The following is a 57,671-nucleotide window of genomic DNA, read 5'->3' as shown; positions in this document are numbered from 1 at the left end:
CGTCGGCATCGCTGTAGACGGCGACGCTACGAATTCCCATGCGGCGCAGTGTTCGTGCCACCCGTACGGCGATTTCGCCGCGGTTGGCGATCAGAATGGTGTCTATCGTGGTCATCTGTCGTCACATCCTGAAAACGCCGTAGGAGACCGGCTCGAGCGGCGCGTTTGCGCACGCCGAGAGGGCCAGTCCGAGAACCTGTCTGGTGTCGGCCGGATCGATGATGCCGTCGTCCCACAGGCGGGCCGTCGAATAGTAGGGGTTGCCCTGGCTTTCGTACTGATCACGAATCGGAGCCTTGAACGATTCCTGGTCGTCCTCGCTCCACGGCTTTCCCGCCGCGTCGAGTTGTTCGCTGCGCACCGTGGCGAGCACGGACGCCGCTTGCTCTCCGCCCATCACCGAGATACGCGCGTTGGGCCACATGAACAGGAAGCGCGGAGAGTATGCGCGGCCGCACATCGAGTAGTTGCCCGCACCGTACGAGCCGCCGATGACGACGGTGATCTTGGGGACCCGGGCACAGGCGACCGCGGTGACCATCTTCGCTCCGTGTTTGGCGATGCCGCCTGCCTCGTAGTCGCGGCCGACCATGAAGCCGGTGATGTTCTGCAGGAAGACGAGCGGGATGCTGCGCTTGTCGCACAGTTCGATGAAATGTGCGCCCTTCATGGCCGATTCGGCGAACAGGACGCCGTTGTTGGCGATGATTCCGACGGGATGACCGTGGAGGTGGGCGAATCCGGTGACGAGCGTCTTGCCGTATTCGGCCTTGAACTCGTCGAATTCGCCTGCATCGACGACGCGGGTGATCACCTCACGCACGTCGTACGGGGTGCGGGGATCGGTGGGGACGACGTCGTAGATTTCGCTCTGATCGGCGATGGGCGCACGGGTGGTGACGACGTCCCACGGCCGCGTGGTGCGGGGCCCGAGGGTGGAGACGATGCGGCGCACCCGTCGCAATGCGTCTCGATCATCGTCGGCGAGATGGTCGGTGACACCGGAGATCTTCGAGTGCAGATCACCACCGCCGAGTTCTTCGGCCGTGACGACCTCGCCGGTCGCGGCCTTCACCAGTGGCGGGCCGCCGAGGAAGATGGTGCCCTGGTTCTTGACGATGATCGCCTCGTCGCTCATCGCAGGTACGTAGGCACCGCCCGCGGTGCAGGAGCCCATGACGGCCGCGATCTGCGCAATTCCCTTGGCGCTCATGGTGGCCTGGTTGAAGAAGATGCGGCCGAAGTGGTCGCGGTCGGGAAAGACCTCGTCCTGACGCGGGAGGAACGCGCCGCCCGAGTCGACGAGGTAGATGCACGGCAGCGTGTTCTGCAGTGCGATCTCCTGCGCGCGCAGATGCTTCTTCACCGTCATCGGGTAGTACGTGCCGCCCTTGACGGTGGCGTCGTTGGCGATGATCACGCACTCGCGTCCGGAGACACGTCCGATGCCGGCGATCACTCCTGCACCGGGGCACTCGTCGTCGTAGAGACCGTTGGCGGCCAACGGTGCGATCTCTAGAAACGGGCTGCCGGCATCGAGCAACTCGTCGACGCGGTCGCGGGGGAGCAGCTTGCCGCGGGCGATGTGCCGTTCCCGAGACTTCTCGCTGCCGCCGAGCGCCGCCGCGGCGAGCCGTTCTGCCAGCTCGTTGGTGAGGAGCTCGTGATCTGCCCGGTTGGCAGCAATATCGATTGCCATGAGGTGCACGCCTTAGGGGTTGGACGCCGGTGTCACAGGAGTTCAGTTAATGGTTGATAACTGACATCATAGTAAACTACGATTAACTGAGAGTCCAGAGTCGAGGGGGAGCCCGTGCAGGAGCTGGAGGCAAGGCCGACGACGGTGCGCGAGCAGCGCAAGGCCGAGCGGCGACAGCAGTTGCTCGACGCCGCAGCATCGCTGTTCGCCGAGCGCGGGTTCACCTCGGTGCGGCTCGAGGATCTGGGCGCGGCAGTCGGAATCAGCGGACCGGCCGTCTATCGCCACTTTCCGAACAAGGAGGCCGTACTCGTCGAGCTGATGGTCGGGATCTCGGAGTATCTGCTCGGCGGCGGTCGCGACGTGATCGGATCCCGTGACGTCGATGCGGACACGGTGCAGGCCCTGGTCGATTTCCATCTCGACTTCGCCTTCGAGACACCGGCATTCATTCGCATCCAGGATCGCGACCTGCAGAGCCTCCCCGAGGGAGCCCGACGCAAGGTGCGCCGAATGCAGCGTGAGTACGTGGAACTGTGGGTCGCGGTGCTCTGTGCCGTCGACCCGGAGTTGAACGAGGCCGATGCTCGGACCACAGCGCACGCGGTCTTCGGTCTGATCAACTCGACGCCCTACAGTGCGGGGCGTACTCCATCTCGTAGTGCCAGGCCGGTGCTGCGAGCGATGGCGCTGGGGGCCTTGGGCGTGTCGCACTGACCTGAGTGTCCACAATTCGCTTCACCGATCGCGATCCCGCCTGCGGACACAAATAGTGGACACTCAGCGCACCTGCGCTCCATAGGAAGAGCAAATCCTCGATGTCGGCCACAATGTCTGAATGACGACCCAACTCTCGCGCGTCGAGCTCGGACGACGGCAGAGTCGATTCACTCTCGACGAGATCCCTCGGCTGTTGGCCATGGCCGGCTTCGTCGTCGCTCTGCACGTGATCGGGTGGGGGCTGTTCACGCATTACAACTCCATTCCGAGCATCCACAACCTCACCGGAGCCGACGGCACGCTCGTCTACGCCGGCGCAGGCGTGTTGGCATACACCCTCGGACTCCGGCACGCATTCGACGCCGATCACATCGCAGCCATCGACGACACCACCCGCTTTCTGCTGCAGAAGGGCAAGCGGCCGTTGGCCGTCGGGCTCTTCTTCTCGCTGGGTCATTCGACGGTCGTGTTCGTCTTCGTGGCCGCCATCGCCTTCGTCGCGTCGCAGGCGACGGCGTTTCAGGACGCGTTCGCCGGAGTCGGTGGCATCATCGGCACGCTGGTGTCCGGAACGTTCCTGTATCTCATCGCGGCGTTGAACATCGCAGTGCTCGCGGGAATCGTCGGAGTCTGGCGACGCGCGAAGCGAGGTGAGTACACCGAAGCCGGTCTCGACGAGTTGCTGGCCAAGCGCGGGCTCATGAATCGACTGTTCCGGGGCCGCTACGACAAGCTGATCAACCACTCGTGGCAGATGTACCCGCTGGGTCTGCTGTTCGGTCTCGGCTTCGATACCGCCACTCAGGTCGGTCTGCTCGCGATCGCAGGCACGACGGCTATGGCCGGGGGACTCCCGCCGATGGCGATCATCGCGCTCCCGGTTCTGTTCGCCGCGGGCATGACCACCATGGACACCATCGACGGCATCTTCATGTCCAAGGCCTACGGCTGGGCATTCGTGACGCCGGTGCGCAAGATCTACTACAACATGACGATGACGGGACTGTCCGTCTTCGTGGCACTGGTGATCGGCACGGTGCAGCTGCTGACCCTGCTCGCCGAGCAGTTCGAGCTGACCGGCGGACTGTGGGACGCGTTGGCCGTCATCGATCTCAATCTGGCCGGCCAACTCGTCGTCGGCACGTTCTTCGTCGTATGGATCGGAGCGATCGTGTATTACAAGGTGGCGCGCATCGACGAACGCGGTGGCTTCGCACACTCGAACGAAATGGAGACCCAGTGACCTCTCGGCGTCGGATCGGTGCCCTCGCAGTGACCGCGGCTGTCGCGTCGAGCATGATGACGGCGCTGCTGGCCGTACCTGCTTCCGCTGCACCCGCGATCACTCAGGAGATCGGCGACGTCGTCTCGACGCGCGATCTCGATCGCGATCTCTGGATTCCCGGCGCGGCCTCGGCCGAGGTGCTCACCTACGTCACCACCGACACCTTCGGGGAGAAGGCGCTGAGCACCGGCACCGTCTTCCTTCCGCCGGGCACTGCGCCGGAGGGTGGCTGGCCGGTGATCTCGTGGGCCCACGGCACCTCCGGGCTCGGCGACGCGTGTGCGCCGTCGCTGATCGGTCCGTCCTACGCCGAGCGGGATCTGCCGTACCTGGCGAACTGGCTCGCGCAGGGCTACGCCATCGTCGCCAGTGACTATGCCGGCCTCGGAACGCCCGGATTGCCGACCTATCTCGACGGTCGAACCACGGCTCACAACGTGGTCGACATGGTCAAGGCGGGCCGCAACCATAGCGAGGACCTCTCACGATCCTGGGTGGCCGTCGGCCAATCGCAGGGCGGTGGCGCAGCGATCTACACCGCTCGATACGCGACCGAATTCGGCGGCCCCGATCTCCACTACCGCGGGGCGGTCGGTACCGGAACTCCCGCGTACATCGAGAAGTTGCTCTCTATCGGTGGACCCGGCGTTCCGCCGGTGGAACTGCCGTCGGGCCTGACCGCCTACGTCGCGTACATCGGCGCGTCACTGCGCTACGCGCATCCCGAGCTCGGGCTGGACGACATCCTGACCCCGCTCGGGAAGAAGTACGCAGACCTGGCCGAGACTACGTGCGTATCGGACTTCGAGGCACAACTCGACGGTGTGACGATCGGCGACTTCTTCACCGCGCCACTGACCGGTCTGCCGAACTTCACTGCCGTGCTCGACGAGTACATGGCGATGCCCGAGACCGGTTTCGACAAGCCCTTCTTCATGGGCAACGGCCTGCAGGACATCGACGTTCCGTTTCCGACCACCGCGGCCTACGTCGCACGTCTGACGGCCAACGGTCAGCCGGTGACGTTCAGGGCCTACAACACCGACCACAGTGGGGCCTTCGTCCAGTCGCAGGCCGACACGATTCCGTTCGTCGCCAACCTGTTCCGCTAGTTCACCGGCCGCTTGCTGGGAAGTCCGTAGGCACGGGCCGTGAACAGTTCGAGCACTGTGCGCGGAAGCAATCGCTGGGCGAAGAACACCGCCGGAGCATTGCTGCCGACCGCGTAGATGGGCAGCGTCTTCTTGTCCTCGACGGCTCTGAGGACGGTGAGGGCGACGGTCTCGGCCGTGATCCCCTCGGCCTCTTTGGCGTCCAGCTGCGAGATCACAGTGGTGAAGTCGCGAAGGTACGGCGAATGCGGGCCGCAGTACTTGGTGCGACGGGCCGAGAGCCCGGTGGCGATGGAGCCGGGTTCGACTGTGGTGATGTCGATTCCATAGGGCTTGAGCTCGTAGCGCGCGGCCGTGGCGAACCCCTTGATGGCCGCCTTGGTGGCGGCGTACGACGAACGGTAGGCCAGCGGAAAACTTGCGAGCATCGACCCGATGTTGACGATCTTTCCGCTGCCACGATCGCGCATGCCCGGCAGTACGGCCTGGGTCAACTCGATCGCTCCGAATACGTTGAGCTGGAAGAGGCGGGTGATGGCCTCGATGGGCAGCTCTTCGAGTGGACCGCACTGGCTTTCGCCTGCATTGTTGATCAGCACGTCCACCGTGGTGTCGGCGAGGCCGTCCACGAACGCTCGGATCGATACCGGGTCCGTCAGATCCAGATCGCGATAGTCGACACCGGGTATGGGGTCGACCACCGACGAGCTGTTGCGGCTCGTTCCGATGACGTGGTAGCCGTGAGCGATCAGCACCTCGGTGACGGCCTCACCGATACCGGACGTCGCTCCGGTGACAATTGCAGTGTTCATCTACGCCTCTTGGTTGCTGTGCGAGTGGGCCTCGGCTTCGTCGCAACGGGTTCTGGGCATGTGCTCGTCCGATAAGCAGTGGTCGGCACCTGGGTGTACATCGACGGCACCGAGGTGCCCGACGCCATGACCGTGCGGTCCGGTCGCACGATCGCGGCGAGAGCGTGCCCGCTGCGCAGCCAGACTCCCAGATCGGACGATGCCGCCACCTCGACGACGACGGCCCCCCGACGTTCGATCTCTCGACGGTGCCCGCTGGCCAAGGGCGTCGACGAGACGAACATGAACTTCCCCGGTGCGAGGCGGTCCACGCGCATTCCGTTGTCCAACGGGCTGTTGGGACAGAGCTTTCCGGCCAGCGTGCGGACCGGCACGGGCGAACGCAGAACGTACTGCGATCGAGCGAGTGCCGGTGTGGTGCTGGCGGTGACCTTGGCACCGACGAACGGCAGGTAGCCGAGTGCAGGTGCGATGTTCGTGCGCAGGATGCCGGTGAGCCGGCTGCCGCCGGTCATGGCCCGTCCGATAGCCACTGCCAATTCGATCATCTGCTTGGCGTGGGTCCTTCGCTCGGTCTCGTAGCTGTCGAGCGAGGTTTCCTGGAGATGCCCGTCGAGCACGCCGACGAGTTTCCAGATCAGGTTCCGCGCATCTCGCAGCCCTGCGCCCATCCCTTGCCCGATGAAGGGCGGCGTCAAGTGTGCGGCATCGCCGAGCAGAAAGACCCGGCGATCGCGCCACCGGTCGACGACCTGTGCCCGAAAGGTGTACTCGGCGCAGCGAATAAGCTCCATGTCGGGGTCGTCCACAGCTCCGAGCCACGGCGCGATCAGGGGACGGATCGATGCCAGGTCGGTGTAGGCGTCCATGGTCTCGTCGTCGCGTAGTCGAAACTCCCAGCGATAGCGGCTGGTGCCGATGCGCATGTACGTCGCCGAGCGCTCCGAGTCACACACTTGGTGCACGCCGTCCCACTGGTCGAGCTCCGCATCGGTGGCGATATCGACCACCAACCATCGCTGCGCAAACCCGAGGTCCTGCATCTTCGACCCGATGGATGCCCGCACGATGCTGTTCGCCCCGTCGCAGCCGAGGACGTAGTCGGCGGTCACCCAGTGCGGGGTTCCGTCCTCGGTCGAGTCGTACCGGACCCGAACCGAGTCCCTCAGGTTCTGCACGTCGGTGATCTCGCAGTTTCCGCGCATCTCCACGCAGTCGAATCGCGCAATGTGGGTCCGCATCAGACGTTCGAGATCGGGTTGATCGAACATGTTGGCCTGTGGGTAACCGTGTGGTCGATCGTCGGGATCTCGCTCGAACTCGGCAAGCGTGCGAATAGTGTTGTCGCACAACCTCAGTCCTCGACCGGGGCGGGAGATGGCGGCGAAGTCCTCGGCCAGGCCCAGATCGCCGAGGATCCGGTACACCTCGTCGTCGAGGTGCACGGCGCGCGGCTGAGGGTAGACGTCCTCCCACCTGTCCAGCACGAGGCAGGGCACGCCGTAACGGCCCAGCAGCAATGCAGCGGTCATCCCCGTCGGACCGGCGCCGACGATCACCACCGGAAAGTGCGTGCCGTCGGACTCGGTACCGGTCATCGGTAGGAGACCCGGGTGCGTTGGACCCCCAGATCGAGGGCTCCGTCGGGCGTCGAGCAGGTCAGTTCGAGGACGTCGCCGTCCTTGAGGAACGCTGGATTCTTGGCCTGCTTCTTGAAGAAGACCTTCCACTTGACCGACGGCGGAACCAACGATCCGATCATTTCGATCGGCTTGGCGGGGGCCTTCAACGCAGTACCGCCGGGAGTGCCGGTGAGCAGCAGATCACCCGCGTCGAGGCGCTGGAACTTGCTCAGCGCCTTCAGCGATTCGACCGGACGGTAGATCATATCGGCGACCGTACTGTCCTGTCGCACAGAGCCGTTGACCCGCAGTGTCAATGCGAGTTCACCGAACCGGTCGAACTCACCGGCCTCCAGAAGTACCAGGCGCGGTCCGACCGGTGTGAAGGTGGGATACGACTTGCCCTCGTAGAACTGAGTTTTCGGCAGCTGAACATCGCGGGCCGAGACGTCGTTGGTGATCACGAGCCCGGCGACGTAGTCCGCCACGTTGGAGGCGTCGACCTTGGTTCCGACGGTGAGCGTCTTGCCGAACACCAGGCCGATCTCGATCTCGTAGTCGAGCAGCTTGACGTGCGGCGGCTTGATCACGTCGTCGGTGGGTCCGCTGATGGAACCGGAGGTCTTGCGAAAAAACGTCAGCGGAACCGTCTCGGGGTTCATCCCCGAGTCCTTGACGTGGGAGACGTAGTTGGTCATGTTCGCAATGACGCGGCAGGGTGCCGTCACCGGCGAGATCAACGACAGTGTCTCCACAGCAACGACATCGGTAGCGTTGCGCGCGGACTCGATAGCCGCCCGATCGGCGAGTAGCTCGGCGGTGGTGACCGCGGAGGTGTCGATGCGGGATGCGCCGGCGGGGGTCTCGACCCACCAGGCGTCGGCGGTGCGGAGTACAGCGATGCTCATGAGGATGCCACTTTCATCAGGCCGCGAAGGCGTTCGGTGTCGAATTCGTTGTCGTTGCGTAGCGAGGAGAGGATCGACTTCAGCTCGTGCAATGACGCTCTGCTGGGGGCGATTCCGAGAAAGTCCTTCGACGCAGGCGGTCCCCACTGGGCCAGGCCGGATGCCGTCATCGGGGCCCAGCCGGGTTCGAGGGAGTTGTCGAACATGTCGCCGTCGCTGAAATGTTCCACCAGGAAGCCGTCGGGATCACGCCAGTAGTCGAATATTTGGCTGCCCTGGATATGCCTGCCGATACCCCACGAATGTCGGTACCCGCGTTGGGTCAGGTACTCGCCGCCCGCGGCGATCGCGTCGAGATCCGACACCTGGTACGCGGAATGCACGTATCGGTTGGACGGGCCGAGAGTCATTGCGAGAGTGTGATGATCGGACGGAGTGTTGCCGCGGTCGCAGCGGATGAAGCTCATCACCGGACCACGATCACGCTGGCCGTCGTAGTAGAGGAAGTCGCTGACGATCAGGCCGAGGTGGTGCAGGTACCAGTCGAGATTCTCGAGATAGCCGGTGCGTTGGAGCACCACGTGTCCCAGGCGCTGGACTCGGGCGGGCTGACGCGGTGGCCGCTGCGTCGCGTTCAGTCGGTGACGCGGGTCGCCGAAGTTGTAGGTGTGCGCTTGCTGGCCCGGTAGTTCGGGATGCTCGGTGTATCCGGACACCACCTGGACCGGCTGTCCGCCAGGGTCGGTGAGAGTGACCGCTATGCCTCCGAGTGTGTCGGGTAGACGCTGCACCCGCTGCCCGGTGGCGTCGGCCAGTGTCACGAGGTCCGCGTCGTCGGCCGCGGCGAAAGCGGCACCGACGAAGCGTGTTCGCTTACCCCGCCGGATGATCACACACGGTGCGCCGACCTGTGTGCCGCGTAGGTGGATCTCTTCCGGCGTGCGCAGCGAGACGGTGAAACCGAAGGCAACGGCGAAAGCCTCTGCCTTGATCAGATCCGGCTTGCGGAATTCCAGCCAGGCGATGTCTCGAACCTTGATGATCGGATCTTTCGCGCGACCGGGGTGCTCGCCGGGGAGTGCGCCTTGGTCCACGTGCATGTCCTTGTGGCCGTCGACGTCGTGTCCCATGAAGCCCTCCCTCGTTGGTGACACTATCGTCACCTATGACTGCATCATCAGTCAATAGTGTTGACAAATTCGTCAGCGGTGAGGAAGAGTCAAAGCGTCGTCCAGTGGAGAATCGAGTAGGGAACATGACCCAAACCCCCAATCGACTCGAGCGTCGCAAAGCCCAGACGCGTGGTGCGTTGATTTCCGCCGCGCAGGGCTTCATTGCCACCGGGGAACTGAACGTGCCGATTGCGGAGATCACCAAGGCCGCGGATGTGGGCATGGGTTCCTTCTACAACCACTTCGAGAGTCGGGACCAGCTGTTCCAGGCTGCAGTAGACGGTGCCCTGGAGTTGCTGGGCATGTATCTCGATTCGCTGACCGACGTCGATGCCGATCCGGCCGATGCGTTCACTCGATCGTTTCGGATCTCCGGCCGCCTCTTCCGTCTGCAACCGGAACTGAGCCGGGTGCTCATTCACTCCGGCCCCGAACTGATCACTTCGCAGCACGGTCTGGGTCCCCGAGCGGCGAGGGACATCGGAGCCGGAGTGGACGCAGGGTACTTCCGCGTACCGGACATCCAGCTGTCCCTGGCGCTCGTGGCAGGCGCACTTGTCGGCTTGGGCCAATTACTGCTCGAGCAGCCGGATCGTGACGACGCGCAGGCCGTCGACGCGATGGCATACAGCGTGCTGCTTGCGCTGGGAGTGCCCGACGACGATGCCCAGGATCTGTGCGCACGACCTCTGCCCCCGATGAGTGACGTACCCAGCGTGGACGGGGAGCGCGGGTAGCCCAGGCCGGAAAGAGTCAGTGGGCGCGTGTCTTCTCCAGATCACGGATGATGCCCGCAACTCGACAGTCCCGGACGAGCCTGCGTTCCAGAACCGGATTGAGAACTCCGCGGAACCAGAAGTACGGCGTCCATACGGCCGGCGCGACGAGCCGTGCCCGACGCGTATGCACCGCCCGGACCAGCAATTCCGCGGCGCGTTGGGAGGGCAATCGCCTGTTCAGCGGCCATGGGAGGAATCCGCCGATTCGCCGGCCCATCGGATCGTTGTCGAGAGTGTGGCGTGCGAGGTCGGTATCCACCACACCGAAGTAGACAAGGCCGGCCGATGCTCCGACGGCGGCGAGTTCGATCCTCAGGGCGCGACCGAGCTGTTCGACCGCCGCTTTGCTCACCATGTACGCGGACCCGCCCATGCCGGGAGTGAAGGCGGCACAGGATGATACGAGCAGAATGTGACCCCCGCTCGCCACGATCTCGTCGGCTGCGGCCCGCACGATGTTGAGCACACCGCCGAAGTTCACGGCCATCACCGAGTCGAAGACCACGCGGTCGATCGACCGAATCGTGGCGGGCGGCGGTGTGATGCCGGCGTTGGCGATCACGAAGTCGAGACGGCCCCACGTGCTCACCGTCGCGGCGACGCAGTCTGCCATCGCGTCGGGATCGGTGACGTCGCCGGTGAGCAGCAGGATCCGTTCGGAACTCACGGCGTCCGGCGGAAAGTCTCGATCCACCACTGCCACCGAGGCACCAGCGGATACCAATTCCGCGACCGTTGCGGCTCCGATTCCACGCGCTCCACCGGTCACCAACGCCACTTTCCCGTCGAGCTCGATGCGATTGTTCATGCGAGGTCCTTCGTTGTGACGAGCTGGGTATCGGGTTGGAAATCCGCACTGCGCCAGTGGTAATGGTCGAGATCGATCGTGGCCATACGCTGGGTGAAGTTACGCACCGAACCGGGCCAGTACGTCACGTTTCGGCCCGACGGGCTCAGGTAGTAGCTGCTGCATCCGCCGGAGTTCCACACCGAACCCGCGAGCGTGCGGTCAGTGTGTTCGGCGAATGCCGATTGCGCACGCATGCTCACCTCGAGCGAGGCGATCGCGTGGGAGTCCATAGCGCGCAACGCCGCGAGAATGTAGTTCACCTGCGCCTCGATGGTGACCACCTGCGAGGTGTACACCACCGAATTGGGGCCGAGCAGCATGAAGAAGTTCGGGAAGCCGTGCACCGTCGTACCCCGGTACGACGACATTTCACCGTCGGGCCACTTGTCTGCCAACGACTTTCCGTCGCGGCCGACGATGCGCCTGAAGCCGGTGTGGCCGGAGACGGTGAATCCCGTCCCGAGGACGATCGCGTCCACCTCGTGCACGGTCCCGTCGGTGGTGACGATGCCCTCGGGCACGATCCGAGCGATCCCGGTGGTCTCCACGGTGACGTTCTCTCGGCACAGTGCGGGATAGAACTTGTTCGAGAAGGTAGGTCGCTTACAGCCGAATTCGTAACCAGGCGTGAGCTTCGCGCGAAGAACAGGATCCTTCACCTGGCGACGAAGGTGGGCACGCCCCATGGCCGTGAGCGGTGCCAGCAACGAGCGATGGCCGATGAGTCCGGGGACCAACGCTTCCTGGAACAGATCGAACACGCGGCGCATGGCCCGCTGGGCCCGGGGGTACTTCCTGAGCACGGATCTGCCGGATTCGGAGATCGGCCGGTCGGGGTGCGGAAGAATCCATGTCGGCGTTCGCTGGAACAGAGTCAGGTGTGCGGCCTCGGGGGCAAGACGCGGAACGAACTGGACCGCAGATGCTCCGGTGCCGATGACGGCGACGCGTCGCCCCTCGGCGGAGTGCTCGTGGTTCCACTTCGCCGAATGGAATACGGTGCCTCGGAACGATTTCAGGCCGTCGATCTCGGGTGTGGCCGGCTCGCTGAACGGACCGAGGGCTCCGATGAGGATGCGCGCCGACCACGTTCCTGCACTCGTCCGCACCACCCATCGGGCCCGCTCGTCGTTCCAGGTTGCGTCCAGTACCTCGTGACCGAAGCGGATTCGATCGCGGATCCCGAACTTGTCGGTGCAGTCGTTGAGGTACGCCTCGATCTCGGGCTGCAGCGGGTACAGCCGCGTCCAGTCCGGGTTGGGCGCGAACGAGAAGGAGTACAGCGCGGACGGGATGTCGCACTGCGCACCGGGATAGGTGTTCACGTGCCACGTTCCACCGACGGCGGTGTCGCGCTCGAAGATCAGAAAGTCGCCGCGTCCTTCCTGCTCGAGTCGGATTGCGGCACCGAGACCACCGAAACCCGCGCCGATGATGGCGACGTCGATCTGCGGCATTGCCGTGCCGGATTGTGTTGCAGTCATGAGAGTTCGAGCTCCTTCTACAGATCGAGGACGAGAACTTCGCCGTCGACGGCACCACGCGAGACACACAGGGTGAGAGAGTTCTCGCGTTCGGAGGCATCGAGAACGCGGTCGCGGTGATCGACGCGTCCGCCGACGAGACCGACCACGCACGCTCCGCAGAAGCCCTGGCGACAGGAATAGGGCTGGTCCGGCCTCGACCGACGGAGGGCGTCGAGAGCGGTCTCCTGGGCACCGACCTCGACGGTCTCGCCGGAACGGTCGAGCTGCAACACGAACGGCGTGCCGTCCACCACCGGTGCGGGCGCGAACAATTCGGTGTGGAATTCACGGACGGCCGTACTCGAGAGGGCCTCGGCGCGAAGCCTGCTCGACAGTGCCGCAGGCCCGCAGACGTACATCGCGGAGTTGCCCATCCCGAGATCGACGATGTCCGCCGGAACGGGAAATCCGTCTACATCGTCGGTCTTGACGATCACCTGGCCACGCGAGGTCAGTGCCAACTGCTGCAGCACGGCGACGAACGGCAGACTCGCCCGAGAGCGACCGTGGTAGTACAGCGTCCACCGCGCCCCGTCCTGGGCGGCGCGTTCGATCATCGCCCGGATGGGTGTGATGCCGATTCCGGCGGCCACGAAGAGGTAGTGCTCGGCCTCGGCCATCGGAAAAGCGTTGCGGGGTCCGCGAACGCGGAGAACATCGCCGCGGGCGAGGGTGTGAATCTCGGTGGACGCGGTGCCGCCGGTGATCTTGCGGACGCTGATGCGGTAGCGATCATCTGCGCCGGGGCGACCGGCGAGCGAGTACTGCCGCACCGAGCCGGACGGGGTGGTGACGTCGATGTGCGCACCGGGCAACCACGTCGGAAGCGGTGCACCGTCTCTGCGAGACAGCAACAGTGAGCGAACGTCCTCGGCCTCGTCGATCGTGTCGTCGACGACGGTCTCGAATTCGTATCCGACGCGTCGCCGGGGCCGCGCAGGGGACAGGGCCGTCACGATCGACGAATCGGTGACGAGTGCGGCGTAGAGGCGGGACGCGGCACCGACGGCCCGCAGTCCCTTTCCCGGTGCTGTCGCGGTGATCTCGCCGAGATGGCTGTGCACTGGAGGTGCTGTAGGTGTCACCGCTGGGCCGCCAAGGCCGCGGGGGACACTGCCAGATACTGCACGGCCTTGTCGATGTCGCCCATCTTCGAAGGGTGGAAGCCCGGACGGATGTAGAGGGCGAGCTGTACGAACAGGAACGACAGACCGGGGATGAGGTTCTTGCGTGACGCGCGTGCGAAAGCGAGCGGCCAGGGGGTGCGCATTCGGCGCTTGCCGGTGCGCGGCGTGGCAACCGAATTCTTGTACAGGTACGCGGCGGTGCTGAACCACAGCACGGCCAACCCCGCGCTGGCTATCACCGCGGTGCGGGCGCGGCGGAATCCACCCCCGTCGACGTACTGGAACGCGTCGAATGCGACGTTGCGGTGCTCGAGCTCCTCCGCGCCGTGCCAGCGCAGCAGGTCCAGCATCGTGGGGTCGACGCCGATGCGGTCGAATTGTGTGTTGTCGAGCAGCCATTCGCCCACCACGGCAGTGAAGTGCTCTGCCGCTGCATAGATTCCGAGGCGCTCGTTCAGCCAGGCTTTTCCGGCGCGGCCGGTGAGTCCGTGGTCGCCGAACACCACGCCGACGGCGAAGCGAATCCGCTGCAGAATCGGTTCGATGTCCACTCCGTGCGCGACGAGGTAATTGCGGAAGCTCTCGTGGGAGGACGCGTGCGTTGCTTCCTGGCCGACGAATCCGACGACTTCCTCGTGCAGTCGCCGGTCGTCGATGAACGGCAGGGCACGGGCGAACACATCTGCCATCGCGCGTTCCCCCTCGGGCAGGACCAGGTGCATCACGTTCCAGAAGTGCGTGGCGTACCACTCGTGAGGGATGTATTGCAGTGGAACGCCGGACCAGTCGAATGTCACCGCGCGCGCCACTATCGCGTAGGACTCGTCCGTGTAGCGCCCGTTCGAGTCGACCGTCTTGTTTCGTGACATTTCGAACCCCGTTTCTTCCCGATGTCGAACTCGATGCTACATAGCAACACAAAGTGTTGCAATGTTGCATTCAGCTCGAGTCGGTCGACCGTTAGGATCGAGCGATGCATCCTGACGGTGACGACGGCCCGATTCTCGATGCCGCCTTGGAGCTGTTCGGTGAGGTCGGAATTCCTCGGACCACCATCGGCGACGTGGCCAAGCGCGCCAGAATCAACCGGGTGACCGTCTATCGCCGGATCGGATCCAAGGACGACTTGGTCCGGGCCGTCATGGCGCGGGAGTCGTCGCGACTGTTGGTGGCGGTGACGGCTGCGGCCGCGGAGCAGACGTCACGGGCGGATCGGGCGGCGCACGGATTCGCCACGACCATCGACTCGGTGCGCACCAATCCGGTGCTGCTCACGATGTTCGATTCCGAAAGTTCCTTGGTGCTCGAGCAGTTGACCACGAATGCGTCGGCGTTGCTGGGGCCCGCGATCGACGCTGCCGCGCACATCGCAAGGGGTGAACTGCAATCAGATACGTTCGCGGTGCCCGACGCGCCGGAAATCGTTGTACGCGTTGTTCATTCGATTCTGTTGACGCCGACGGCCGCTGCTCCGCTCGATTCGTACGACGATCTGCTTGCGTTTGCACACCGCAACATCGTGCCGCTGCTCGTCAGTGGGGACCACCGTAACTGACAGTTGAACTCGAGCAGCTGCGTGCCGGCCTGCGCGCGCATGGCTCGAACGCTATGCGCGCGTTGGCGATTCACTGGTGGACGACTACGAGCGAATTGCGGCGACCGGCATGGGTGAGGCCGAGATTCATCAGGACGAAATTCTCGAGCGCGCGGGCTGTGACCCGAGGACTCGTCAGGCAACATCGACCGTTGCGTGATCACAGAAGTGCTTCGGTGGACTCCGTGGCGACGTAGGCGTCCCGCAGTTCGCGCTTGAGGATCTTGCCCGCGCCGCTCATGGGCAGTGCGGTGACGAACTCGATGGTGCGCGGCGTCTTGTATCCGGCAACGTAGCTGCGGGTGTGATCGCGAAGTTCCTCGACCGTCGGCGAGGTGCCCTCGGCCAGCACAACACAGGCGTGGACGCGTTCGCCCCATTCGCCGTCGGGAACACCGATGACGGCGCAGGCCAGCACCGAGGGGTGCAGGCTCAGTGCGCTCTCGACCTCGGCGCTGTAGACGTTCTCGCCACCGGTGATGATCATGTCCTTGAGTCGATCGACGACGAACAGGAATCCGTCGGCGTCGAGGTAGCCGACATCGCCGGTGTGCATCCAACCGTCGCGAACGGCCGCCGCGGTCTCGTCCGGCTTGTTCCAGTAGCCCAGCATCACGTGTCCACCGCGAACGCAGATCTCGCCGACGGATCCGGTGGCCAATTTCTCGTCGTCGGGGCCGAGAATCTGGATCTCCGAGTGCGGGGCCGCGCGACCGGCCGAGCCGATGCGTTCTCCCACATGGTGTTCCGGCCAGAGCAGCGACGCGACGGGTGCGAGCTCGGTCATGCCGTAGGCCTGAGTGAGGCGAGCCTGCGGGAGCCGGGCGAGGGTGCGCTCGAGGACACCCGCGGAGATCGGTGATCCCCCGTACAGCACGCGGCTCAGCGAGGAGGTATCGAACTCGCTCAACGTGGGGTGGTCGACGAGAAGCTGAATCATTGTCGGTACCAACAGGACATCGGTGATCGAGTGCTTCGCGATCGCTCCGAGGACGGCGGTCGGCTCGAAGAACGGAACCATGACGTGGGTGCCGCCGAGCATGACCTGACCCACCCACGCGGCCAGATCGGCGAGGTGGAACATCGGAGCGGCATGGAGCAGGATCGATGCGTCGTCGAGCAGCTGCCCGGTCGCCACCGTTCCCAGGCCGGAGGTGACGAGGTTCGCGTGCGAGAGCATGACGCCCTTGGGGAAACCTGTGGTGCCACCGGTGTAGAACAGGCCGGCGAGTGCGTCGCCGCTGCGTCGCGCGTCGGGAATGGGATCGTGGGTCGCCACCAGGTCCTCGTAGGAGACCATGCCCTCGGGGGTGGCACCGTCTCCGCAGTAGACGATGGTCTGCAGGCCGGCACAGGCCGGGCGTAGTGCCGGGACCATGGCACCGAACGTGTCGTCGACCAGCAGGACCTTGGTGTCGGAGTCGTTGAGTGCGTACGCGACCTCCACGGGCGACCACCGGATGTTCACGGGGTTGAGTACGGCGTCGGCCCACGGCACCGCGAGCAGGTACTCAGAGTATCGGTCGCTGTTGAAGGCGAGCATCGCCACGCGATCGCCGCTCTCGACTCCGACGGAATGCAGGCCGGCCGCCAATCTCGCGACGCGGTCGATCTGCTCCGAGAAAGTCCGCACGCGATCGCCGAACACCGTTGCTGCGCGATCGGGTGTGGTGGATGCGGATCGATGAAGGCCTTGGGTGAGATACATGGCGAAGTCCCTTGCGCGAGAGGGGGCGACATGCGCCCGGGTGAATACGGTCACAGTTTCACCTTATTGGCGCGGTGTCAATAGTGACTGCGTGCAATGCCGCTTGGAGTCATGCAGCGAAATGAATTGCCCGGCTAACGATCTGGGGCGTCGTCGAGAGAGCGCGAGGTTGCGAGAACGGTGACGAGTACGTCCGTCAGCAGTACTTCCACCTGTTCACGGGTCAGCGTGCCACGCACCAGCCACTCGCGGCCCGCCGCCTTCACCATGCCGCCGAACGCCCGCACGGCGGAGGTGGCGATGCGTTTGTCGCCGCGGTGCGCATCGAAAGCCGTTGCAGCCAAGACACGCTCGGCAGCAAGGTCGTCTGCCTCGTCCAGAATTTGCGCCACCTGCTCGTCGACGCCCGAGCCGCTCGCCACCGACACCCACGCAGTGCCGTGCGTTTCTATGACACCCACCAGCCAGTGCACACTCCCGCGAGCCCTCTCCTCGACCGAGCCCGTGGGCAAGTGCACGTCCTCGATCGGTGGCACGGTGACCAGGAAACGAACACACTCGAGGTACAGATCGCGTTTACTGCCGATGTAGTGGTGGATGAGCCCGCGTGCAACACCCGCAGCCGCAGCCACGTCGGCCATCGAGACCTCGGCGTACGGCTTGTCGCCGAACAATCGAACGGCGGCGGCCAGAATCTGCGTCCGTCGCTCGTCCGGTTCCAGTCGGTTCCACTTGGGTGTACTTGCAGCCGGCATGGTTGTCATGATCGCACCGAACCGAGCGAGCGCGATCTCAGAGGTACCGCTCGGTGCGTGAACGCAGCGACCTCGGCACGACGAACCTGTCGCCGTACCGCGCCTGCAGCTCGTCGGCTCGGTGCACGAATCCCGGTAGTCCACCGTCGAACTGGTTGACGAATTGCAACACACCCCCGGTCCAGGCTGGGAAACCGATACCCAGAATGGAACCGATGTTGGCGTCGGCGACGGTTCGGAGGACGCCCTCGTCGAGACACGCGATCGAATCCAGTGATTGGGCGACGAGCATCCGATCCATCATGTCCTCGAACGGAATTCCGTGATCGGGGCGGTGGTAGTGGTCCACCAGACCCGGCCACAATCCAACCTTGGTGCCGTCCTCGGCGTATTCGTAGAACCCGCGTCCGGCCTTGCGGCCCGGACGGTCGAACTCGTCGACCAGACGGTCGACGAGGGCATACGAGTTCGAGACGATCCACTGTCGACCGTCAGCGTGCGCGGCGTCGGCCATGCCCTCGCGGATGTGTCGGGACAGGGTCAACGAGATCTCGTCCATCAGGGCCAGCGCACCGGACGGGTAACCGGCCTGAAGCGCGGCCTGCTCGACGGTGGCCGGATGCACGCCCTCGGCGACCAGCGATATCGCCTCGTCCATGAACCGGCCGATGACGCGGGTGGTGAAAAAACCGTGGCTGTCTCCGACCACGATCGGGGTCTTGCCGATCAAGCGAACGAAGTCGAACGCGCGGGCCAGCGCGGAGTCGCTGGTGTGTCCTCCCACCACGATTTCCACCAACGGCATCTTGTCGACCGGGGAGAAGAAGTGCGTGCCGATGAAGTCCGAGGTGCGCGAGACTCCCGTCGACAGTTCGGTGATGGGCAGTGTCGAGGTGTTCGAGCACAGCAGTGCATCGGCGGTCAGATACTTGTCGACCGCCTCGAAAGCACCCTGCTTGACGGCGGGATCCTCGAACACGGCCTCGACGACCAGATCGCACCCCTCGGCATCGGCGGCGTCGGAACTGGGCGTGATGAGCGCGAGCACCGCATCGGCGTCGGCCTGGGTCTTACGTCCCTTCGCGACGGCCTTGCCGAGAATCGAACGTGCGTAATCCTTTCCACGCTCCGCGGATTCGATCGAGATATCGCGGAGGGTCACCGGAACCCGTGCCGAGGCGACGACGTAGGCGATGGCGGCACCCATCATTCCGGCCCCGATCACCAGCACTTTCTCGGGGACTCGATGTGGTTCGGCCGGAGGGCGGGAAGCGCCTTTGGTGATGGAGCCGAGATCGAAGAACATCGACTGGATGAGGTTGCCCGAGATCGGCCCACACGCGAGCGACGTGCAGTAGCGGGTTTCTACGATCGATGCCGTCTCGAAGTCGAGTACCGACCCTTCCACGGCCGCGGCAACCACCGCGATCGGAGCGGGCATGGGTGCACCCTTGACTTGCTTGCGTACCCTTGCCGCGAAGGCAGGCAGCTGCGCAGCCAATGCGGGTGAGGCTGCGGTGCCGCCGGGGATCTTGAATCCCGTCCTGTCCCAGGGCTGCAGCGCTTCTGGATTGGCGACGATCCAGGCGCGAGCGCTGGCCATCATCTGCTCGTGGGTGTCGACGACCTCGTCGACGAGTCCGAGTTCGAGTGCCTGCACCGGCCGATACCGCTGGCCCTGGCCCACCACCTGTGTCAGAGCCTTGACGATGCCGAACATGCGGACCGTCCTGGTGACTCCACCGGCCCCGGGAAGCAATCCGAGCGTCACCTCGGGCAGCCCGAATCGAGCCTTGCTGTTGTTCTGGGCAATTCGGTGATGACAGGCCAGCGCGATCTCGAAGCCTCCGCCGAGTGCGGTGCCGCCGAGCGCAGCCACCACGGGCTTGCCCAGCTTCTCGAGCCGGCGAAACTTGTCCTTGGTGAAGTCGAGGGCCTCGGCGATGGCCTGGTGGTCACCGGGGCCTGCATCCCGCAGCAGCTCGAGATCGCCGCCGGAGAAGAAGGTGTCCTTCCCCGAAGTGACGATGACACCGTCGTATGCGTCGCGGTTGGCCTCGAGCCAGTCGACCGTCTGCCCGAGTGACTCGCCGAACGCAGCGTTCATCGTATTGGTGGACTGAGTCGGGTCGTCGATCGTCAGTACGAGTACGCGGTCGGTGCCGATCTCGCCGGTGATCGTGGACGTGTGCAGTGCGGCTGGGCTGTTCATCGGATCCTCGGGTCGGTGCGGGTTCTACAGAGAGCGAGAGATGAGGTCTTTCATGACTTCGTTGGCACCGGCGTAGATGCGTGCGATGCGGCCGTCGACGAACATTCGGGCGATGGGGTATTCCTCCATGTATCCGTACCCACCGAAGAGCTGCAGGCAACGGTCGACCACCTCGAACTGTCGGTCGGTGGTCCAGTACTTGACCATTGCTGCCGCGGTGACGTCGAGGCTGCCCGAGATGTGCTGTGCCAATGCGTCTTCGACGAAGGTGCGCACGACGCGGCCGATGGTGGCACATTCGGCGAGCTCGAACTTGGTGTTCTGCAGATCGAACAGTGTCTTGCCGAAAGCGCTGCGCGACTTCGTGTACTCGACGGTCTGCGCAACGGCGGCATCGATCATCGCGGCGGCGGCGATGCCGCAGATCAGGCGTTCCTGGGGGAGTTGCTGCATCAACTGCGCGAAGCCGCGTCCCTCTACTTCGCCCAGAAGATTGGCGGCGGGGATGCGGAGTCCGTCGAAGGTGAGTTCGGCTGTGTCCTGGCCCTTCTGACCGATCTTGTGCAGCACGCGTCCGCGGTGGAAACCTTCGGTGTCGTCGGAGACCTCGGCGACGAGCAGTGACAGTCCCCGTGCTCCCGCGGACGGATCGGTCTTGGCGGCGATGATGATCAGATCGCAGTGAGCTCCGTTGGAGATGAAGGTCTTTCCGCCGGTCACGACGTAGTCGTCGCCGTCACGCACTGCGCGGGTGGTGATGCCCTGCAGATCCGAGCCGGTGCCCGGTTCGGTCATCGCGATGGCGCCGATCCACTCTCCCGAGCACAGCTTCGGCAGCCACTGCTGCTTCTTGTCGTCGGAGGCGTAGGCCAGGAGGTAGTGCGGAACGATGCCGCTGTGTACGCCGAGCTGCATGGCCGAGTCGCCCGCGCGGACCTGTTCCTCGAACAACACCGCCTCGTGGCGGAAGTCGCCCCCGCCCCCGCCGTACTGCTCGGGGATCGACATGCCGAGCAGCCCGAGGCTGCCTGCGGTGCGGTACACCTCGCGGCTGGGGCGCCCGGCTGCCGCGAATTCCTCGCGGTGGGGCGCGACCTCCTTCTCGAAGAATCCTCGGGCGAGCTGTCGCACGTCGGCGAGCTCGGTAGCGACATCGTCACTGGTGCGGTCTGCGAGTGCAGTCATGGTGGGTCCTTGGTTCGAAGCGTGCCTGTGGCTTGTTGGCGCTACGCCAATAATGATTGCGCGACGGGGTCGTGGATGTCAACCAACGATGCTGCGCACCTCTGCCGAACTCGAAGTTATGGATGGATTTGCGTCCGAATTCATCCCTAACTTCGAGTTCGCCGGGGGCTATCGTCGTGCAGGTGGCAGGCAATACGCGGGATCCCGGGGCATCGGTGGCCTCGCGACTGTTGGCTCTGCTTGCGGCGTTCGACGAGAAGACCCCTGCGCTCACGCTGACGGAGCTGGCGGACGGTGCCGACCTGCCCGCTGCCACCGCGCATCGTCTGGTGCGTGAACTGGTCGACTGGGGCGCGCTCGTCCGCGGCGACGACGGCCGCTACGTGGTGGGGAGGCGACTGTGGAAGTTGGGCTTGCTGGCACCGGATCAAGCCGATCTGCGAGAGGTCGCCTCGCCGTTTCTGCACGACATCTACGGCGCGACGCTCGCCACGGTGCACTTGGCCATTCGCGACGGCGACGAGGTGCTCTACCTCGACAGGTTGGCCGGACACGCGTCGGTGCCTGCGGTCAGCCGGGTCGGAGCTCGCCTGCCCCTGTATGCGACCGGAGTCGGCAAGGTGTTGTTGGCCTACGCCCCGCGCGAGGTGCACGATCGCGTGCTGAGGAACCTGGCCCGCATCACCCCGTACACGGTGACTCATCCGGGAACGTTGGACGGTGAATTACGTCGCGTGCATCGTGAGGGGTACGCGCAGACGGTGGAGGAAATGACGCTCGGGGCGTGTTCGGTGGCCGTGCCGGTTCGCGGCGAGGACGAGAGTGTGGTGGCTGCGCTGGGCATCGTGGTGCCGAGTATCGGTCGTGATCGAGCCAGATTGGTTGCAGCTCTGCAGGTTGCAGCCCGAGGGATCGGGCGAAGCCTGCGCGGATGACTGCAGTATTTTCACTGAGTGGAAGTTCGGCCTTGTTCGCGGCCTCGACGCGCTGTGTACTCGACGCATGCGTACACAGGTCGCCATCATCGGTGCAGGGCCCGCGGGTCTGCTGCTCTCCCATCTGCTCGCGGAACAGGGAATCGACTCCGTCCTGATCGAGTCGCGCACCCAGGAGTACGTGCTCTCTCGAATCCGCGCGGGCATCCTCGAACACTCGACGGTCCAGTTGCTCGACGACCATGGCCTCGGCGAGCGATTGCATCGCGAAGGCCACGAGCATCGCGGAATCTACCTGCAGTGGCCGGAAGAGCGGCACCACATCGACTTTCGTGACCTGGTGGATCGAAGCGTGTGGGTGTACGGGCAGACCGAGGTGACCAAGGATCTCGTGGCGGCCCGTGAGAAAGCGGGCCAACAGATCTACTACGACGTCTCCGACACCGCGTTGCACGACGTCGAGTCCGACGCCCCGTACGTCACGTTCACCGATGCCTCGGGCACCTCGATGCGGATCGATGCGAACGTGGTTGCCGGGTGCGACGGTTCCTTCGGTCCGAGCCGCGCCGCGATGCCGGATTCGGTCCGAAGTACATGGGAGCGAACGTATCCGTATTCGTGGCTGGGGGTGCTCGCGGATGTGGCACCCTCGACCGACGAGCTCATCTACGCCTGGCATCAGGATGGATTCGCGATGCACTCGATGCGATCGTCGACGGTCAGCCGGCTGTATCTGCAGGTTCCGAACGGCACCGACATCGACACCTGGTCCGACGACCGGATTTGGGATGCGTTGGCACGCAGACTCGGTCACGGTCAGGACGGTTGGGAGCTGACGCCGGGGCCGATCACCGAGAAGAGCGTCCTGCCGATGCGCAGCTACGTGCAGACACCGATGCGACACGGCAATCTCTTTCTGGCCGGGGACGCCGCGCACATCGTGCCGCCGACCGGAGCGAAGGGCCTCAACCTTGCAGTGGCCGACGTGGCCCTGCTGGCACCGGCTCTGACGTCGTTGCTGGGCAAGAACGACTCTCGCGCCGCCGATACCTACAGTGACGACGCCCTCCGACGCGTCTGGCGCTGCACCCACTTCTCCTGGTGGATGACCACGATGCTGCACACCGGAGACGATCCGTTCGACACGCAGTTGCAACTCTCGCAACTGAAATGGGTGGCGTCCAGCGAAGCAGGTGCCACGGGACTGGCGGAGAACTACGCGGGACTGCCCATCGGATTCTGAGTCGGCCGTCGCGGGATCGACCCTGTCGTTCGTTACCCTTGCGGAACAGCGAGAGAACAGGGTAATTCACAGTGTCTGATATCGACGCCGCCTCGGCGCGCACGGCCGTGGCGGTGCGGGCGACCTATATCGCGTTCATCGGGGCCGGCTTCGCCTTCGCCAGTTGGGCTTCTCGGATCCCGCAGGTGCGCGATCGCCTGGAACTCACCTCATCTCAGCTCGGGATCGTGTTGCTCGCCATCGCAGTCGGATCCCTGCTCGCGCTGCCGATGTCCGGAATCATCATCAACCGCTTCGGGTCTCGGCTCACGGTCACCGTGATGTCCCTCGTTCTTGCGGTCGGTCTGACGATCATCGCCAGCGGCTATCTGGTGGGTGTAGTGCCGTTGCTCATCGGACTGTTCGTGCTCGGATTCGCCAACGGTGCATGGGATGTCGCCATGAACGTGCACGGTGCGGTGGCCGAACGTCGTCTCGGACGCTCGATCATGCCGCGGTTCCACGCGGGTTTCAGCGCCGGCACTGTGGCCGGAGCCCTGATCGGCACTGCGATGGTGGCGCTGAACATCTCGGTGACGGTGCACCTGCTGACGGTCGCAGTCGTCATCGTCGCAGCCATTCCGTTGGGAGTTCGCCATTTCCTGAACGAATCCGATGCCGAACCCGAAACGCCGACCCCCGACACCACGCGGCCGCACGCCCTTGCTCGGTGGAAGGAGCCGCGCACCCTGCTGATCGGCGTCGTCGCCTTGTCCTTCGCGTTTGCCGAGGGCAGCGGAAACGATTGGCTCAACATCGCATTGATCGACGGTTACGACGCGTCGGCCGTGGCTGGAACCCTCGCGTTCACCACGTTTCTGGTGGCCATGACCGCTGTGCGGTGGTTCGGCAACGGGCTGCTCGATCGATACGGTCGTGTCGTCGTTCTTCGCGGCCTGGCCGGAGTATCCGTCGTGGGGGTGCTGCTGTTCGTCCTGAGTCCTGTTGTGCCGCTGGCCTTCGTGGGTGCCTTTCTGTGGGGAGCGGGCGTCTCTCTCGGATTCCCGGTTGCCATGAGTGCTGCCGCCGACGAACCCGCAGCCGCAGCCGCCCGCGTGAGTGTGGTCGCCTCCATCGGATACTTCGCTTTCCTGGGAGGCCCGCCCCTCATCGGCTTCCTCGGCGGGCACGGCGACGTACTTCGGGCGTTGCTCGTCGTCGCCGCACTCCTTGCGGGCTCGTTGATCCTGATCGGAGCACTGCGACCCCTACCCGGGTCGAATTCGAGGCATTGATCGTTGCGAGGACGGGTGGGCGCGTCGAGCGAATCCCGGTTCAGGCAGCGAGCGGTCTGATTGCGTCGAACAAACAGGCGTCGGGTAGCCGTTCTACACTCCTACCGTCCATGCCGACCAGGAATGCGGGTTGACGATCGACGCGCGAACGCGAACGCTGCAGAACTCGATTCCCGCAGACACAGATCCACGGAGGCTTCGTCATGACCACATCCACCGCGTCGGACGGAGTGCATCCCACGATCGATCGGCGCCGTCAGCTGATCACCGGCGGAGTCGGTCATCTGATCGAGTACTTCGATTGGAGTGCTTACTCGTTCCTGGCGATCTACTTCGCCCACCAGTTCTTCCCCGGTGGTGAGTCCTCGCTCGTCCCCTTGCTCAGCACCTTCGCCGTCTTCGCCGTCGGCTTTCTGGCGCGGCCGGTCGGCGGGATCGTGCTGGGGAAGGTCGCGGACCGGCGCGGCCGCAAAGCTGCGCTGAGTCTGTCCGTTGCGATGATGGGAATCGGGAGCCTGATCATCGGACTCTCGCCGACCTTCTATCAGGTCGGTGTGCTGGCACCGATCGTTCTGGTGATCGCCCGCCTCGTTCAGGGATTCTCGACCGGTGGCGAATTGGCCACGGCGAGCGCATTCTTGATGGAATCCGCCCCCGACGATCGCCGCGGGACATTCACCAGTTTCACCAATGTCACCTCCAGCGCGGGCAAGGTTCTGTGCTTGGGCATCATCACCGGCCTGGTTCACCTCGTCGGTACGGAGAACATGAGTGACTGGGCCTGGCGCGTACCGTTTCTGATCGGTGCAGCCGGTGCGGTAGTGGCCTGGTGGATACGCCGACGGGCTCAGGAAACGCTGGTGGCAGCGACCGATTCCGGCGAGGCGGAGCGAGTGGCGCGGATGAATCGCGGGAGTTTCGCCGAGTTGTTCACCGACCACCGCGGTGCGTTCTGGAGAGCATTCGCCATCGCGGCCCTGACGGGCGCGATGTTCTACGCCTGGGGCACCTTCGTTCCCACCTGGGCGGTGGTGACCGCTGGTCTGGACAAGGAAAGCGCCGTGCTGATATCGACCATCGCTTTCGTCTTCTACGGGCTTCTCCAGGTCCCGCTGGGGCGGCTGTCCGACCGCATCGGACGACGTCCGATGCTCCTGACCTTCGCACTCGGCAACAGTGTGCTGACCGTTCCCCTGTTCCTCCTGGTCTCCTCGAATGCACTCGATACCCTGCTCGTTCAGTGCGCAGGTCTCGCGCTGACCGCGATTGTCATGTCGATCAGCGGTGCCATGGTCGGTGAGATGTTTCCCAGTCACGTCCGGGTGCTTGCGACCGGCACGGCAATGTCGTTCGCAACAGCGATCTTCGGTGGCACGGTCCCTCTGATCGGAACGTGGCTGCACAGTGCCGGGGCAACCGAGCTCTTTCCGGTCTACCTCGTAGTCCTCAACGTCGTCGGGGCGATCGTGTTGTGGCGAATTCCCGAAACGGCCCACGCACGACTTCTTCCCTGACATCCCGTGCGACACGAAGTCGACCGAACGACCATCGGTGAGTGCCGGAATGCGTCGGCTGTGACGGGAGTCGCATTAAGCTGCTGTCATGCGCATCGACGAGTATCGGAAGTACGACGGTCTCGGCCTGGCCGAGTTGGTTGCCAATCGTGAGGTGACACCGCGCGACTTGCTCGATTGTGCACTGGGACAGGTCAAGTCGATCGATCCGCGGCTCAATTCGGTGGTGCGGGTGATGTCGAAGCAGGCAGACGAGCAGCTGACGCGGCCGCTGCAGGGACCCTTCGCCGGTGTGCCGTTTCTGATCAAGGATCTCTCGCAGGACTATGCAGGCCTGCCCACATCGAGTGGATCGCGTTCGTTGACGGATCTGGCGATGCCGGAGCACTCCACGGTGGTGCAGCGCTGGCTCGATGCCGGCCTGGTGATTTTCGGCAAGACCAACACCCCGGAATTCGGGGCGAAGGGAATCACCGAGCCGACGGTGTTCGGTCCGGCCCGAAATCCCTGGGACCCCAGCCGAACCCCGGGTGGCTCGTCGGGTGGGTCGGCCGCAGCGGTCGCGTCCGGCATCGTTCCCGTGGCCGGAGCCAACGACGGCGGTGGATCCATTCGGATTCCGGCGGCGTGCTGCGGACTGGTCGGGCTCAAGCCGGGACGCGGACTGGTGCCGTCGGGACCGACCTTCGGTGAGCCGATGCACGGGGCAGCGGTGCAGGGCGTCGTGTCGCGATCGGTGCGCGATACCGCAGCGATGCTCGACGTGCTGGCGGGCGGCGAGGCGTCGTCCGGCTACTTGCCCGCGCGTCCCGACGGAACGTTCCTGTCTCGAGTGGACAAGGATCCGAAGCCGTTGCGCATCGGCATGTATGCCGTCACATCGGTCAATCCGTCGCCCCACCCGCAGGCCGTCGCAGCGATGGAATCGGCGGCGAAGACGCTGACCGACCTCGGCCACACCGTCGAGCTTCTCGACGCCCCGCCGTACGACGACAAGAGCCTCAATCGAGAATTCCTGTTGGCCTGGTTCACCTATCTGGCGTGGGAGATGGACGAGGTCAAGCGCAGAACCGGTTGCGGCGACGACGCGTTCGAGCGTGATACCCGAATCATGGCGGCTCTGGGCAGAGCTGCCAGTGGCATCGACTACCTCGAAGCGGTGGAAGGTCGCCACCTACACGTTCGGGCGCTGGCGACGTACTTCGAGACGTACGATCTGCTGCTGACGCCCACCCTGGCCGAGCTACCGCCGAAGATCGGTGCGTTCGACCTCGCGAAGCCGCTGCAAATGGCGTCGGACTTGTTGTTGCGCAGTAGAACTGCTGGCTTGCTTCGGCACACCGGCATCGTCGATCAGATGATCGACGACAACATCTCGTGGATTCCGTACACCCAGTTGGCCAACGTCACCGGCCGTCCCGCGCTCTCTCTGCCCGTCCACTGGACCCCCGACGGCCTACCGATGGGCGCGCACTTCACCGCGCCGCTCGGCGGCGAGGCGCTGCTCGTCCAACTGGCCGGCCAGATCGAACGTGCAGCGCCCTGGGTGGATCGCTACGACACTCTCGACTAGCGGGTCGCTCCCAGTTGAACCTTGCCCAGAATTCCCGACGGCCGTTGCCGCACATGGCCGTCGACGATGTCGACGACTCCGCCGGCCCATTCGGGATCGGTGTCGGCGGCAGCCTGGGGATCGGCGTGGGCGTCGGTGCCCTCCTCGGCCACCACGGTGATGGAACGCTGCAGGGCCTCTCGGACGCTCATCAGCGTCGTATCGGGCTCGGTGAACACCTCCGTTGCGGCGTTGCCTCGACGTACCACCATGTCGTGAGTGAGGCTGTCCACCAACGAGATCACCGTGCCCGGAGGCATGCCGGTGATGGTTGCGACGGCGCGGCCCACCAATCCGGTCGGCAACAGCGGAACCGGAATCTGGGCGCGGCGCAGGCCAGCAACGCTGCCGTACGCCTGCAACAGTTCCGGATAGCTCATCGTCTCGGTGCCGCCGATGTCGAACGAACCCGGACGCGCGGTGTCGCCGAGAGCACGAGCGATGATGGCGACCACATCGACGACGGCAATGGGCTGCACCTGCCTGCGCATCCACGTCGGGATGGGCGTGAGCGGCAGACGCTCGGTCATCCGTCGCACCAGCTCGAACGAGGTCGATCCCGAGCCGAGGATGATCGCCGCCCGCAGCACGGTGGCGTCGACGGAGCTGTCGAGGAACGTCTCCTCGACCTGCAGGCGAGAGCGCAGATGATCGGACAGCGGGGTTCCGTCGTCGGGGATGAGGCCGGAGAGGTAGACGATCCGGCGCAGGCCGTTGCGCTCCGCGGCGGCGGCCATCGACTGCGCGGCGTGGCGATCCTTCTCGACGAAGTCGCCTTCGTCCATCGAATGCACCAGGTAGACGACGGCGTCCACATTCTCGGTCGCAGTGTCGAAGGTCTCGTGATCGTCGAGGTCGAAGTGCACCGCGTTGACGTGAGCGCCCCAGGCGAAGCGTGACTTCTTGCTCGGATCGCGCATGGCGGCGTGCACGTCGTGACCCTGTTCGAGGAGGACCGGGATCAGCCGAGACCCTATGTATCCGGTTGCGCCGGTGACCAGCACTCGCATGTAATTCTCGTTTCTGTAGACATGAGGCCATACCCCGTCGGAGCAGTCTCACTCCCCGGCGTCGGAGGCAGATGACACACTGTCCGGGTGAGTGCGCGTATCAGGAACAACGTGAGGGTCGTCGGGGCAGTCGACGGGCCCGTGGTGATGCTGGCTCACGGGTTCGGGTGTGACCAGACGCTGTGGCGTTCGGTGACCGATATCCTGGCTCCGGTTTTCCGGGTCGTGCTCTTCGATCACGTCGGGTCCGGCGCGTCGGACCCCTCTGCGTGGGATGCCGACAAGTACGCGCCGCTGGAGGCCTACGTCGACGACATCGTCGATATTGTCCGGGAACTCGATCTTCACGATGTGACGTTCGTGGGTCACTCGGTGGCGTCGATGATGGGTGTTCTCGCGGTCCAGGCGGCCCCCGAGCGGTTCGACAAGCTCTTTCTCCTGACACCGTCCCCTCGGTACATCGACGACGGTGACTACCGCGGTGGGTTCAGCCGTGAGGACATCGACGAGCTGCTCGAGTCGTTGGACAGCAATTACCTGGGCTGGTCCGCATCGATGGCACCGATCGTGGTGAATGCGCCGGATCGCCCCGATCTCGAGAACATGTGGACAGCGAGCTTCTGCCGAACCGATCCCGAGTGCGCACGGGTGTTCGCCCGCACCACCTTCCTGTCCGACAATCGCGCTGATCTGGCCGCGGTTGCCCTGCCCACGATGATCGTCGACTGTGCGCGGGATTCGCTGGCACCGCCTCAGGTCGGCAGATACGTTCACGAACACATCGCCGGCAGCACCCTGAAGACCCTCGACGCCAGCGGGCACTGCCCGCACGTCACCGAACCCGAGCAGACCGCCGAGGCGATTGCGGCCTTCGTGAGATCGTCGTGATCAACGACCTCGACATCGAGGACCTGTACGAGAACGCACCCTGCGGCTATCTGTCGGTTCTTCCGGACATGCGGATCGTGAGACTGAACTCGACGCTGGCGAATTGGCTCGGCTTCGACGTCGACGCCTTGATCGGGACCGACTTCACCCACCTTCTCACCGCCGGTGGCCGGATCCACTACGAGACCCATTTCGGTCCGATTCTGCGTATGTCAGGACAGCTCGACGGCATCGCGCTCGATTTCGTGACGTCGGATCGTCGTCGGTTGCCGGTGTTCATGACCGCGAACGTCAAGACCGACGGGTCCGGCACGCCGGTACTGATTCGCATCACCGCGCTCGACGCCAGGGACCGGCGCACCTACGAACGCGAGTTGCTCGAGTCCCGAACGCGAGCGGAGCTGCTGGCGAAGACACTGCAGCGGTCGTTGCTGCCGCCTGCGCTGCTGCCGCCGTCGGGAATGACCGCAGCCGCGCACTATCACGCGGCATCGAGCGACGAGGTGGGTGGAGATTTCTACGATCTGTTCCCGCTGTCGGACGACCGCTGGGGATTCTTCCTCGGCGACGTCTGCGGCAAGGGTGCGTCGGCCGCAGCGGTGACGTCGTTGACGCGGTACACCCTGCGCGCGGCCGCGGTGTACGACCACGATCCGGTCGCTGTTCTGCACAATCTGGATTCGGTCCTGCGGCAGGAGTTCCGCGAGAACGACGCGCAGTTCTGCACAGCGGTGTTCGGCGTGCTCAGTCGTTCGGCCGAGGGATTCGAGGTGTGCATGGCCAGCGGCGGTCATCCGCCTCCGCTGGTGATGCGCGCCGACGGGAGCGCGCACTACGTCCATATGACGGGTGGGCAACTCGTCGGAATCCTGCGTCATGCGCGGTTCGTGCCTGCCACCGTGACATTGAGGGCAGGCGACACCCTGCTGCTCTACACCGACGGCCTCACCGAGGCACGGGTGAGCACAGGTCGATACGACGACGAGGGTGCGCTGCTGGAGTTCGCGACCGCCCATGCCCCGGCGGCACCGGCGGGCATCGTCGAGGATCTACGGGTCCTGCTGAACAGCTTCGGCGACGGATTGGCCGACGACGCAGCGGTGATGGCGCTGGGAGTGTCGTCAGTCGAGAGCGGCGAGGGCTGACGCCAGATCTGCGTGCAGCGCGAATTCCTGATCGAGGCCCATCAGTTTGATCGGGCGGCTGGTGGTCGGCCCATCGGCGACCACCGAAAAGGCGACGGTGTCCCCGTGGTCCTTCTGCGTCGTTGCCAGCACGGTCATGGCAGCCGAGGCCAAGAACGAGACCTTGCTCAGGTCGACGATCAGTGCAGTAGGCGTGGTGGCGATCTGTGCGTCGATCGCGGTCGACAATGCGGGGGCCGTGGTGACGTCGAGTTCACCGGCGACCGCGACGACGGCCGCGCGGCCGTCGTTGCTGGACTGGATGGAAAATCCGGCGGTGTTCGTATCGGCTGGCATGTGTGCTCCTGAATCGTTACCCGCCGCGCTCGTCGACGGGGCATGCGGACCATTCAATCAGTAGGTCCTACTCGAACGTGACCTGCGTTCCTCTGAGTGCGGGAGCGCCGACCGTCGTGGTCCAGGACGGCACTGCGTCGGGCTCGATCCCCGTGGCCCCGCCGTAGAGGACGGCCAGGGTCTGCTGCTCGGTGATCGAGCCGGCGTAGGAGGCGGGCACGGGGGAGAGCTGCGGAACCGGAAGTGACGGAATGTCCTGTTCACCGGGGTTTCTCGACGGCACCTGGTACGAACCGTCGTTGGGGGAGCTGCCCGGGTACTGCGGGAAGTATTCGCCCGTCGAGCGGTCGAGGGAGGTGTAACAGGTGGGCCCGCGGTCCTGCTCGAACAATCGCGGCTCGTCCTGGTTGGGCAGATACCGGCCCTTCGGGTTGACGAACGGCATCGAGACGTTGATGCCGGGATACTCGTCACCGTCGCCGAGCAGGATCTTGCCGCGTCTGGCACCCTCGGCGAACTGTGAGACGGTGCAACCGAGGGCAGGCGAGAATTCGGCGAACACCTCGAGGGCCTCGCGTGAATTCGCGGCCAGTCCGATGATGTCCGCGGAGTTGGCATCGAGGAAGTCGGCGGTGGTGTTGGAGGCGGATGTCAATGACGCGTAGAGCGTCTCGAGGGCCGGGCGCTTCTCGACGACGGTATTGCCCGTGGTCCGCAGATTGTCCAGTGCGTTGATCAACTCGGGGGCGGCATCGGCGTAGGTCTGCGAGAAGTCGGCCAGACCACGCAGGTCCTCCTGAATTGCCGGCAGCTCTGTGTTGAGCCCGGCGAAGATGTTCTCCAGGCGGTCGATCGTCAGGCCGAGCTCCTCGCCGCGACCGCTCAGTCCTTGCGCCAGCGCACCGAGCGTGTTGGACAGGTCCTGCGGCGGCACGGCCTGGAGCAGAGGCAACAGGCCGTCGAGCAGCTGTCCTACCTCGATGGCGTTGCCGCTGCGATCCTGCTTCAGCACGGTCCCCTCGGTGATCGGCGACGCAGGCTTGCCGTCCGGCAGAACCAACGCGACGTATCGTTCGCCGAACAGCGTCTTGGGCAGCAGCCGCGCGGTGGCGTTCGACGGGATCATCTCCGCCATGTCCGGTTCGATTGCCAACTCCGAGGTGACGACGCGACCGGCCGTCGATGCCGATCGGACTTCGCCGACGATCATGCCGCGAACTTTGACGTCCGCATTGCGGGGAAGAGCGTTGCCGACGCTGTCGGTCTCGAGGGAGACCGTCACGACGTCCTTGAACGTCTTGTTGTACGAGGTGACGCTCCACCCGACGAATACGACGATGAGTACGACGAGAGCGAGTCCGAGGAGTCGGTTCTGGACCGGCGAGGGGGAGCCGGTCATGGATACGTCGCAACGACAACAACAGCCATGTCGCGAACCTTAGTGCTACACGACGTAACACTTACTACCGAAAGTCGGCTTGTGAGATGGACTTAGCACTTCGTCTCGAATGTGATGTGAGCCATAGGCCGTCAGCCGCGCGAGCGCAGAATCAACTGCGCCGCGCTAATGTCGTCGATGACGAGGTCGGTGATCAATCCGCCGCGCAGGGCGGCGGTGAGGGCATCGAGCTTGGACGCTCCGGCGACGATGCACACCCGCCGCGGAACCACCTTGAGTCGATCCAGGCTCGGTCCACTCGATCTGTCGTTCAACGCAATTCGGTCGTGGCTACCGTCGGATCGCAGGAACACGGTGGCGATGTCGCCGACGACGCCGTCGCGCTGGAGCTCGGCTCGATCCTCGCGCTCGAGGTAGCCGGCGCTGTAGACGTGACTCGGAACGGCACTGCTCATGACGCCGATGCTGAACACGGCGAGGTTCATCCGATCCTGAAGTTCGAGGACTCGTTTGATGCTGTGTTCACGCCACAGGTGTCGGCGGGTTTCGGGGTAGTCGAAGAATGCGGGTACCGGAAACCCCTGCGCCACAGCGCCGTACGCGTCGGCAAATGTTCTGATGATGTCGGTGGCGTAAGAAACTCCCGTGGTGCGGGTGTTGGCTGCGCCGTTGAGTTGCACGACGGTCGAGTTGTGGGTTCGTTTGGGTGCGAGCTTGCGACTGACGGCGCTGACGGTGGTTCCCCAGGCGACTCCCATCACCATGTCGGACTCGAAGAACGACGTCAGCAATCGGCCGGCGAACGTGGCTACCCGATCGAGGCGCTGCAATTCGTCGACGGTTTCCGAGACGGGGACGACGTGTGCACGAATGTCGTACAGATCGGCGAACGCACGCTCGATCCGCGGTGCCTGGCCGAGTGGTGTGGAGATCTTGATCTCCACGAGGCCGGATGCCCGGGCGAAGGTGATGAGTCGTGAGACGGTCGAACGAGATACGCCCAGCTCACGGCCGATCGCCGCCATCGTCAAGTCCTGGAAGTAGTACAGACGCGCCGCCTGGGTGGCATGGCCGGTCCTGGGATCCGATTCGGGGTCGATGGGCGGTTCCGTCACCGGCACCAGTGTACGACCGATTTGCACATATGTGCACCAGCTGTGCAACGCAGTGCAGGCCGTCTACCGTGGCAAACAGCACGCACTGTGGCGTGCATCACCAACTTTGCGGAGGCTACACAATGGCTCGTAAGGAACCGGAATGGGGACTGCCGGCGCACATGGCTGCCGAGTTCGCCGGAACCATGATTCTCATTCTGTTCGGCGTCGGCGTCGTCGCGCAGGTGGTCTCGGGCGGTGAATCGGGGAGTCTCGGAGACCACGATTCGATCGCCTGGGCCTGGGGGCTGGGCGTGATGTTCGGCATCTACGTCGCGGGCCGTATCACCGGCGCGCACCTCAATCCCGCGGTCACCATCGCGTTCGCACTCTTCCGCGGCTTCAGCTGGAAGATGGTTGCGCCCTACGTTCTCGCGCAGACCGCAGGTGCCTTCGTGGCCGCACTGCTGGTCCGCTGGAACTACAACGACATGATCAACGCAGTGGACCCCGGGCACACCACGGCCACTCAGACGATCTTCTCGACGCTTCCCGGAAACGGAACGTTGCCCGTCAGCGTGTCCTCGGCGCTGATCGATCAGATCATCGGCACGGCGATCCTGCTGTTCCTCATTGTGGCCGTGACCGATTCGCTCGGTACCGCACCGATGGCCAACATGGCTCCGCTGATCGTCGGCCTCATCGTCGTCGCCATCGGCTTCGCATGGGCCACCAACGCCGGATACGCGATCAATCCGGCCCGAGATTTCGGACCTCGCCTGGCGTCGTACATCACCGGATACGGTGGAGCCTGGCGAGATCAATACGGCGGCCTGTACTTCTGGGTCCCGATCGTCGGACCTCTCGTAGGCGGACCGATAGGAGTGATCCTGTACGACTTGCTCATCGGTAGGAACCTCCGCAAAGAAGAAGGTTCGACGCCCGAGCCGCCCTCACGACTCCCAGCAGACACCCAGACCACAGGAGAGAAGCCATGACCGAGTTCGCAGGAAAGTACGTCGCCGCGATCGATCAGGGAACCACGTCTTCACGCTGCATGATCTTCGATCACGCGGGTGCCGTCGTCGCGGTCGATCAGAAGGAACACCAGCAGATCTTCCCGCAGGCCGGATGGGTCGAGCACGACGCGTCGGAGATCTGGGACAACGTGCGTGCCGTCGCGGCCGGTGCCATGGCTGCTGCGGATCTGACGCGCGAGGACATCGCCGCTGTCGGTATCACCAACCAACGTGAGACGGCGCTGGTGTGGGAGCGCGCGACGGGCAAGCCGATCTACAACGCCATCGTCTGGCAGGACACCCGAACCGATCGCATCGCCACTGCCCTCGGTGGGGGCGACGCCAACAAGTACACCGCCAAGACCGGCCTGCCTCTTGCCACCTACTTCTCCGGCCCCAAGATCAAGTGGATCCTCGACAACGTCGACGGCGCACGGGCGAAAGCCGAAGCGGGAGAACTGTGTTTCGGCAACATGGACACGTGGGTGCTGTGGAACATGACCGGCGGTACCGACGGCGGACTGCACTACACCGATCCGACCAATGCGTCGCGCACCCTGCTGATGGATCTCGACACCCTGCAGTGGGACGAGGGTATCTGTGCAGACATGGGCATCCCGATGTCGATGATGCCCGAGATCCGCTCGAGTTCCGAGGTGTACGGCACCGGCCGCGAGCGCGGTCCGTTCCGCGGAGTGCCGATCTCCGGCATCCTCGGCGATCAGCAGGCAGCAACCTTCGGGCAGGCCTGCCTGTCTCCCGGTGAGGCCAAGAACACCTACGGCACAGGCAATTTCGTGCTGCTCAACACCGGCACCGAAAAGGTCATGAGCAAGAACGGCTTGCTGACCACGGTCTGCTACAAGATCGGCGACCAACCGACGGTGTACGCACTCGAAGGTTCCATCGCCGTGACGGGCTCGTTGGTGCAGTGGCTGCGCGACAACCTGGGCATGATCTCCTCGGCCGCCGACATCGAGACCGACGCACGGTCGGTGGACGACAACGGTGGCGCGTACTTCGTGCCTGCATTCTCCGGCCTCTTCGCTCCGCACTGGCGAGCGGACGCCCGCGGTGCAATCGTGGGACTGACGCGCTTCGTCAACAAGGGCCACCTGGCCCGTGCCGTGCTCGAGGCCACCGCGTACCAGACGCGTGAGGTGATCGAGGCCATGAACGCCGACTCCGGTGTCGATCTCGAGGTGCTCAAGGTCGACGGCGGAATGGTCGTCAACGAACTGCTGATGCAGTTCCAGTCCGACATCCTCAATGTGAAGGTGGTGCGGCCCGTCGTGGCCGAAACCACTGCTCTCGGAGCGGCATACGCTGCCGGACTCGCCGTAGGCTATTGGGAGAGCGAAGACGATATTCGCGAGAATTGGGCCGAGGACAAGACATGGACCCCGTCCATGGACGAAGACCAGCGGGCAAAGTTGTACGCCGGCTGGAAGAAGGCAGTAACACGTACTCTCGATTGGGTTGATGAAGAATGAGTTCCAGCACACCGGTTCTGAGTCCACAGGCACGAGCGGATGCGTTGTCGCGGATGGAGGCCGAAGAGCTCGACATCCTGGTGATCGGCGGCGGCGTCGTCGGAGCGGGCACCGCACTCGATGCCGTGACGCGCGGACTGAAGGTCGGTCTGCTCGAAGCGCGTGATTACGCGGCCGGCACATCCAGCCGCTCGAGCAAGCTGTTCCACGGCGGTCTTCGGTACCTCGAGCAGTTCAACTTCGCGTTGGTGTTCGAGGCGCTCAAGGAGCGATCGCTGGTGCTGAACAAGCTGTGCCCGCACCTCGCTCGCCCGGTGTCGTTCATCTACCCGCTCGAGAAGGCGATCGACCGTCCGTACGTCGGGCTCGGCATCGGCGTGTACGACGTCATGGGTGCCGGACGCGGCGTGCCGAGCCACCACAAGCACCTCGGCAAGAAGAAGACGCTCGAGTCCTTCCCGTCCGGCAAGCGCTCGGCGATCCGCGGTGCGGTGAAGTTCTACGAGGGTCAGGTCGACGACGCACGGCACACGATGATGCTCGCTCGTACCGCAGCTGCCTACGGCGCGTTGTGCGCCAACAGCACTCGCGTCACGGGATTCCTCAGGGAGGACGACAAGGTTGTCGGCGTCGTGGCCAGCGATCTCGAAACGGGCCGCTCCTTCGAGGTCCGGGCCAAGCAGGTCATCAATGCGGCCGGTGTCTGGACCGACGAGGTGCAGCAGATGGTCGGTGGCCGTGGACAATTCCAGGTTCGCGCGTCCAAGGGCGTGCACCTGGTGGTACCGCGCAATCGCATCAACAGTGCAACCGGCATCATCACGCGTACCGAGAAGAGTCTGCTGTTCGTCATCCCGTGGGGCAGTCACTGGATCATCGGCACCACCGATACCGACTGGAAGCTCGACCTGGCTCATCCGGCCGCGAGCCAGAGCGATATCGACTACATCCTGGGCCACGTGAACAAGTTGCTCGCCGATCCGTTGGACCGCACCGATGTCGTCGGTGTGTACGCGGGACTGCGACCGTTGCTGTTCGGCGAATCCGATTCCACCAGCACTCTCTCCCGTGAGCATGCAGTGTCCAGCCCGGTACGAGGGTTGACGGTGATCGCCGGTGGCAAGTACACCACCTATCGCGTGATGGCCAAGGATGCAGTCGATTCCGCTGTGCACGGACTCGAACGGACGGTACCGAAGTGCGTCACCGAGGACATTCCGCTCGTCGGTGCCGACGGGTACCTCGGTGCGTTCAACTCGCGCAATCTGACGGCCGAACGCACCGGTATGCGCGTCTCACGCGTCGAGCACCTGCTCGGTCGGTACGGCACTTTGATGGGTGAACTGTTGGAGATGATCGACGCCGATCCTGATCTCGGTAAGCCTTTGGAGAGCGCGCCGGAGTACCTCAAGGCAGAGGTGGTCTATGCCGCCAGTCACGAGGGCGCACAACACCTCGACGACATCCTGACCCGACGCACCCGCATCTCCATCGAGGTACCCGATCGTGGTGAAGCGGCGGCCGAAGAGGTGGCTCGACTGGTTGCGCCGATCCTCGGCTGGGATGATCAGCATGTGGCCGAGGAGATCGAGCACTACCGGCTTCGTGTTCTGGCAGAACGGGATTCACAGCAGCAGCCCGACGACGACACGGCCGATGCAGCACGACTCGGAGCGCCGGACGTGCGCCTCGGGGTGAGCTGAGCTCTTCGGTCGTAACGGTTCGACGAGGTAGCGCCGCAGGGTCGGGCTCGGAAGTTGTCTGTCCGACCCTGTGGCCGCACACTCGTCTGTCTGCCTGAGCGCTACGAGCCGTTCATGTCGATGCTGGACGGTGACGGCATGCAGCTCACCCGTCGATCCCTGCTCAGATATGCCGCTCTCGGTGCCGCTGCCACGCCGGTGCTGGCGTGCAGCCCGGCGTTGGTTCGCGCCCGGCCGATACTGACACACGGAGTCGCCAGCGGTGATGTGCGTGCCGACGGAGCGCTGGTGTGGGCACGTTCCGATACTCCGGCGACGATGATCGTCGACACGTCCGCGACGGACTCGTTCTCCTCGGTGACGACGATGCGCGGGCCACTGCTGACCCCGCAGTCCGACGGCACGGGAGTGCTGCGCCTCACCGGATTGCCTGCGGGACAGAAGGTTCACTATCGTGTCACGCTCGAGGGCGAGGACGGTGCGACGTCGGAACCCGTGACCGGAGTGTTCTCCACAGCTCCCGACCGCCCATCCGACATCCGCTTGTTGTGGGGTGGCGACACCGCAGGCCAGGGCTACGGCATCAACCCCGATATCGGTGGTATGACCATCTTCTCGGCGATGGCCGACAGGCAGCCGGATCTGTTCCTGCACAGCGGCGATGTCATCTATGCGGACGGCCCGCTCGAGGAGCGCGTGACACTTCCCGACGGCCGTATCTGGCGAAACACCATGAGCGAGGCCAAGTCCAAGGTCGCCGAGACGCTCGACGAGTACCGCGGCCAATACGCCTACAATCTCACCGACGACAACTACCGCCGCTTCAATTCGTCTGTCGCTCAAATGGTCCAGTGGGACGATCACGAAACCGTCAACAACTGGTACCCCGGTGAGATACTCGACCTCGAGCAATACACGGTGAAAGAGGTGGACGTGCTGTCGCGGAGAGCGTTGCAGGCGTTTCACGAGTGGTTGCCCATCGCGCCAACGGAAGCCGTCGACGGCCGGGTGTACCGCAAGATCGCGTACGGGCCGCTGCTCGACGTCTTCGTCCTCGACATGCGCACGTACAAGGACGCGAACGGTGCGAACACCGCTGCGTCAGGGGAGATCCTCGGCTCGGCGCAGCGTCAGTGGCTGATCGACGAGCTCTCCCGCTCCACCGCGACGTGGAAGATCATCGCGAACGACCTGCCCCTCGGGCTCGTCGTGCCTGATGGGAAGGACGCGCAGGAAGGCGTCGGAAACGGCGACCCCGGTGCGCCACTGGGGCGTGAGACCGACATCGCGCAGGTGCTCACCGCGATCGACCGGAACGACGTCACCGGCACCGTCTGGCTCACAGCCGACGTGCATTACACAGCAGCGCATCACTATTCGCCGGAACGAGCCGCCTACCAGGAATTCCGCGAGTTCTGGGAATTCGTCAGCGGGCCACTCAACGCCGGCGCGTTCGGCCCCAACGACTTGGACGGCACTTTCGGCCCGGAGGCAGTGTTCGTGCACGCGCCGCCGGAGCAGAACGCGTCACCCCTCGACTCGTTTCAGCATTTCGGTGAGGTGCTCATCGACGGGGACTCGCGCGAACTCACCGTCAATCTGTGCGACGGGACCGGGGCCGTGCTGTTCACGAAGGTACTGCCTGCCGCTTGATCGGCCCGAGTGGGAATCTCGTACGCCCACCCGTGCGCTCGCGTCCGGCCCGACGGTTCTATCGCGTGGGCCGGACGGTCCGAGTCCGAGGGATGGAATCAGTGTTGTCGAACGATGGACAGGTCAGCCCTGCAGCAACGTGAACGAATGCTCGCGGATCAGGATCGACGGGCCACCGGACTCGTAGGCCTGGTCCGGGTCACTCGAGGTCGACTGACTCCACTTCCCCTCCGGCAGAGTGAATTCCACTGTTGCAGAGGAGCTGTTGACCATCCACGCGAAGGCTGCATCACCGTCGCCTCCACGCATCAGAATCAGAATGCTCTGTGCGTTACCGTCCGCCCAATCCTCGTCGGCCAGCTTCTGACCATCGGCTCGGTAGAAGTCGACCGTATCGGGACCGGCCCCGTCCTCGTCGGAATCGCTGTCGTGCCGGAACCACGTGGGGCGCAGAGCCGGGTGCTCGTCACGGAGCGCGATGAGGTGGGTGGTGAAGTCGATGAGATCCTGGTCGGCCGTGCTCCAATCGAACCAGGACACCTCGTTGTCCTGGCAGTACGCGTTGTTGTTGCCGTTCTGCGTTCGGCCCAGTTCGTCACCGCCCAGGATCATCGGAACGCCGGCCGAGAGCAGCAGTGTGGCAAGGTGATTGCGTTGCTGGCGGGCGCGCAGCGCATTGATGCCCTCGTCGTCGGTCGGGCCTTCGGCTCCGCAACCCCACGAGCGGTTGTCGGATTCGCCGTCCTGACTGTCCTCGCCGTTCTCCTCGTTGTGCTTGTCGTCGTAGGAGTTGAGGTCGGCCAACGTGAAGCCGTCGTGTGCGGTGATGAAGTTGACGCTGGCCAACGTGGGTCGCCGGGTGCTCTCGTAGACGTCCGGGCTGCCGGTGACGCGCTGCGCAAGTGCGGGTAGCGTGCCGCTCTCACCGCGCCAGAAGTCACGGACGTCGTCGCGGAACTTACCGTTCCACTCCGACCAGCGGGCCGGGAAGCCGCCCACCTGGTAGCCCTGGGTGTCCCAGGGTTCGGCGATGAGCTTGACCGGGGCGAGCGTCGGATCCTGATGGACGAGGCTGAGGAACGCGCTGTGCACGTCCAGGTCCGAGTCCTGACGAGTCAGGGTGCTCGCGAGGTCGAAGCGGAAACCGTCGACGTGCATCTCGGTCACCCAGTAGCGCAACGAGTCCAGGATCAGTGCCAGGGCCGCGGGGTGACCGACGTTCAGGCTGTTGCCGGTGCCGGTGGTGTCGTAGTACGCACTTCGGTCGTCGTCGACCAGTCGGTAGTGCGAGCCGTTGTCGATTCCCTTGAGCGAGAGAGTCGGTCCGAGATGGTTGCCCTCGGCGGTGTGGTTGTAGACGACGTCGAGAATGACCTCGATGCCGTTGTCGTGCATAGCTTTGACCAATGCCTTGAACTCGTCCACCTGGCCGCCGGTGTCGCCGCTGCTGCTGTATTCGTTGTGCGGCGCGAAGAAGCCGACCGAGTTGTAGCCCCAGTAGTTCCGTCGCCCCTCTTCGAGCAGGTGCGAATCCTGGACGAACTGGTGGATCGGCAGCAACTCCACTGCCGTGACCCCGATACGCTTCAGATGGGAGATGGCGGCCGGGTGGGCCAAGCCGGCATAGGTACCGCGAATCTCTTCGGGCACATCGGGATTGGTAGCGGTGAAGCCCTTCACATGCACTTCGTAGACGACGGTTCGATCCAGCGGTGTCCGCGGCGACTCGTCGTCCTCCCAATCAAAATTCGATTGCACGGCAATGGAATACGGCATGTATGGGGCCGAGTCCTCGTCGTTGCGGGTCTCCGGCTCGTCGTGCAGATGCGAGAAGACTGCCTCGTTCCAGTCGACCTGGCCGGTGACGGCGGTGGCGTACGGGTCGAGCAGCAACTTCGCCGCGTTGTGCCGCAGTCCCGACGCGGGATCCCACGGGCCGTCGACGCGTAGCCCGTACCGCGAACCGGGCGTCACGTCGGGAACCAGATCGTGGAAGACGTGACCGGTGCGCAGAGTCAATGGCGTTGTACTGCGCTCTGTTCCGTCGTCGTTCAGTACGACCACGGACACGGAGTCCGCAGTTTCCGAGTAGACGGCAAGGTTTGCGCCGTCGTTCGACAGACGCGAGACGCCCAGGGGGTACGGGAGACTTGATGAGGAGGGCATGCTCGCCCCAGTACCCCCGCTGAGGATGAGCGAAACGCCTGCATACCTGGCGCTCGGCTACTATCGATGCCGAGATTGCGACCGCCGAACTCCCGCGGAACGCTGGTTACGAAGGACGAGGCAATGAACTCCGCACGACCCGACGACGGTTCGGCCCGCCCTGTCGAGCTGTTTCCGGGTGACGACGCTACCGACGCCACGTTCCGGGAGCTGGACTGGACGGCGACCGAATTGGGGCCGGTGGACCAGTGGCCGTACGAGCTGGTGACGGCCGTGCGCACAGTCATGCCGTCGACAATCCCGATGCTGATCTGGTGGGGTCCGCATCTGGTGCAGATCTTCAATCACGCCTACACGAACTTTCTCGGGGCGAAGTTCCCCGAGGCTGCAGGTCAGCGTGCCAGTGACTGTTGGTCCGAGATGTGGGACTACGTCGGCGGACTGTGCGCGCAGGTGGTGGATGGTCGCGAGCCGGTGCACGGTGTTCGGCAGATGTTCGTCCTGGAGCGATACGGCTACCTCGAGGAGACGTACTGGACATTCTCGTACAGTCCGATTTTCGGTCCGAATCGGACAGTCCTCGGGGTGTTCGTCGCCACCACCGAGGTGACGATGCAGGTACTGGGCGAACGCCGGATGCACGCGTTGCTCCGGCTCGGGTCGCTCGACATGGGCGACGGGACCGGCCCACCGGGCATCGCCCGCGCCGCCGTGGAAGTTCTCGGAAGCGAACCCCGTGAGTTCCCGCTGGTAGCGGCCTATCTGCGCGAGGACCTGGCCGAGAACGGTCGGCTGACACACATCGCCACGAGCGGCGACACCGGCTGCGAGGCGTCGACGTGGGAGTACGCAGACGTGGTTCGGGTGGTCGACGGAGCGGTCCCCTGCGAGGTCACGGAGGTCGTCGGTAACGTGCCGCGAGCGGTCGTGACGCCGCTGAAGATGGCGGGCCGGATCGAGCCGGTCGGGGCCCTGCTGATCGGTGTCAACGGACATCGCGTCGTCGACGACTCGATCGTGTCGTTCTGCGGAGTGGTGGCCGAACGCGTATCGACTGCGCTGACCGCCTCGCAGGCCTTCGAGATGGAGCGGCGACGCGTCGTGGCGCTGGCCGAGGCAGATACGGCGAAGTCGCGGTTGCTCGAGACCGTGGGCCACGAGTTCCGAACGCCGCTGACCCTGCTCGCCGGACCACTGGACTCGGTGCGCGAGAGTGCGTCCTCGCAGTTGAGCGAACCCGATCGGCAGTCCCTCGACGTCGTCCATCGCGCAGCGGTGCGACTGCGCCGACTCGTCGACGATCTGTTGGATGTCGTCACTGCCGATGCGGGCCGACTCGAGGCTCGACTCGAACCCACCGACCTCACCGCGGTGACGCGCGACTGCGCGACGCTGTTCGCGGCGGTGGCGTCGGACAGTGGTCTCGAGCTCGTCGTCGATACGCCCGAGAACGTCGTCGTGCTCACCGACGGTGAGATGTGGTCGAAGATCGTGTTCAATCTGGTCGCGAATGCCGTCAAGTACACCCCGTCCGGTCGGGTATCGGTGCGGCTGAACGCCGAGAACGACACCGTCCGCCTCGTGGTCGCCGATACCGGGCTGGGGATTCCCGCCGACGAGCTGTCGCTCATATTCGATCGGTTCCACCGAGTCGAGCACGCGGACGCACGCAGTATCGAAGGATTCGGCATCGGCCTCGCGCTGGTATCGGACCTGATCACGGCCTTGAACGGGCGCATCGACGTGGAGAGCGAGGAGGCCGTCGGGAGCACGTTCACCGTGGTCGTGCCGCGGGTGCCCGTCGAGGCCGCTACGAGGGTCGAACGATCGGCAACACCCACCGATTCGGTGTCCGCGATCTTTTCCGCCCACGAATCGACGACGGCGACTACTGGTCGAGCGGACATCCTGCTCGTCGAAGACAACGTCGACATGCGCGACTACCTCGTGCGACTACTGACCGGCGAAGGATGGACGGTCGCCACCGCAGGCGATATCGAGATCGCACTCGACCTGGCTCGATCGACGCCACCGGGAATTGTGTTGACCGACGTCATGCTCCCCGGGCGCAGTGGCCTTGACCTGGTCGACGACATCCGCCGTGACACCGATCTGCAGCGTGTGCCGGTGATCCTGTTGACCGCGCGAGCCGGAACCGACTTCGTGCTCGACGGCCTGGGCCGCGGTGCCGACGACTACATCGTCAAGCCGTTCCAGGATCGAGAACTCGTGGCCCGCGTGCGGGTACACCTCGAACTCTCCCGTATGCGCGAGCAGATCCTCGTCGAAAGCGGTAACCAGGCCTCGACCCTGCGGGCAGCCCTCGACACCCGCGGAACGATCGGCCGGGCAGTGGGAATCCTGATGTCGGTGTATCGCATCGACTCGGACGCGGCCTTCACCCAACTGACCGAACTGTCGCAGAACTCCAACCGCAAAACCCGGGACCTGGCCTCGATGATCATCGACGACTTCACCGCCGGACTGAGCAACAACGGTCGACCGCCGTCCTGACCTACCCCCGGCCGAGTCCACCAAATGTGACATCGACCCCCGAAAAGTCCACCGAACGTGACATCGAGTGCCCTCGGGGGTGGCGGCACTCAGTGATTGCGGCGGTAGGCCTCTCGCTCGCGTTCCATCTCGGCCATCTTCTTCGGGCTCTTCAGATCGGCCGGCAGCCCGTGGATCTCGAGGCGCCGGGCGCGGTTCTGGTCCATGTAGGCCGCCGTGTAGAACAGCGCGAGCAGCAGGCTGAGCAACACCATCGAGGCGCGTAGCCAGATGGCGCCGGGGAAGAGAACGAAGAATCCGATGAAGATCGGCAGGAACGGAATCATCGACCGCAGGATGTGACGCGGCGTCGCTCCCGGCCCGACGAGGTCGCGTCGAACCCAATCCTGCATCTCGTCGGGGAGTTTGCGGCCGAGGACGGCGTACCCCAGCCATTGGCCGGGGGACGGACGGGTGCGGTTCTTGTTCATGACAGTGCTCCTGCTGCGATGGCGGCGTCGTTGACGCGGGTGAGGACGCGTCGTAGATCGTCGAGTTCGGCGAGTGACGCTCCGAGCTTCGACACGACGGCGGGTGGGATTTTTTCGGCCTCGGTCCGCAGCGCGGCTCCGGCCGGGGTGAGGGAGACAAGCAGGACGCGCTCGTCCGCGACGCTTCGATTGCGGGTGAGCAGCCCCATCGATTCCAGACGCTTGAGAAGTGGCGAGAGGGTGGGGGAGTCGAGTTGCAGTGCCGATCCGATGGCTTTGACCGACATCGGCGACTCTCCCCACAGAGCCAACATCACCAAATACTGCGGATGCGTCAGTCCCATCGGCTCGAGCAATGGCCGATACACCGCGAGCACCGCACGGTTGGCGACGGCGAGCGCGAAGCAGACCTGGCGATCGAGCGCGAGCGGATCTTCGGTGGTGGTCACGGGGACCAGGCTACGTGAACTTCTTCGTGCACTAACTATTAGAGGACTAATCGATCGGTCGTCGCCGATTCGATGCCCGAAAAGCGTTCGAAAGCAAGGGGAATGCCCGTACGACGCGGGGTTGTCATAGTGCCGGTCGGTCCGGATTTCTTCTTCGCGTATTCGGCGTTCCATCCGGTTGGTTGCTGTGCAATGCTCCATGTCGATTCCCCGTTTACTGTGACAAACCCCGAGAGGATCGCCATGCGTCGTCGACGCATCTTCACCCCGTTCGTCGTCGTCGCAGCCTTGACCTTGTCCTCGACGGCCGTGGCGACCGCCGCTCCCGATGCCCCTGTCGCCCGGATCGTCGACACGTCGATCGCGTCGGACACCCTGCGGACTCTGAGTGTCGAATCGCCGGCCATGGGTGCCGTCGTCGACGTCCAGGTACTCACCCCGGCAGTGCAGACCGGCTCACGGCCGACGCTGTACATGCTCAGCGGAATCGGTGAGGAAGACCCGAACAACAGCATGTGGCTACGCAAGGGTGGAGCGGCCGAATTCTTCGCCGACAAGAACGTGAACGTCGTACTACCGCTGGCCGGCCCGGGCAGCTTCTACACCGACTGGCAACGGGACGATCCGAAGCTCGGCCGATACCAGTGGGAGACGTTCCTGACCGAGGAGCTCCCGCCGCTGATCGACGCAGCCGTGGACGGGAACGGACGCAACGCGATCGCGGGACTGTCGATGGGAGCGCAGTCGGCCATGATGCTGGCCGCTCGTAACCCGGACCTCTACTCCGGGGTGGCGTCGTACAGCGGTTGCTTCGCGTCGTCGGAGCCGTTGGGCCAGGCGAGTATTCGCGCGATCGTCGGAGCATTCGGCGGAAATGCCGACAACATGTGGGGCGGCCCGCTCGATCCTGCCTGGGTGGAGCACGATTCGGTCGTCAATGCCGAGAGCCTGCGCGGCACCGACGTGTACGTGTCGGTGGGCACAGGAGCGCCGGGGCGGTACGAAAGTTTCGATACCGTAGAAGCTTTGGACGTGGTGGTGATCGGCGGAATCATCGAGGTGGGGGCGAACTACTGCACCCATCGACTGGCCGATCGTCTGAATCAGCTGAACATTCCCGCCACCTTCGACTTCACCGAGACCGGAACCCACTCGTGGCCGTACTGGGTGGACCAGTTGCCCAAGAGTTGGCCGACGTTGGCGGGGTCGCTCGGGATCTGAGCCGGGCTGTTCGACGAATCCAGCCGCCGCATCGGCTGGAGGACGGTGCGCATCTGTCGCACAATGTGTGCGCGATCACACAAGACCTTCTTGCCTGTCCGGGCGCAGTCTGGACCGGACACGCGACAGGTGCCGCGATCGGCACCCGAGAAGGAGCTTGGAAATATGACCGCAGTTCAAGAATCGGCCGCACCGTCGTTGCCGACCGGCACCGCCACCGAGCTCTACATCGCGGGCCAGTGGCGCGGTGCATCCGACGGAGGCACCTTCACCGACATCAACCCCACCACCGAACAGCCACTGGCCGAGGTAGCTGCTGCCACGGCATCGGACGTCGATGCTGCGGTGCGAGCGGCTCGCGCCCAGCTCGGCGGCGAATGGGGTGCGACGCCCGGAGTGGTCCGCGGTCAGCTGCTCAACCGAATTGCCGATCTGATCGAGCGCGACGGCGATCTCCTCGCTCGCCTCGAAGCCCTCGACGTCGGTAAGCCGGTCGGCCAGCCGGCCATGCTCGACATTCCCAATGCCGCAGCCACTTTCCGACACTTCGCCGGCTGGGCCGACAAAATCACCGGAAGCTCCATCCCGACGGCAGGCTACTTCGGGCAGCCGACGCACTCCTATACCGTCCGTGAGCCCGTTGGTGTGATCGGCATGATCGTCCCCTGGAACACCCCGCTGATGATCGCGGCATGGAAACTCGCGCCTGCGCTGGCCACCGGAAACACCGTCGTTGTCAAGCCACCGGAGGACGCCCCGCTGTCCATCCTGCATCTGGCTCGTCTGATCGACGAGGCGGGCGTACCTGCCGGAGTCGTCAACGTCGTTCCAGGTCTGGGCGAGATGACGGGCGACGCCTTGGTCGGACATCCGGACGTCGACAAGATCAGCTTCACCGGAAGCCCGCGGGTCGGCAAGCTCATCGCGAAGAAAGCTGCCGACACGTTCAAGCGAACAACTCTCGAGCTCGGCGGCAAGTCCCCGCAGATCATTCTCGAGGACGCGGATCTCGAAGCGGCGATCAACGGGACCGCGATGGGACTGTTCTTCAATCAGGGCCAGGTGTGCGCCGCCGGCACGCGAGTGCTGGTGCACCGCACGCTGTACTCGCAGGTGGTCGACGGCTTGGCCGCTGCGGCGTCGGCTCAGGTTCTGGGCGATCCCTTCGATCCATCGACGACGATGGGTGCACTGGTCAACGCGAAGCAGCGCGACAGCGTCCTGGGGTACATCCAGTCCGGACGCGACGGCGGAGCGCGTGTGGCAGCCGGTGGCGGCCGTCCCGACGGTGCCGGGTACTTCGTCGAGCCGACGATCTTCGCCGACGCGAACAACGACATGAAGATCGCCCAGGAGGAGATCTTCGGGCCGGTCGGAACGGTGATTCCGTTCGACACGGCCGGCGAGGCCATCGCCATCGCCAACGGCACGGTATACGGACTTGCCGCGAGCATCTGGACCCGTGACGTCTCGCGCGCCCACACTCTCGCGGCTCGGGTGCGCTCCGGAGCGGTGTGGGTGAACGGTTGGGCCGCAATCGATCCCGCACTGCCCTGGGGCGGTATGAAGTCCAGCGGCACGGGTCGCGAACTCGGTTGGGCGGGCATCGAGGCCAACACCGAGGAGAAGGTCGTCACGATAGTTCTGTAGAGCTTCGCAGGTGAGGAGCTGACGCAGGTGAGCGGAACTTAGTAGCAGGGGTCGAAGTTCCACTCACCTGGGGTAACGCGGTGTTTACCGAAGGACACGCGATCCGTAACGAACAGGTCGCAAGATTTAGTTCAACGGACGTAGAGCAACGTTCGAGCGAATCGGAAGGCGATGATGACGATGCCCGAACCCTAGGTCCGAGCAGGGAGCCGCTACCGTAGGGCTGTGCCGAAGCTCGTGGATCACGACGAACGCCGCCGCGCGATCACCGCGGCAACCTGGCGTTTGATCGCTGCCAGGGGGATCGATGCCGCGAACATGCGGGACATCGCGACCGAGGCGGGATACACGAACGGTGCTCTGAGCCACTACTTCGCGGGCAAGGACGAGATTCTCCGAACTGCATTCGAGCACGTCTTCGAGGCAACGAACCGCCGAATCGACGAAGCTCTCGGTGATGCAACAGGATTCGATGCCCTGCGCATCTTCTGTCGAGAAGTGATGCCGACGACCGCAGAGACGCTGCTCGAGGCGAGAATTGCAGTGTCGCTGTGGCAGCGCGCGATGTACGACGAGCACATGGACGATACGAACCATCGATCCCTGGTGTCGTGGCGGACGCGGATGGCGGAGTTTCTCGAGCAGGCCCGCGCGGAAGGTGACGCCGGCGATTTCGATGTCGATCTCGCCGTCGAAATGTTGCTCAACATGATGATGGGCATGCAGATTCTCGGCGTGCTCACCCCCGATGACACCACTGCCGACCGGCAGTTCGAGATGCTCGATCGGTTCATAGCTCAGCTGTAGCCACCCCGTGTGCGGGCTGCTCGCATCCCTTCCGCATGTCTTCTTTATTCAACGTCTGTAGAACCAATACCCGACACCGCGAGGAACACCCATGCCAACCCTCACGCCCCACGCAATCGACCACGCCTTGTCCTTGCCCACCGAAGACGAGATCGCCCAGGTTCGCGCCATCGTCGACGCCGCCGGATTCGTCACGGCCGCAACCAGGTTCGTCTACGTCGGACTCGACGAACCGGACAAGGCCGAGTTGTACGTCGCCGAACCGACCACCCGACGTGCCTTTCGGGTGCTGTTGCACGACATCTCTACACCCGATGCCGTCGACCTTCTGGTATCGCTGGACGACCGCGAGGTGATCGCTTCCACTCGGCTCGACGCGATCCGTGACGGCCAGATGCCGGTGCTCGACGAGGAATTCGAGCTCGTCGAAAGTGTGCTCTCCACCGACCCGGACTGGCTCGCCGCGTTGGCTGCCCGTGGACTGGACGTAGCCGACGTTCGAGTTGCGCCGTTGTCTGCCGGGGTGTTCGACTACCCGGGTGAGCATGGTCGACGCATACTGCGCGGCTTGGCATTTCGTCAGGACTACCCCACCGATCATGCCTGGGCACATCCCATCGACGGTCTGGTCGCGTTCGTCGACGTGATGAATCGGACGGTGGACAAGGTCGTCGACCTGGGTGCGGTTCCGATCCCGGAGGAGTCGGGCAATTTCGACGATCTGTCCGTCACCGGCCCGCTGCGTACCACGCAGAAGCCGATCGAGATCACCCAACCCGACGGTCCGAGCTTCACGGTTCGAGGCAATCGCGTCGACTGGGAGAAGTGGTCGTTCAGAGTCGGCTTCGACGTGCGTGAAGGTCTGGTGCTGCACCAGATCGGCTTCGAGGACGGGGGTGCCGTGCGTCCGATCATCCACCGCGCCTCGATCGCTGAAATGGTTGTGCCCTATGGTGATCCGTCGCCGGTACGGTCGTGGCAGAACTACTTCGACACCGGTGAGTACCTGGTGGGACGGTACGCGAACTCACTCGAACTCGGCTGCGACTGCGTCGGAGACATCACGTACTTCGATGCCGTGATCGCCGACGAATTCGGCAATCCGAAAACGCTGACCAATGCCGTGTGCATGCACGAGGAGGACTTCGGGGTGCTGTGGAAGCACACCGATCTGTGGTCGGGCTCGCAGGAGACCCGCCGCCAGCGCCGACTCGTGATCTCCTTCTTCACCACCATCGGCAACTACGACTACGGCTTCTTCTGGTACCTGTACCTCGACGGCACCATCGAATTCGAGGTCAAGGCAACAGGAATCGTGTTCACGTCCGGGCATCCCGGTGGTGACTACCCCTACGCGACAGAGATCGCCCCGGGGCTCGGAGCGCCGTGCCACCAGCACCTGTTCAGTGCGCGACTCGACATGATGGTCGACGGCATCGGCAACTCCGTCGAGGAGATCGAGACCCGCCGAGTGCCGATGGGCCCGGACAACCTGCACGGCAATGCCTTTGCTCTGCAACACACCCCGCTCGCCACCGAAGCCGAGGCGCAACGCATCGCCGACGGCAGGGTCGGGCGCGTCTGGCACGTCACCAATCCGACCTCGATGAGCCGGCTCGGAAAGCCCGTCGGATACACGCTGCACCCCGAAGGTCAGCCGCTGCTTCTCGCCGACGACAACTCGTCGATCGCCCGACGCGCCACGTTCGCCACCAAGCATCTCTGGGTGACGCAGTTCGATCGAAACGAACGTTATGCCGCAGGCGATTTCGTCAACCAGCATCATGGGGGAGCGGGTCTGCCCGCGTTCGTCGAAGCAGACCGCAGCCTCGTCGACGAGGACATCGTGCTGTGGCACACCTTCGGGCTCACCCACTTCCCGCGCCCCGAGGACTGGCCGATCATGCCGGTGGACTACACCGGCTTCAAACTGAAGCCTTCAGGATTCTTCGATCGCAACCCCACCCTCGATGTGCCGAGAACCACGTCCGCGCACTGCACCGCCACGAGCTGCGAGAGCGGTGAGCAGAATGTCTGACAGCCAACCGAATTCGACGGCCGGCGCACTGCGTGGATCCATCGGTGTCGTCGGAATCGTGTTCCTGGTCATCGCCGCTGCCGCGCCACTGACCGCCATCGGTGGGGCTCTGCCGGTCATGATCGCCACCGGCAACGGTGCAGGTGCCCCACTCGCCTACATCGTCGCGGCGATCGTCCTGCTGATCTTCAGCGTCGGGTACGCGGCCATGAGCCGTCATATGGTGGACACCGGTGCGTTCTACGCCTACGTGGAGAAAGGGCTCGGCCGAACCATGGGCCTCGGCGCTGCGGGTCTGGCGCTGTTGACGTACACCGCTATTCAAGCGGGGATCTACGGCCTCGCCGCGTCGACCGTCGACAGCCTGGTCGTGAAGTACGGCGGACCCGACCTGCCGTGGTGGTTGTGGGCGCTCGGTCTCGTCGCGATCGTGGCGCTGCTCGGCTACCGCAGCATCGATCTCGGTGCCAAGGTGCTCGGGGTCCTGCTGGTGCTCGAGATCGGCATCATCGTGATCCTGTCGGTCGCGGTGTTCGCCAAGGGCGGTGCCGCCGGCATCGACGTCGAATCGTTCACTCCCTCGGCCTTCTTCAGCGGATCTCCGGGAATCGCCCTGATGTTCGCCATCGCCTCGTTCATCGGATTCGAGGCCACCGCGATCTACGGCGAGGAGGCACGTAACCCCACGCGGACCGTTCCGATCGCGACCTACGCCGCTGTCGTGACCATCGGACTGGTGTACGCGGTGTCGAGTTGGGCCGTCGTGCTCGCCTTCGGCAGTGCGTCCGTCGCGCAGGCCGCTGCCGACGACACCGCGGGGCTGACCTTCGCCGCTGCCGCCCAATACCTGGGGCCCATGTCTGCGGACATCATGGAAATCATGTTGGTCACCAGTCTCTTCGCCGCACTCCTGGCGTTCCACAACGCGATCGGCCGATACGTCTTCGCACTGGCCCGCAAGGGCGTCGCCCCGTCGATGTTGGCACGCACCCACTCTCGGCACGGCTCCCCGCACATGGGATCGCTGTTCCAGACCGTCTCGGCAGCTGTGGTTCTCGTGGTCTTCGCATTGGCAGGTGCAGACCCGGTGTTGGAACTGTTCACCTGGATGTCCGGACTGGCCACCGTGAGCATTCTGGTTCTGATGATCCTCACCGGCTGCGCGATCATCGCGTTCTTCCGTCGATCGACCGTGGATACCCGCACCTGGCACACCGTTGTCGCACCGGCCCTGGGAACCGTGGGGCTGGTGGCGATCCTGGCCCTCGTGTTGGACAACTTCACGCTGCTCATCGGCGGTTCGGCAGTGCTCGCCGCCCTGCTGTTGATCGTCGTTGCCGTGTTCTTCGTCGGCGGGATCCTCGTAGCTCGGATGACCGGATCTCGTGCTCGAGATCTCGAGCCGACGGCCTGACACCGATGGTCATGACGGTGCTGATGGCACTCGGTGCGGTGGGTGCGGTGCTGCCCCTGATCGGACGCCGCAACCACACGGGGCGGGTCCGGTGGGCTCACCTGTGCATGGGCACCGTCATGGCCGCCATGGTGGTGTTCGGCATGGATGCGTCCATCGCGATTCCAGCGAGTCTTGTCCTCATCATGGCGGCTCTGTACGTGACCGAGGGCGTTTCGCGTCCGTCGCAGTCGGGTCTGTGCGTGGTCGATCTGACCTGTATGGCGGTCCTGCTGTTGCTGACGCCCTCGATCCATGTCCATTCGGTACCTGAGGCGATATCGGCAGCGCCGGTGCATCGGCATGGCGTAGGTCTCGATCCGAGTCTCGTCGTGCCGGCCCTGCTCGTGACTTGGATCGGTCTGACGCTGAACATGTTTCACAAGAATCGCGCGGGCCGTCGGGCCGTGGGCGGTTCCATTCTCATGATTGTCGCAATGGCACCTGTAGCTTTCTGATTCCGCAATCGAGGAGACAACAATGACTGCAGCAGACATCGTCTACCGTAACGGCGTAGTGTTCGTCGTGGATGCAGACTTCACGATCGCGAGTGCACTCGCGATCGCCGACGGCGTGATATTGGCCTTCGGAACCGACGCCGACATGGAGATCTTCGTCGGGCCACAGACTGTGACAATCGATCTGGCGGGCAAGACCGTTCTGCCGGGCATCAACGATTCTCACCTGCATGCGGTGGCCTTCGGTCTCGATACGCCACCGCTGTCGCTCGACCTGAGCTTTCCGACCGTTCGATCGATCACGGACGTGGTCGACGCTGTGGCCGCCGCCGTTGCAAAAGCGGTGCCCGGCGAGTGGATTGTCGGAACAGGTTGGGACGAGGGGTATCTCGGTGAGTGCGTGGCCGACTCCGCAGTACGGCCGACGCGATTCGATCTGGACGCTGTCTCGCCCGACAACCCGGTGTTTCTGCAGGACTTCTCCCGGCACGTCTCGTGGGTGAACACAGTCGCGCTCGAGCGCGCCGGAATCGACGAGAAGACGACGGTACCGGACGGTGGAGTGATGCCGACGGACTCATCGGGCCGACTGATCGGCATCCTGCAGGAGGGTGCGCAGAGTCTTGTTCAGTCGGCACTACCGAAGCTCACCCGCGAACGGCGAACAGAAGCAGTCCGATCCGCGATCTCCATTCTGCAGCGAGAAGGGATAACCAGCTTTACCGACCCGGCCCTCGGGCCTGGCGGCGAAGATTTGGCAGGCGGTGCGATGGGTGAGGAAGGTCTGTCGATATACGCCGACCTCGCCGCGGCAGGAGAGCTCGGAATTCGAGTCTCGGCACTGATGCTGCCGGCTGGAATGAGCGGAACAGCAGCGGAATTCGAAAAGAACCTCAGCTGCATCGAACCGCCGTCGACCACGGATCCGCGCACGTTTCGGATTCTCGGTGTGAAGGTGTTCGCTGACGGTATTCCGCCCAGCAAGACGGCATGGATGCACGAGGAGTACGTCGGCGGAGGGTGCGGATCACTCTGTGTGGGCGGCGACACCGATGAGCGTCGGGTGCACGAGGTGACCGAGATGATTCGGATCGGGCACGAGGCGGGTCATCAGATCGGCGTGCACGTCACCGGTGATCGAGCCATCGATACGGTCGCCGACGCGTTGATCGCGGCTCAATCGTCTCATCCGCGTGAGGACGCGCGCCACTACCTCATCCACGGAGATTTCATCAGTGCGCAGACTCTTGCTCGTCTCGCCGAACACAACATCGGCGTCAACATGAATCCCACGATCAAATGGACGATCGCCGACTTGGAGGAGGGCGTCGTCGGGGTCGAGAGAGCGGCCTACGAGTGGCCGTACAGAAGTGCCGTCGAATCGGGCGTCGCGTTGATGAGCTCGTCCGATGCGCCGGTCACTACTCCGGACTGGCGTCAAGGCATTTCGACGATGATGCTGCGGGAGAGCCGGGCGTCGGGCAAAGTCAGTGGGCCGGAACAGACGATCGGTGTGGCCGACGCCATCCGCACGTACACGATCAATCCTGCGTGGCAGGACTTCGCCGATGAATGGAAGGGCTCACTCGAACCGGGAAAAGTGGCCGATCTGTGCATTCTGGACGGTGACCTGACCGTGATGGATCCGCACGATATTCCATCGATTGCGGTTGTCTCGACTGTCGTGGGGGGTGTGGAGGTCTACCGCAACCCCGTCTGGCCCGAAATCTGATCGGGTGCGCATCTGACCCAGAATGTGTGCGCACAGCGACATGTTTGTGCACGCGGATTCGGCCACTGTTGTGTCGACGGTCACAACAGAAAGAGGCAGCGCATGTCGACGGATTACATCGTAGTGGGAGCAGGATCAGCCGGGAGCGTCATCGCCAGAAGGCTCCTCGACGCGGGACACACCGTCCACGTGATCGAGGCCGGTCCCGTGGACACCGATCCGGCGATCCACTCACCGCAGGGCTGGCCGACGCTGTTGGGCGGACCGCAGGACTGGGGACTGTTCACCACCCCGCAGAAGCACGCCAACGATCGGCGAATCTTCTGGCCACGCGGACGCGTCCTCGGTGGCAGCTCGTCTCTCAACGGAATGATCTACGTACGTGGGCATTCCAGCGATTACGACGGGTGGGCATCGGCCAGCGGTGACGCCGGATGGTCGTGGGAGAACGTGCTGCCGCTGTTCAAGCGTTCGGAGTCACACGAACTCGGTGCCAACGAATTCCACGGCGGCGACGGGCCACTACCGGTGTCCATCATGGGTACCCCGCATCCGCTGGCGGCAGCCTTCGTCGACGCGGCCGTCGAGCACGGGCACAAGCTCATCGACGACTTCAACGCCGACGAGATGGTCGGTGCGGGCTACAACCACACCACCACCCGCGACGGCGAGCGGATGAGCGCGTGGAAGAGCTTCGTCGGCCCGGTGCTCGACAACCCTGGACTGACCTTCACCACCGGAGCGCTCGTCCACCGGGTGGTGCTCGAGAACGGCCGAGCGGTGGGAATCGAGTTCAGCCGGGGCGGTTCCGAGCTCGAGCGTGCGTTCGCCGATCACGAGGTGATTCTGTGCGGCGGAGCTCTCGGCTCACCGAAGACGTTGATGCTCAGTGGAATCGGGCCTTCCGGGCACCTGGCCGAACTGGGAATCGACACAGTCGTCGACCTGCCGGGCGTCGGCGAGAACCTGCACGACCATTTGCTGCTGAGCAACATCTACGAGTCGCTCGAGCCGCTCGCCGCCGGCACCAACAATCTGCTCGAGGCGCAGCTGTATGCACGCAGCACCGGATGGTCCGGTGCTGCACCCGATCTGCAGCCCCTGTTCATGCACATTCCGTATCCGGCAGACGGATACCCGGTGCCCGAGAACGGTTACACCATCGCACCTGGGATCGTCGCTCCCCGCTCGCGGGGGACCCTGCGGTTGGCGTCCACGGACCCGAGTGAACTGCCACTGGCGGATCCGAACATCCTGGCCGATCCGTACGACCTCGAAGCGATGGTCGACGCGGTGGAGATCTGCCGCGAGATCGGAGCATCCGACGCGTTCGCTCCGTGGCGCAAAGCGGAGGTGGTTCCGGGACCGGGTGCGCGTACTCGCGACGACCTGCGGGCCTACGTCCGACAGACCGCCGGTACGTACCACCACCAGGTCGGCACCTGCAAGATGGGAGCCGAGTCGGACGCCGATGCCGTTGTCGGAGGAGACCTTCGGGTTCGCGGCGTCGAGGGGCTGCGGGTCGCGGACGCGTCGATCATGCCCACGGTGCCGTCGGGCAACACCAACGCGCCGTCGATCATGGTGGGTGAGCGGGCCTCGGATCTGATCCTCGGGAGGTGACTCGTAGTCGGGTGAGGGCGACCTCTGCCCTCACCCGACGCGATACTCGCGCGGCGACACTCCGTACGTCTCCTTGAACAGCTTCGAGAAGTTCGAGGAATCGATCAAACCGTTACGCGCACAGATGGTTCCGATACTGTCCGCGGTGAAGCGTGGATCCCGGAGTTCGCGGTGGCATCGGTCGAGTCGTCGTGATCTGATCCAACCGGCCACCGTGCGGCCGTCGGACTCGAACAACTTCTGCAAGTAGCGCGTCGAAATATGCAGTCGCGCAGCGATCGACGCCGTAGACAGCGTGGGATCGGACAGTTGCGACTCGACGAGACTCTTGGCCTCGATCAACAGTGTCGAACCCGGTGCTTCGTGGGGAGCTACGTCGTCGAGAGCGGCGCAGAGCAGATCGAGGACGGCGTTCTCCAGCATCGGCGTCGACGGCAGAGTTCCGTCGGCGGCGTTGCGGCGCAAATTGAACAGAAACGGCGAAACAAGCGCGCCGACGCCGTGATCGCCCTCGATGCGCCGCGCCGCAACGGTCGTCAACTCACGGGAATCGATGCGCAGCGCGTCGCGCGGGAACATCACCACGAACATCTCGAAGTCCCCGACGAAATGCAGATCGTACGGGGCGCTGGTGTCGTACACCGCGAAGTCGCCCGGCTCCAGCACGGCCTCTCGGTCGTTCTGTACCAGCGTGCCACAGCCGGTCAATTGCAGGCCGACCTTGATCAGGCCGGGATCGGCACGCTTGATGGTGGCGCGTGTGCGGCGGACGTCCACCTCGCGGCCCGCGACCTCGCTCAGTTGCAGCGAACCCAACGTCGACGACACCAGGGTGCCCTGGAACGGAGACTGCCCGGTGGACACAGCGTCGAGCGGCACGAACGCCGTCGAGACGTTCTCGCGCCATTGCTCGAAATCCTGTGCCACCGGGCTCATGTCATACGGCCGGGCGATTGTCGATCAGCCTGCGGGCCTTACCGATCGAACGCTCCAACGCGGCCTGCGGCAGTACGTCGACGTTCACCGTCACACCGATCCGGTTCTTGACCAGCTTCTGCAGCGTCACGCCCAGAACGGCGTACTGATCGGACGGCACATCGGGTCTGGCCTCCACCCGCACCGTCAGGTTGTCCATTCGGCCTGCGCGATCGAGCACGCACTGGAACTGTGGTGCGAGCGCGGGGACACCCAGAATGAGCTCCTCGATCTGCGTCGGGAACAGGTTGACGCCGCGCAGGATGATCATGTCGTCGGTACGGCCGGTGACCTTCTGCATCCGACGCATCGTGCGGGCCGTGCCCGGCAGTAGACGCGTCAGATCCCGGGTGCGGTACCGCACGATCGGCATCGCTTCCTTGGTCAGGGACGTGAACACCAATTCACCCTCCTCGCCGTCGGGCAGGACTTCGCCGGTCACCGGGTCGATGATCTCCGGGTAGAAATGATCCTCCCAGATGTGGAGTCCGTCCTTGGTTTCGACGCATTCCATCGCCACACCCGGTCCCATCACCTCGGACAGGCCGTAGATGTCGACGGCATCCATCGCCAGAGTGTTCTCGATTTCGGTGCGCATCTCCTCGGTCCACGGCTCGGCACCGAACACTCCGGTCGTCAGAGACGTCGAGGCGGGGTCGATACCCTTCTTCACCATGGCGTCGACGATCGTCAGCATGTAGGACGGGGTGACCAGGATGGCGTCGGGCTCG

48 protein-coding genes (2 of these 48 cut by a window edge) are annotated in these 57,671 nt (G+C 64.4%); 25 read left to right on the top strand and 23 right to left on the bottom strand.

The features are described 5' to 3' along the window. Together MTX35_RS07700 and MTX35_RS07695 are read right to left on the bottom strand one after the other, a co-directional pair. On the bottom strand, positions 1-115 hold the 5' portion of the coding sequence (locus tag MTX35_RS07700; protein WP_243594399.1) for an acetyl/propionyl/methylcrotonyl-CoA carboxylase subunit alpha. It extends 1,880 nt beyond the left edge of the window; the window shows 115 of its 1,995 coding nt (coding positions 1-115); it begins with the start codon at positions 113-115; its stop codon lies beyond the left edge, outside the window. A gap of 6 nt (positions 116-121) precedes the next feature. Next, on the bottom strand, positions 122-1,699 hold the full coding sequence (locus MTX35_RS07695; protein ID WP_243594398.1) for a carboxyl transferase domain-containing protein: 1,578 nt from the start codon (positions 1,697-1,699) through the stop codon (positions 122-124). A 114-nt stretch (positions 1,700-1,813) separates the two neighbouring features. Here MTX35_RS07695 and MTX35_RS07690 point away from each other — a divergent pair, with 114 nt between their 5' ends. The 3 genes from MTX35_RS07690 (at position 1,814) to MTX35_RS07680 (ending at position 4,816) form a co-directional block, all read left to right on the top strand. After that, on the top strand, positions 1,814-2,416 hold the full coding sequence (locus MTX35_RS07690; RefSeq protein WP_308198110.1) for a TetR/AcrR family transcriptional regulator: 603 nt from the start codon (positions 1,814-1,816) through the stop codon (positions 2,414-2,416). Positions 2,417-2,537: 121 nt separating this feature from the next. Next, a complete protein-coding gene (locus MTX35_RS07685; protein WP_243594397.1) occupies positions 2,538-3,662 on the top strand; it encodes a HoxN/HupN/NixA family nickel/cobalt transporter in 1,125 nt (374 codons plus the stop codon). A 53-nt stretch (positions 3,663-3,715) separates the two neighbouring features. After that, on the top strand, positions 3,716-4,816 hold the full coding sequence (locus MTX35_RS07680) for a lipase family protein (protein WP_243594448.1): 1,101 nt from the start codon (positions 3,716-3,718) through the stop codon (positions 4,814-4,816). On the opposite strand, the gene MTX35_RS07675 is transcribed toward MTX35_RS07680, so the two are convergent. From MTX35_RS07675 to MTX35_RS07660, 4 genes are read right to left on the bottom strand one after another with little or no spacing between them, the layout of a single operon-like run. Continuing rightward, positions 4,813-5,628 (bottom strand): SDR family oxidoreductase, encoded by an 816-nt coding sequence (locus MTX35_RS07675; RefSeq protein WP_243594396.1) that lies wholly within the window; start codon positions 5,626-5,628, stop codon positions 4,813-4,815. The two genes, MTX35_RS07680 and MTX35_RS07675, sit on opposite strands and share 4 nt — an antisense overlap. Continuing rightward, a complete protein-coding gene (locus MTX35_RS07670; RefSeq protein WP_243594395.1) occupies positions 5,625-7,226 on the bottom strand; it encodes a bifunctional 3-(3-hydroxy-phenyl)propionate/3-hydroxycinnamic acid hydroxylase in 1,602 nt (533 codons plus the stop codon). The genes MTX35_RS07675 and MTX35_RS07670 overlap by 4 nt, the downstream gene beginning before the upstream one ends. Continuing rightward, complete coding sequence (locus MTX35_RS07665; protein ID WP_243594394.1) at positions 7,223-8,158, bottom strand: fumarylacetoacetate hydrolase family protein; 936 nt, start codon at positions 8,156-8,158, stop codon at positions 7,223-7,225. Before MTX35_RS07665 ends, MTX35_RS07670 begins: the two co-directional genes overlap by 4 nt. Further along, on the bottom strand, positions 8,155-9,288 hold the full coding sequence (locus tag MTX35_RS07660; RefSeq protein ID WP_243594393.1) for a VOC family protein: 1,134 nt from the start codon (positions 9,286-9,288) through the stop codon (positions 8,155-8,157). The genes MTX35_RS07665 and MTX35_RS07660 overlap by 4 nt, the downstream gene beginning before the upstream one ends. Before the next feature lie 125 nt (positions 9,289-9,413). On the opposite strand from MTX35_RS07660, the gene MTX35_RS07655 reads away from it, so the two are divergent. Further along, a complete protein-coding gene (locus MTX35_RS07655) occupies positions 9,414-10,067 on the top strand; it encodes a TetR/AcrR family transcriptional regulator (RefSeq protein WP_243594392.1) in 654 nt (217 codons plus the stop codon). A 16-nt stretch (positions 10,068-10,083) separates the two neighbouring features. Here MTX35_RS07655 and MTX35_RS07650 read toward each other — a convergent pair whose 3' ends face one another. The 4 genes from MTX35_RS07650 to MTX35_RS07635 are packed head-to-tail and all read right to left on the bottom strand — an operon-like array spanning position 10,084 to position 14,481. Next, positions 10,084-10,917, bottom strand: coding sequence for an SDR family NAD(P)-dependent oxidoreductase (locus MTX35_RS07650; RefSeq protein WP_243594391.1), 834 nt, complete (start codon positions 10,915-10,917; stop codon positions 10,084-10,086). Beyond that, positions 10,914-12,443, bottom strand: a complete 1,530-nt coding sequence (locus MTX35_RS07645) for an NAD(P)/FAD-dependent oxidoreductase (protein ID WP_243594390.1) — start codon at positions 12,441-12,443, stop codon at positions 10,914-10,916. Before MTX35_RS07645 ends, MTX35_RS07650 begins: the two co-directional genes overlap by 4 nt. 17 nt (positions 12,444-12,460) lie before the next feature. Beyond that, positions 12,461-13,549: a PDR/VanB family oxidoreductase gene (locus tag MTX35_RS07640; protein ID WP_243594389.1), complete on the bottom strand. Its 1,089-nt coding sequence runs from the start codon at positions 13,547-13,549 to the stop codon at positions 12,461-12,463. Between the two features lie 17 nt (positions 13,550-13,566). Beyond that, positions 13,567-14,481 carry a metal-dependent hydrolase gene (locus tag MTX35_RS07635; protein ID WP_243594388.1) on the bottom strand — a complete coding sequence of 305 codons (915 nt, stop codon included), beginning with the start codon at positions 14,479-14,481 and terminating at the stop codon, positions 13,567-13,569. 104 nt (positions 14,482-14,585) lie between these two features. Between MTX35_RS07635 and MTX35_RS07630 the strand changes: the two genes are divergently transcribed. Further along, positions 14,586-15,167, top strand: coding sequence for a TetR/AcrR family transcriptional regulator (locus MTX35_RS07630; RefSeq protein ID WP_243594387.1), 582 nt, complete (start codon positions 14,586-14,588; stop codon positions 15,165-15,167). A gap of 199 nt (positions 15,168-15,366) precedes the next feature. Here MTX35_RS07630 and MTX35_RS07625 read toward each other — a convergent pair whose 3' ends face one another. From MTX35_RS07625 to MTX35_RS07610, 4 genes are all read right to left on the bottom strand, one after another. Then, positions 15,367-16,914: a long-chain fatty acid--CoA ligase gene (locus tag MTX35_RS07625; RefSeq protein WP_243594447.1), complete on the bottom strand. Its 1,548-nt coding sequence runs from the start codon at positions 16,912-16,914 to the stop codon at positions 15,367-15,369. A 134-nt stretch (positions 16,915-17,048) separates the two neighbouring features. Next, a complete protein-coding gene (locus MTX35_RS07620) occupies positions 17,049-17,678 on the bottom strand; it encodes a TetR/AcrR family transcriptional regulator (RefSeq protein ID WP_308198109.1) in 630 nt (209 codons plus the stop codon). Between the two features lie 28 nt (positions 17,679-17,706). Then, on the bottom strand, positions 17,707-19,881 hold the full coding sequence (locus MTX35_RS07615) for a 3-hydroxyacyl-CoA dehydrogenase NAD-binding domain-containing protein (RefSeq protein ID WP_243594386.1): 2,175 nt from the start codon (positions 19,879-19,881) through the stop codon (positions 17,707-17,709). A 24-nt stretch (positions 19,882-19,905) separates the two neighbouring features. Continuing rightward, positions 19,906-21,066 carry an acyl-CoA dehydrogenase family protein gene (locus MTX35_RS07610; RefSeq protein WP_243594385.1) on the bottom strand — a complete coding sequence of 387 codons (1,161 nt, stop codon included), beginning with the start codon at positions 21,064-21,066 and terminating at the stop codon, positions 19,906-19,908. Positions 21,067-21,248: 182 nt separating this feature from the next. Between MTX35_RS07610 and MTX35_RS07605 the strand changes: the two genes are divergently transcribed. The 5 genes from MTX35_RS07605 to MTX35_RS07585 all read left to right on the top strand — a co-directional run bounded on the left by MTX35_RS07605 (position 21,249) and on the right by MTX35_RS07585 (position 27,605). Beyond that, the gene (locus MTX35_RS07605; RefSeq protein ID WP_243594384.1) at positions 21,249-22,001 is read left to right on the top strand and encodes an IclR family transcriptional regulator; all 753 of its coding nucleotides are present in this window, start codon (positions 21,249-21,251) and stop codon (positions 21,999-22,001) included. Positions 22,002-22,068: 67 nt separating this feature from the next. After that, positions 22,069-23,244: a 4-hydroxybenzoate 3-monooxygenase gene (locus tag MTX35_RS07600; protein WP_243594383.1), complete on the top strand. Its 1,176-nt coding sequence runs from the start codon at positions 22,069-22,071 to the stop codon at positions 23,242-23,244. Between the two features lie 71 nt (positions 23,245-23,315). Continuing rightward, positions 23,316-24,518 carry an MFS transporter gene (locus tag MTX35_RS07595; protein WP_243594382.1) on the top strand — a complete coding sequence of 401 codons (1,203 nt, stop codon included), beginning with the start codon at positions 23,316-23,318 and terminating at the stop codon, positions 24,516-24,518. Positions 24,519-24,721: 203 nt separating this feature from the next. Further along, positions 24,722-26,032, top strand: coding sequence for an MFS transporter (locus MTX35_RS07590; RefSeq protein WP_243594381.1), 1,311 nt, complete (start codon positions 24,722-24,724; stop codon positions 26,030-26,032). 88 nt (positions 26,033-26,120) lie between these two features. Next, positions 26,121-27,605 (top strand): amidase, encoded by a 1,485-nt coding sequence (locus MTX35_RS07585; RefSeq protein WP_243594380.1) that lies wholly within the window; start codon positions 26,121-26,123, stop codon positions 27,603-27,605. Here the strand turns inward: MTX35_RS07585 and MTX35_RS07580 are convergent. Further along, positions 27,602-28,654, bottom strand: coding sequence for an NAD(P)H-binding protein (locus MTX35_RS07580; RefSeq protein ID WP_243594379.1), 1,053 nt, complete (start codon positions 28,652-28,654; stop codon positions 27,602-27,604). The two genes, MTX35_RS07585 and MTX35_RS07580, sit on opposite strands and share 4 nt — an antisense overlap. A gap of 87 nt (positions 28,655-28,741) precedes the next feature. Here MTX35_RS07580 and MTX35_RS07575 point away from each other — a divergent pair, with 87 nt between their 5' ends. Both MTX35_RS07575 and MTX35_RS07570 read left to right on the top strand, forming a co-directional pair. After that, on the top strand, positions 28,742-29,542 hold the full coding sequence (locus MTX35_RS07575; protein ID WP_243594378.1) for an alpha/beta fold hydrolase: 801 nt from the start codon (positions 28,742-28,744) through the stop codon (positions 29,540-29,542). After that, positions 29,542-30,687 carry a PP2C family protein-serine/threonine phosphatase gene (locus tag MTX35_RS07570; protein ID WP_374230255.1) on the top strand — a complete coding sequence of 382 codons (1,146 nt, stop codon included), beginning with the start codon at positions 29,542-29,544 and terminating at the stop codon, positions 30,685-30,687. Before MTX35_RS07575 ends, MTX35_RS07570 begins: the two co-directional genes overlap by 1 nt. Here the strand turns inward: MTX35_RS07570 and MTX35_RS07565 are convergent. The 3 genes from MTX35_RS07565 to MTX35_RS07555 all read right to left on the bottom strand — a co-directional run bounded on the left by MTX35_RS07565 (position 30,664) and on the right by MTX35_RS07555 (position 33,537). Beyond that, on the bottom strand, positions 30,664-31,023 hold the full coding sequence (locus MTX35_RS07565; protein ID WP_243594376.1) for an STAS domain-containing protein: 360 nt from the start codon (positions 31,021-31,023) through the stop codon (positions 30,664-30,666). The genes MTX35_RS07570 and MTX35_RS07565 overlap by 24 nt on opposite strands. Before the next feature lie 67 nt (positions 31,024-31,090). After that, positions 31,091-32,422, bottom strand: a complete 1,332-nt coding sequence (locus MTX35_RS07560; RefSeq protein ID WP_243594375.1) for an MCE family protein — start codon at positions 32,420-32,422, stop codon at positions 31,091-31,093. A 131-nt stretch (positions 32,423-32,553) separates the two neighbouring features. After that, a complete protein-coding gene (locus MTX35_RS07555; protein WP_243594374.1) occupies positions 32,554-33,537 on the bottom strand; it encodes a sugar-binding transcriptional regulator in 984 nt (327 codons plus the stop codon). Between the two features lie 122 nt (positions 33,538-33,659). Here MTX35_RS07555 and MTX35_RS07550 point away from each other — a divergent pair, with 122 nt between their 5' ends. The 4 genes from MTX35_RS07550 to MTX35_RS07535 all read left to right on the top strand — a co-directional run bounded on the left by MTX35_RS07550 (position 33,660) and on the right by MTX35_RS07535 (position 39,384). Then, positions 33,660-34,514, top strand: coding sequence for an MIP/aquaporin family protein (locus tag MTX35_RS07550; protein ID WP_243594373.1), 855 nt, complete (start codon positions 33,660-33,662; stop codon positions 34,512-34,514). Next, on the top strand, positions 34,511-36,028 hold the full coding sequence (gene glpK / locus MTX35_RS07545; protein ID WP_243594372.1) for a glycerol kinase GlpK: 1,518 nt from the start codon (positions 34,511-34,513) through the stop codon (positions 36,026-36,028). Before MTX35_RS07550 ends, glpK begins: the two co-directional genes overlap by 4 nt. Next, positions 36,025-37,731, top strand: a complete 1,707-nt coding sequence (locus MTX35_RS07540) for a glycerol-3-phosphate dehydrogenase/oxidase (protein WP_243594371.1) — start codon at positions 36,025-36,027, stop codon at positions 37,729-37,731. Before glpK ends, MTX35_RS07540 begins: the two co-directional genes overlap by 4 nt. Before the next feature lie 138 nt (positions 37,732-37,869). Further along, the gene (locus tag MTX35_RS07535) at positions 37,870-39,384 is read left to right on the top strand and encodes an alkaline phosphatase (RefSeq protein WP_243594445.1); all 1,515 of its coding nucleotides are present in this window, start codon (positions 37,870-37,872) and stop codon (positions 39,382-39,384) included. 123 nt (positions 39,385-39,507) lie between these two features. On the opposite strand, the gene glgX is transcribed toward MTX35_RS07535, so the two are convergent. Continuing rightward, on the bottom strand, positions 39,508-41,550 hold the full coding sequence (gene glgX / locus MTX35_RS07530) for a glycogen debranching protein GlgX (RefSeq protein WP_243594370.1): 2,043 nt from the start codon (positions 41,548-41,550) through the stop codon (positions 39,508-39,510). A gap of 123 nt (positions 41,551-41,673) precedes the next feature. On the opposite strand from glgX, the gene MTX35_RS07525 reads away from it, so the two are divergent. Further along, positions 41,674-44,064: an ATP-binding protein gene (locus tag MTX35_RS07525; protein WP_243594369.1), complete on the top strand. Its 2,391-nt coding sequence runs from the start codon at positions 41,674-41,676 to the stop codon at positions 44,062-44,064. Between the two features lie 89 nt (positions 44,065-44,153). On the opposite strand, the gene MTX35_RS07520 is transcribed toward MTX35_RS07525, so the two are convergent. Together MTX35_RS07520 and MTX35_RS07515 are read right to left on the bottom strand one after the other, a co-directional pair. Beyond that, positions 44,154-44,534 carry a DUF5313 family protein gene (locus MTX35_RS07520; RefSeq protein ID WP_243594368.1) on the bottom strand — a complete coding sequence of 127 codons (381 nt, stop codon included), beginning with the start codon at positions 44,532-44,534 and terminating at the stop codon, positions 44,154-44,156. Next, complete coding sequence (locus tag MTX35_RS07515) at positions 44,531-44,983, bottom strand: MarR family winged helix-turn-helix transcriptional regulator (RefSeq protein WP_243594367.1); 453 nt, start codon at positions 44,981-44,983, stop codon at positions 44,531-44,533. The genes MTX35_RS07520 and MTX35_RS07515 overlap by 4 nt, the downstream gene beginning before the upstream one ends. A gap of 243 nt (positions 44,984-45,226) precedes the next feature. On the opposite strand from MTX35_RS07515, the gene MTX35_RS07510 reads away from it, so the two are divergent. From MTX35_RS07510 to MTX35_RS07475, 8 genes are all read left to right on the top strand, one after another. After that, a complete protein-coding gene (locus MTX35_RS07510) occupies positions 45,227-46,204 on the top strand; it encodes an alpha/beta hydrolase family protein (RefSeq protein WP_243594366.1) in 978 nt (325 codons plus the stop codon). Positions 46,205-46,369: 165 nt separating this feature from the next. After that, positions 46,370-47,854 carry a phenylacetaldehyde dehydrogenase StyD gene (gene styD, locus MTX35_RS07505; protein WP_243594365.1) on the top strand — a complete coding sequence of 495 codons (1,485 nt, stop codon included), beginning with the start codon at positions 46,370-46,372 and terminating at the stop codon, positions 47,852-47,854. A 237-nt stretch (positions 47,855-48,091) separates the two neighbouring features. Continuing rightward, positions 48,092-48,661, top strand: coding sequence for a TetR/AcrR family transcriptional regulator (locus tag MTX35_RS07500; RefSeq protein WP_243594444.1), 570 nt, complete (start codon positions 48,092-48,094; stop codon positions 48,659-48,661). Positions 48,662-48,752: 91 nt separating this feature from the next. Then, positions 48,753-50,699, top strand: a complete 1,947-nt coding sequence (locus MTX35_RS07495) for a primary-amine oxidase (protein WP_243594364.1) — start codon at positions 48,753-48,755, stop codon at positions 50,697-50,699. Then, the gene (locus tag MTX35_RS07490) at positions 50,692-52,113 is read left to right on the top strand and encodes an APC family permease (protein WP_243594363.1); all 1,422 of its coding nucleotides are present in this window, start codon (positions 50,692-50,694) and stop codon (positions 52,111-52,113) included. Before MTX35_RS07495 ends, MTX35_RS07490 begins: the two co-directional genes overlap by 8 nt. A gap of 11 nt (positions 52,114-52,124) precedes the next feature. After that, a complete protein-coding gene (locus MTX35_RS07485; protein WP_243594362.1) occupies positions 52,125-52,610 on the top strand; it encodes a hypothetical protein in 486 nt (161 codons plus the stop codon). 22 nt (positions 52,611-52,632) lie between these two features. Beyond that, on the top strand, positions 52,633-54,342 hold the full coding sequence (locus MTX35_RS07480) for an amidohydrolase (protein ID WP_243594361.1): 1,710 nt from the start codon (positions 52,633-52,635) through the stop codon (positions 54,340-54,342). A 102-nt stretch (positions 54,343-54,444) separates the two neighbouring features. Then, a complete protein-coding gene (locus MTX35_RS07475; protein ID WP_243594360.1) occupies positions 54,445-55,965 on the top strand; it encodes a GMC family oxidoreductase in 1,521 nt (506 codons plus the stop codon). A 30-nt stretch (positions 55,966-55,995) separates the two neighbouring features. Here MTX35_RS07475 and MTX35_RS07470 read toward each other — a convergent pair whose 3' ends face one another. Together MTX35_RS07470 and paaK are read right to left on the bottom strand one after the other, a co-directional pair. Next, entirely contained in the window at positions 55,996-56,901 is a 906-nt protein-coding gene (locus MTX35_RS07470; RefSeq protein ID WP_243594359.1) for a helix-turn-helix domain-containing protein, read from the bottom strand. 1 nt (position 56,902) lies between these two features. Continuing rightward, a protein-coding gene (gene paaK / locus MTX35_RS07465) for a phenylacetate--CoA ligase PaaK (RefSeq protein WP_243594358.1) crosses the window boundary here: on the bottom strand, positions 56,903-57,671 show its 3' portion. Its footprint extends 539 nt past the window's final position; 769 of the gene's 1,308 nt are visible here — the last part of the coding sequence; its start codon lies off the right edge, out of view — the gene reads right to left on this strand; it ends in the stop codon at positions 56,903-56,905.

This window comes from Rhodococcus sp. ARC_M12 (assembly GCF_022810385.1).
GTDB lineage: Bacteria > Actinomycetota > Actinomycetes > Mycobacteriales > Mycobacteriaceae > Rhodococcoides > Rhodococcoides navarretei.
Note: the sequence above shows the minus strand (reverse complement) of the source record. Positions and strands in the feature narration are given on the sequence as shown.

Excerpts from the sequence above, each read along its gene's own strand:
- MTX35_RS07695 (WP_243594398.1), bottom strand. The coding sequence starts at position 1,699 with ATGGCAATCGATATTGCTGCCAACCGGGCAGATCACGAGCTCCTCACC.
- MTX35_RS07685 (WP_243594397.1), top strand. The coding sequence starts at position 2,538 with ATGACGACCCAACTCTCGCGCGTCGAGCTCGGACGACGGCAGAGTCGA.
- MTX35_RS07680 (WP_243594448.1), top strand. The coding sequence starts at position 3,716 with ATGATGACGGCGCTGCTGGCCGTACCTGCTTCCGCTGCACCCGCGATC.
- MTX35_RS07675 (WP_243594396.1), bottom strand. The coding sequence starts at position 5,628 with ATGAACACTGCAATTGTCACCGGAGCGACGTCCGGTATCGGTGAGGCC.
- MTX35_RS07670 (WP_243594395.1), bottom strand. The coding sequence starts at position 7,226 with ATGACCGGTACCGAGTCCGACGGCACGCACTTTCCGGTGGTGATCGTC.
- MTX35_RS07665 (WP_243594394.1), bottom strand. The coding sequence starts at position 8,158 with ATGAGCATCGCTGTACTCCGCACCGCCGACGCCTGGTGGGTCGAGACC.
- MTX35_RS07660 (WP_243594393.1), bottom strand. The coding sequence starts at position 9,288 with ATGGGACACGACGTCGACGGCCACAAGGACATGCACGTGGACCAAGGC.
- MTX35_RS07655 (WP_243594392.1), top strand. The coding sequence starts at position 9,414 with ATGACCCAAACCCCCAATCGACTCGAGCGTCGCAAAGCCCAGACGCGT.
- MTX35_RS07650 (WP_243594391.1), bottom strand. The coding sequence starts at position 10,917 with ATGAACAATCGCATCGAGCTCGACGGGAAAGTGGCGTTGGTGACCGGT.
- MTX35_RS07645 (WP_243594390.1), bottom strand. The coding sequence starts at position 12,443 with ATGACTGCAACACAATCCGGCACGGCAATGCCGCAGATCGACGTCGCC.
- MTX35_RS07635 (WP_243594388.1), bottom strand. The coding sequence starts at position 14,481 with ATGTCACGAAACAAGACGGTCGACTCGAACGGGCGCTACACGGACGAG.
- MTX35_RS07630 (WP_243594387.1), top strand. The coding sequence starts at position 14,586 with ATGCATCCTGACGGTGACGACGGCCCGATTCTCGATGCCGCCTTGGAG.
- MTX35_RS07625 (WP_243594447.1), bottom strand. The coding sequence starts at position 16,914 with ATGTATCTCACCCAAGGCCTTCATCGATCCGCATCCACCACACCCGAT.
- MTX35_RS07620 (WP_308198109.1), bottom strand. The coding sequence starts at position 17,678 with ATGACAACCATGCCGGCTGCAAGTACACCCAAGTGGAACCGACTGGAA.
- MTX35_RS07615 (WP_243594386.1), bottom strand. The coding sequence starts at position 19,881 with ATGAACAGCCCAGCCGCACTGCACACGTCCACGATCACCGGCGAGATC.
- MTX35_RS07610 (WP_243594385.1), bottom strand. The coding sequence starts at position 21,066 with ATGACTGCACTCGCAGACCGCACCAGTGACGATGTCGCTACCGAGCTC.
- MTX35_RS07600 (WP_243594383.1), top strand. The coding sequence starts at position 22,069 with ATGCGTACACAGGTCGCCATCATCGGTGCAGGGCCCGCGGGTCTGCTG.
- MTX35_RS07590 (WP_243594381.1), top strand. The coding sequence starts at position 24,722 with ATGACCACATCCACCGCGTCGGACGGAGTGCATCCCACGATCGATCGG.
- MTX35_RS07585 (WP_243594380.1), top strand. The coding sequence starts at position 26,121 with ATGCGCATCGACGAGTATCGGAAGTACGACGGTCTCGGCCTGGCCGAG.
- MTX35_RS07580 (WP_243594379.1), bottom strand. The coding sequence starts at position 28,654 with ATGCGAGTGCTGGTCACCGGCGCAACCGGATACATAGGGTCTCGGCTG.
- MTX35_RS07565 (WP_243594376.1), bottom strand. The coding sequence starts at position 31,023 with ATGCCAGCCGATACGAACACCGCCGGATTTTCCATCCAGTCCAGCAAC.
- MTX35_RS07560 (WP_243594375.1), bottom strand. The coding sequence starts at position 32,422 with ATGACCGGCTCCCCCTCGCCGGTCCAGAACCGACTCCTCGGACTCGCT.
- MTX35_RS07550 (WP_243594373.1), top strand. The coding sequence starts at position 33,660 with ATGGCTCGTAAGGAACCGGAATGGGGACTGCCGGCGCACATGGCTGCC.
- glpK (WP_243594372.1), top strand. The coding sequence starts at position 34,511 with ATGACCGAGTTCGCAGGAAAGTACGTCGCCGCGATCGATCAGGGAACC.
- MTX35_RS07540 (WP_243594371.1), top strand. The coding sequence starts at position 36,025 with ATGAGTTCCAGCACACCGGTTCTGAGTCCACAGGCACGAGCGGATGCG.
- MTX35_RS07535 (WP_243594445.1), top strand. The coding sequence starts at position 37,870 with ATGCAGCTCACCCGTCGATCCCTGCTCAGATATGCCGCTCTCGGTGCC.
- glgX (WP_243594370.1), bottom strand. The coding sequence starts at position 41,550 with ATGCCCTCCTCATCAAGTCTCCCGTACCCCCTGGGCGTCTCGCGTCTG.
- MTX35_RS07525 (WP_243594369.1), top strand. The coding sequence starts at position 41,674 with ATGAACTCCGCACGACCCGACGACGGTTCGGCCCGCCCTGTCGAGCTG.
- MTX35_RS07520 (WP_243594368.1), bottom strand. The coding sequence starts at position 44,534 with ATGAACAAGAACCGCACCCGTCCGTCCCCCGGCCAATGGCTGGGGTAC.
- MTX35_RS07510 (WP_243594366.1), top strand. The coding sequence starts at position 45,227 with ATGCGTCGTCGACGCATCTTCACCCCGTTCGTCGTCGTCGCAGCCTTG.
- styD (WP_243594365.1), top strand. The coding sequence starts at position 46,370 with ATGACCGCAGTTCAAGAATCGGCCGCACCGTCGTTGCCGACCGGCACC.
- MTX35_RS07495 (WP_243594364.1), top strand. The coding sequence starts at position 48,753 with ATGCCAACCCTCACGCCCCACGCAATCGACCACGCCTTGTCCTTGCCC.
- MTX35_RS07490 (WP_243594363.1), top strand. The coding sequence starts at position 50,692 with ATGTCTGACAGCCAACCGAATTCGACGGCCGGCGCACTGCGTGGATCC.
- MTX35_RS07485 (WP_243594362.1), top strand. The coding sequence starts at position 52,125 with ATGACGGTGCTGATGGCACTCGGTGCGGTGGGTGCGGTGCTGCCCCTG.
- MTX35_RS07480 (WP_243594361.1), top strand. The coding sequence starts at position 52,633 with ATGACTGCAGCAGACATCGTCTACCGTAACGGCGTAGTGTTCGTCGTG.
- MTX35_RS07475 (WP_243594360.1), top strand. The coding sequence starts at position 54,445 with ATGTCGACGGATTACATCGTAGTGGGAGCAGGATCAGCCGGGAGCGTC.
- MTX35_RS07470 (WP_243594359.1), bottom strand. The coding sequence starts at position 56,901 with ATGAGCCCGGTGGCACAGGATTTCGAGCAATGGCGCGAGAACGTCTCG.